Source organism: Phenylobacterium sp. (genome assembly GCF_030697925.1).
Taxonomy (GTDB): Bacteria; Pseudomonadota; Alphaproteobacteria; order Caulobacterales; family Caulobacteraceae; genus Phenylobacterium.
Map to the genome: position 1 here is coordinate 1 of NZ_JAUYOJ010000185.1, position 53,368 is coordinate 53,368.

The following is a 53,368-nucleotide window of genomic DNA, read 5'->3' on the forward strand; positions in this document are numbered from 1 at the left end:
CACGTCTGTCGATGCTGATCGGCCCCGCACTTTCCGGCGATAACTCCGGGGGAAGATTGGTGGAGCCGCCGGGAATCGCACCCGGGTCCAGTCCGCTTATTACGTGCGCGTTTATCTCCATAGTCGGGCCGAGGCCCGACAGGCCCAATATAGGGACGATGGGTTAGGTTTTGAAGAACATATGGAATTCCGCCGTTCGCGAAGCGCGGACGGACGTGGCGATTTCGCCAGTCGCCGCGCGGCCTTCGCCAACGGATTCGGGGCCGCATAAGGCTTTCGGCTAGCCTTTGGCCGACCTTTCCACGCCCCCAGAGGACCCTGAACATGAGCCCGCTTCTGCACGCCGCCCGCCCCCTCCTGATCGACATGGCCGCCACCTTCCTGTTCTACGGCGTGCTGGCCGCCACCGGGAACGTGATGCTGGCCACCGCGCTCGGCGTGGCCCTGGGGATCGCCCAGGTGGCGGTCCTCAAGCTGCGCGGATCGACCATCAGCGCCATGCAGTGGGCAAGCCTGGGCCTGGTCCTGGTGATGGGCGGGGCCACCCTGCTGACCCAGGACGCGCGCTTCATCCTGATCAAACCGACCATCATCTATGCGGTGATCGGCGCGGCCATGCTGCAGCGGGGCTGGATGAACCGCTACATGCCGCCGATCTCCGTCGGCCGGATCCCTGCCAGGCTGGTCACGGGCGCGGGCTATATCTGGGCCGGGCTGATGTTCGTGAGCGCCGCGCTCAACCTGGCCCTGGCCCTCACCCTCGATCCCAAGACCGCGGCCGGCGCCATGGCGGCGTGGTCGCCGATCTCGAAGATCGCCCTGTTCGCCGGCCAGTATCTGTTGTTCCGCCACATCGCCCGTCGCCACCTCCGGTCGGGCGGCCCGGCCCTCGAACCGGCGCACTAGGAGCGGTCGCAACCACGGGTTAGCTTCCCCATACAACCAGGGGAGGCTGATCCATGCAGAAGTTCGTCGCTGAGTTCATCGGTACGCTTACGCTCGTCCTGTTCGGCTGCGGCGCGGCGGTTCTGGGGGCCGACAATGTCGGGCAACTCGGGGTCGCGCTCGCCTTCGGTTTCGCCATCGTCGCCATGGCCTACGGGATCGGCCCGATCTCCGGCTGCCACGTCAATCCGGCGGTCAGCCTGGCGGCCTTCGTCGCCGGCCGCATGGGTCTGCGCGACATGGCGCTCTACTGGATCGCCCAGTTCCTCGGCGCCCTGGCCGGCGCCGGAATCCTCGCGGCCATCGCCGGACTGGCCGGCGGCCTCGGGCAGAACGGTTGGGGCCCGGGCTATCTCGGCGAATTTTCCATGCAGGCGGCGTTGATCTTCGAGGTGGTGATGACCGCCCTGTTCGTCATCGTCATCCTGGGCTCGACCTCCGAAGGGGCGCCGGCCGGCTTCGCGGGACTGGCCATCGGCATCACCCTGGCGGTGATCCATATCGTCGGCATCCAGGTGACCGGCGTCTCGGTCAATCCGGCGCGCAGCTTCGGACCGGCGGTGCTGGTCGGCGGCCAGGCCCTGTCGCAGCTCTGGCTGTTCTTCGTGGCCCCGGCCGCGGGCGCGGTGCTGGGCGCGCTCCTCTACCGCTTCAAGGTGCTGCGCTAAAGATGCTCCCCTCCTGGGAGAGCTGTCAGCCCCCGGGTCCGACTAGAGGTCGGCCCGAGGATGAACTCCGCTGACTGAAGGGGACTTTGACTCGTCCCGCGGTGGATGAAGCCCCCTCCGTTTCGACGCTACGCATCGATCCACCTCCCCCAAACCGCGCTGCGCGCTGGGGGGAGGATCTAGTTCGGGTTCTCGGGCTCCGCCGCCGGCGGTTCGAAGGCGGTGGGCTGGGGCCGGGCGTTGGGCGCGGGTTTCAGCCGTCCGCCGTCGGCGATCAGCCCCTGATAGGCCCGGCGCGTGGCGGAGAAGTCCGCTCCGCCGGACCAGATCACGTCGAAGCGCGGCTCGTGGCCCAGCGCCAGGCCGAACACGGCCTCCAGGATATCGGCGGCCTCGCCCACCTCGGCGCTGTCACAGGCGCGGCGGATGGCGCGCGACCGTCCCGGGACCATCAGGGTCAGGTCGTAGGAGGTGCCGTCGACGCAGAGGGCGTCGGCCGCGCCGGAGCCGTCGTCGACCCGCACCTCGCGCGGCGCGTTCCAGATCGGATGGTCGCGCAGGGCCAGGAGGCGCGCCGCGGAGTCCGCCGGCGCCTGGGCGTCGAAGCCGACCCGCCGGGCGATGCCCGCCTCGCAGCAGCCCAGCCCGGCCCGGCCCTGGACGAAGACGTCGCCCGTCCGGCGCACGGTGACGCGGATCAGGGTCTGGCGGGGGGAGGAGGTCGGCCGCACGGCGACCTCCAGGATCATCTCGCCGCCGAACAGGATCTGGTTCTGCAGGGGCTGCAGGCCCCAGAGGCGGTAGAGCAGGGGGTCATAGCCATTGTCGACCGCCACCAGGCGGTCGCCGCGGCCGAGCCGGCGGCCGGCCAGGGGATCGGCGGCCTCGGGGAGCTTGGGCCGCTTGTCGTCCCACCAGGTCTTGGGGTCGGGCGGCGGATAGGGCCAGTCGGCGCCGGGCGCGGCCGGGTCCTGGGCCAGGGCCGGAACGGCCAGGATCGTCAGCAGCAGGGGGAGCAGTACGGTCGGTCGGACCACGCAGCCCTCCTCACATGGCTTGCGCGCCCCTGGTGATGGAAAGCACGCCGGTGCGGGAGAGTTCCACCAAGCCCAGTGGTCGCATCAGGTCGACGAAGCTGTCGATCTTCGACGGCGCCCCGGTCAGTTCGAACACGAAGCTCTCATGGGTGGTGTCGATCACCTTGGCCCGGAAGATGTCGGAGACGCGCAGGGCCTCGACCCGCTCGGCGCCCGATCCCTTGACCTTCACCAGGGCCAGTTCGCGCTCCAGGCCGTTGGGGTCGCGGGTCACGTCCTGGACGTGGCGGGTGGCGACCATCTTCTCGAGTTGGGCCTCGATCTGCATCAGCACGTGCGGCGCGCCGCGGGTGACGATGGTGACGCGGCTGGTGTGGGCCCGGCGGTCGGTCTCGGCCACCGTCAGGCTCTCGATATTGTAGCCGCGCGCGGCGAACAGCCCGACCAGCCGGTGCAGGACGCCGGGTTCGTTGTCCACCAGGATGGCGAAGGTTGCGAGGTTCTCGGCCTCTTCCTCGTGGGCGAGGTCGTAGACGGAGGCGGGCTGGGCGTCGGTGGTCATGGCGATGCGTCTCGTTCGGGTCGCCGACGACCTCTCACATGCGTGGCCCTGCGGCAAGGTTGAGGCTTATTCCGCGGCCCCGATGTGACAAGAACAAAACAGAAACATTTCACTTGCGAACGCCGCGGATTGGAGCGAACAATGTTCTTCCGGTGGCCTCGCCAGGCGACGGCGCCGTTCCCGATCCATTCCAGGAGGCCGAAAAATGAGCACGCAAGACATCGCCAACGACCTGGTGGCCCTTTGCAAGGAAGGCAAGTTCGACGAGGCCGGTGAGAAGTACTGGGCCGACGACGTGGCCAGCTATGAGGCCATGCCCGGCGACATGGCCGAGATCCGCGGCAAGGACGGCGTGCGCGGCAAGGGCGAATGGTGGGCCGCCAACCACGAGGTCCACTCCTCGGAGGTCGAGGGTCCCTACGTCAACGGCGACCAGTTTGCGGTCCGCTTCAAGATGGACCTGACCCAGAAGGCCAGCGGCGAGCGCATGAAGATGGACGAGGTCGGGGTCTATACGGTCCGCGACGGCAAGATCGCCGAGGAGCGGTTCTTTTACTGAGGGTGGGGGTTGGAGGGGCGAGGTCGCTTGTATTCGCCTGCCGGGGCCCTAAGTCCGTTTCCGGCTAGCTGAACCATAAGCCCGGGGACCCCATGGCGATTTCACTCTACGACGCGACCGTCGTCTCGTTCCTGCAAACCCTGGGTGGCGTGTCCGGGTTCCTCGAGCGCGGACTGGCCCACTGCCAGGATAGCGGGATCGACCCGCAGGAGATCGTCGACACCCGGCTGTTCCCGGACATGGCGCCCTTCGCGTTCCAGGTTTTTTCGGTCGCCCACCATTCGCGCGGCGCCATGGAAGGCGTGAAGGCCGGCGTGTTCTCACCGGCCTCGCCGACGACGCCCTTGAGCTACGCCGACCTGCAGAAGCTGGTCGCCGACGCCATCGCCGCGCTGACGGCGCTGACGCCGGCGGAGGTCGACGCCCTGGAAGGTCGCGACATGGCCTTCCAGTTCGGCGAGCGGAAGATGCCGTTCACGGTGGAGGGCTTCCTGCTGTCCTTCTCCATGCCGAACCTGCACTTCCACGCGACCACCGCCTACGACATCCTGCGGTCGAAAGGCGTTCCGCTCGGCAAGCGCGACTATATGGGCAAGCTGCGGCTCAAGGCCTGAGCCGCCCCTACTTGATCGCGGCGATCTCGTAGAGGAAGTCCACATAGCTCATGGTCGCGCCCACCAGGCCCTCGACCTTGGGATTGCTGGACTCCACCACGTAGTACTCGTTGGGCGCGTGGGCGCCGCTGCCATGGCCCAGGCCGAACTGGCCGGCCGGCAGGCTGACGGGCGGTGAGGTGAACACCGCCCCCGGCCAGGACCCCGCCAGGCGCGGATAGACGGTCACCGCCGCGCCGAGGCGCTTGTAGGTGGCGATCTCGGCCTTGATCAGCCGGCTGTTCTCGTCGGTCTCGGTGGGGTCGTAGCCGCCGGTGACATCGACCTCGATGTCCTGGAAGCCGCGCTTGTCCAGGTGGGCGCGGATCTTGGCCACGGAGTCGGCCATGGTCTGGTTGGGCACCAGCCGGGTGTCGATCTTGGCCACCGCCCGGCCGGGCAGGATGGTCTTGCCGCCGGGGCCTATATAGCCCGAGACCAGCCCCTCGATATTGATCGTCGGCTGCGAGGCCAGGCGCTCCAGGGTCTTGTCCCAGGCCAGGTCGTCGATCCAGTGGTCGACGCCCAGCGCCTTCTTGGCGTCGGCCTCGCTGAGCTGCTGTGCCGCCATGGCCAGCAGTTCTTTCTCGCGGGCGGTGAGCGGCCGGACCTTCTCGAAATAGCCGTCCACCGCGGGGGTGTTGCCGTCCGGCGTGACCAGGGTCTGCAGGGCCTGGACCAGCCGCCAGGCGGGGCTGTCCACCCGAGCCTTCTCGCTGGAATGGATGTCGGTCTTGGGCCCGCGGCCCCACTTGGCGCCGCTGGCGACCAGTTCGAGCTCGGCTATGCCCTTGGCGCCCAGGTTGACGCTGACCCCGCCATTGCTGGGGCTCTGCCAGCCGGCCGGGATCACCACGCCTTCGCATGTCTTGAGCGCAGCCAGGACGTTGGGCTTGGTGACGATCTGGCGGAAGTTCGGGCTGCCGATCTCCTCCTCGCCCTCGCAGACCAGGACGATGTTCACCGGCAGCTTCTTACCGGCGGCGCGGATGGCGTGCAGCCCGGCCAGGAAGGTGGCCTCCGGCCCCTTCTGGTTCACGGCCCCGCGGCCGACGATCACCTTGCCGAAGCCGGGCTTGTCGACGATCCGCGCCTCCAGCGGCGGGGAGCTCCACTCCGCCGGGTCGAACTGCTTCACGTCGTACATGAAGTAGATGCCGATGGTGCGCTTGGCGCCCACGTCCAGGGTGGCGAAGACGCCGGGATGGCCGTCGGTGGTGACCTTCTCGATGTGCTGGAAGCCGGCGTCCTTGGCCAGGGCCATCATGTAGTCGCAGCCCTTGTCCATGTCGCGGTTCTCCGCGGCGATGGAGGGCAGGGCGATCCACTCCTGGATGCGCTTGACCGAGGCGTCGTAGCCGGCCTCGGCGGCCTTGCGGATGGCGGCGAGATCGCCGCTGGCGGCGAAGCTCAGGCCGGGCGCGAACAGGGCGGCCGCGGTTCCGCCCGCCAGCAGCGCGCGGCGGTTGTGGATCGGGCCGGAGCCCATCTGATCGTTCGACATCCCAGTCCCTCGGCGATTTGAGCGCAAGGATTAGGACGTCGAGATTCGCCGCCCGACAAGCAAAGCCGACGGATCGCCGTTCTTTGGGCACGGCCAGCGACATGTCTGAATTGGGTCAGAGTTGCCGGGGCCGTCTCGGCATGCACCAGTTGCCGTCACTTAACCGCCGGTTGATCGAAGGACTGCACGATCAGGGCGTTTTCCAACCAGAAGGCGCTGCCGGGCATGCACGTTTCAACGCCAGTCAGAGTACTTGTGCTTGGATGCGCGGCAGCGGCGGCTTTGAGCCTCTGGCTCATCATTCCGCCAATGAGGGGGCCGCCTCGACCCGGCGACAAGGTCTGCCCGGCCAAGCTCTCGCCTATTGCCATTATTCTTGCCGGGAAGGTCGGAAAGCAGTCGCCAATCACACCGGGCCTGAATGCATTGCTAGTGCCGCTTGGAGACGCGCGGAGCGTCCGACAGCGCGCAATCGCCGCTGGCGCGGTCTGTCCAATTGGAGGCGCCCCGAGCTTGAGCGGCAAGACCTTTGACTGCACCGTTGAGTTCCAGTGCTGGGGGACGGGAGCCTACTTCGCGAAAATGACCCGCAACTATCGAGCTGGCTTGGACTTGAGCGCCGGTGGGGTCACCGCGTTGCTCGTTGAGAGTCAAAGAGGCTCGTCCGAACCGACGGTAGAAGCGGCCGAAGGCGTCGCGGCCGACAAGCAGGCGAGAAAGCCCGCCGACGTAATCCAAGGCGCGCCCTAGACCAGCCGCTTGCCCGCGTCGTCGATGATCGAGCCCAGGTCGCGGGCTTCCTCGGCCATGATCATCTCGTTGTGGGCCTTGCCCGAGGGGATCATGGGGAAGCAATTCTCTTCCTTGGTCACCCGGCAGTCGAACAGGACGGGGCCATCATAGTCGACCATCTGGACGATCTTGGCGTCCAGCTCGTCGGGATGCTCGGCGCGCAGGCCCAGGCAGCCGAAGGCCTCGGCCATCTTCACGAAGTCCGGCAGGCTGGACGAATAGGAGTGGCTGTAGCGCTCGCCGTGCAGCAGCTGCTGCCATTGGCGCACCATGCCCATCCATTCGTTGTTCAGGATGAAGATCTTGATCGGCAGGCCGTACTGAACCGCCGTCGACATCTCCTGCATGGTCATCTGGACGCTGGCGTCGCCGGCGATGTCGATGACCAGGGCGTCGCGGTGGGCCATCTGCACGCCGACCGCGGCCGGCAGGCCGTAGCCCATGGTGCCCAGGCCGCCGGAGGTCATCCAGTGGTTGGGCTTGTCGAAGTGATAGTACTGGGCCGCCCACATCTGGTGCTGGCCGACCTCGGTGGTGATGAAGGTCTCGCGGTGCTTGGTCAGCTCGTACAGCCGCTCAATGGCGTGCTGCGGCTTGATCAGCTTGGCGTCGGGCTTGTAGCGGAACGACTGGCGGGCGCGCCACGCCTCGATCTGCCGCCACCAGTCGTCCATGGCCGTCTTATCGGTGGCGAGGTTGCGGCCCTTCCAGGCGGCAATCAGGTCTTCCAGCACGCTGCCGGCGTCGCCGACGATGCCGATGTCGGCCCGGACATTCTTGGAGATCGACGAGGCGTCGATGTCGATGTGGATCTTCTTCGAGGTCGGCGCGAAGGCGTCCAAGCGACCCGTCACCCGGTCGTCGAACCGCGCGCCGATGGCGATCATGACGTCGCAATCGTGCATGGCGTTGTTGGCCTCGAACGACCCGTGCATGCCCAGCATGCCCAGCCAGGCCGGATCGGACGCCGGGAAGGCGCCCAGGCCCATCAGGGTGGAGGTGACCGGCGCGCCGGTCAGCCTGGCGAACTCGGCCAGCAGCTCGGCCGCGCGCGGGCCGGCATTGATGACCCCGCCGCCGGTGTAGAGGATCGGGCGCCGGGCGCCGGCGATCATGGCCGCGGCCTCGGCGATCTTGCCGGGATCGCCCTTGGTGCGCGGGCGATAGTCGTGGGCGTGAACCACGTCCTTGGGCCCCTGATAGACGCCCTTGGAGAACTGGACGTCCTTGGGGATGTCGATGACCACCGGCCCCGGCCGGCCCGAGGTGGCGATATGGAAGGCCTCGTGCATGATCCGCGGCAGGTCGGCCACGTCCTTGACCAGGTAGTTGTGCTTGGTGATCGGCCGGGTAATGCCGATGGTGTCGCATTCCTGGAAGGCGTCGGTGCCGATCAGGTGGGTGGCGACCTGGCCGGTGATGACGATCAGCGGAATGGAGTCCATCAGGGCGTCGACGATGCCGGTGACCGCATTGGTCGCGCCGGGGCCGGAGGTGACCAGGACCACGCCGGGCTTGCCGGTGGAGCGGGCGTAGCCCTCCGCCGCGTGGGTCGCGCCCTGCTCGTGGCGGACCAGGACGTGCTGCAGCCGCGGCTCGGAGAACAGCGCGTCATAGATCGGCAGGACCGCGCCGCCTGGATAGCCGAAAAGCACCTCCACGCCCTGATCGATGAGCGAGCGGACGACGATCTCCGCGCCGGTCAGGGTTTCGATCGTGGCTTCGGCTTCGATGGTCTGGTGGGCGGTCATTTCGGCGGGACCTTGGTTGGGCCATTAAAAAAGGCCCGCGAGGGGCCTGGTGCAAGCGACCGTTGACGGGCTGACGACGAGGTCAGGCCGCTACGGGTCGCTCGGGGAGTACAAGAATCTCGCGCACGCGCGTTCTCCGAAAGGATTGGACGGCGTCATGCCATGCCCCCGTCAGGGCGTCAAGACGGGGTGGAGCGCAAGAAACTGCCCCCATTGGTCTTCAGCCGCCACGGCGTCGATGCGCGGCCAGCCGGTCATCTGTCCCCGTAGCCAGGTCGATTGGCGCTTGGCGTAGCGGCGGGTTTCGCGCTGGGCGGCGGCGATAGCGGCCTCCAGGCTGGTCTCGCCGCGAAGGTGGGCGGCCAGTTCGCGGTAGCCCAGGGCCTTCATGGCCGGCAGGTCGGGCGAGAGGTTGCGGGCGGCGAGGGCGGCCACCTCTTCGAGCGCGCCCTGGCCGATCATGGCCGCCAGCCGCGCGTCGCAGCGGGCGTAGAGCGCCTCGCGCGGCGGCTCCAGGGCGACGGCGCGCCAGGCCTCGGCGGCCAGAACGGGCCTGGTCTGGCCCTGCCAGTCGCTGAGCGCTGTCCCGGTGGCGGCGAACACCTCCCAGGCGCGAACCAGGCGCTGGCGGTCGCCGAAGGCGATGCGGGCGGCGGCGGCGGGATCGCGTTCCGCCAGTTGGACGCGGAAGGCCTCCTCGCCTAGGGTCTCGAACTCGGCCTGGGCCTGGTCCCGCGCCGCGGTCGGGATGGCGGGGATATCGGCCAGGCCCAGGGTCAGGGCGCTGAAGTAGAGCCCGGTGCCACCGACCACGACGGCGGGGCGCCCGCGCGCGGCGATTTCGTCCAGCACCTCGCTCGCCGCGCGGACCCAGCGGCCGACCGACCAGCCGTCGGCGGCGTCGGCGATTCCGAACAGGTGGTGGGGCGCCTGGGCCTCTTCCTCGGGAGACGGGCGGGCGCTGAGGACGCGCAGGTCGGCATAGAGTTGCAGGGCGTCGGCGTTGACGATCTCAGCCCCGATCGCCTGGGCCAGACGCAGGGCGAGCGCCGACTTGCCGCTTGCCGTGGGCCCGGCGATCAGCCAGATGCGGGGCTCCATGCAGATCGCCCTTACCCTCGTCAGTCCCGACCCAGACGCGGCCTCGCTCGCCGTCGCCACCTTGACCCCAGCGCTCGCAGGCGCGCACGCCCGCGTCAAGGAGCCCCGGATCCTGGGCCTGGGCGCCGTGGATCTGCTGGTGGAGGCGCAGGCCATCGGCCCGGTGCGCGCGGCCGCCGAGGCCGCGCTCGCCGCCTGGCCCATCGACATCTGCGTCCAGCCCTGGAACGGGCGGAAGAAACGCCTGCTGATCGCCGACATGGATTCGACGATCATCGGCTGCGAGTGCATCGACGAACTGGCCGATTTCGCCGGGGTGAAGACCCAGGTCTCGGCCATCACCGAGCGGGCCATGCGCGGCGAGCTGGACTTCGAGGCGGCCCTGCGCGAGCGGGTGGCCATGCTGAAGGGTCTGCCCCTGGCCGACCTGCAGCGCGCCTATGACGAGCGCGTGCGGCTCAACCCCGGGGCGCGGACCCTGGTGCGGACCATGACCGCGAACGGGGCCGAGGCCTTCCTGGTCTCGGGCGGGTTCAACTTCTTCACCTCGCGGGTGGCGCAGGCGGCGGGTTTCCAGGCCAATCGGGCCAACACCCTCATCGAGGCCGGCGACGTCCTGGCGGGGACCGTCGGCGAGCCGATCCTGGGGCGCGAGGCCAAGCTGGCGGCGCTGAAGGAGGAGGCCGCGACCCTGGGCCTGGACATGGCCGCGACCCTGGCCATCGGCGACGGCGCCAACGACCTGGCGATGATCGAGGCCGCCGGCCTTGGCGTGGCCTATCGCGCCAAGCCGATCGTCGCCGCCCAGGCCGACGCCAAGATCGACCATGCCGACCTGACGGCGTTGCTCCACTTCCAGGGCTACCGGAGCGACGAGTTCGTTACGGACTGAAGCCGGGTTTGATTTCGCCGGAGCGGGCGAAGTCCGCTAGGGGAGGTCCATGAGCTTGCCCCGCACCCCCAAGGCCGTCGTCTTCGACATGGACGGCCTGCTGGTCGACACCGAGGTCGTCTATCGCGAGGCCATGATCGCCACCGCCCTTCATGCGGGGCGGGAGCTGCCCAATGAGCTCTTCCTGCAGCTGATCGGGCTCTCGTGGCAGGCCAACGCCGAGATTCTCAGCGCCCACTACGGGGCGGGCTTCGAGCCGGAGCCGTTCCGCGTCGAAACCGTCCGCCGCTTCCACGAACTGGCCGAGGCCGAGGTCGCCCTGAAGGCCGGCGTCCTGGAGATTCTCGATCTGCTGGACGAGCTGGCCCTGCCGCGGGCCATCGCCACCTCGTCGGGTCGAGATGCGGTGAACCACCACATCGGCGGCCACGGCCTGCTTGACCGTTTCCACGCGATCATGGCGAGCGGGGACTACGCCCGCGCCAAGCCGGCGCCGGACCCCTATCTCAAGGCCGCCGAGGCCCTGGGCGTGGCGCCGCAGGACTGCTTGGCGCTGGAGGACAGCCACAATGGCGTCCGCGCGGCTTCATCGGCGGGCATGATGACCATCATGGTGCCGGACCTGCTCGACCCCACCGAGGAGATGCACACGCTCTGCGTCCGCATCGCCCGCGACCTGCACGAGGTCGAGGCCCTGGTGCGGGCCTCGCGCTAGACCATTTTCCGCCGAAGTGGACGCCGGGTTGGCGAAGAAAATGGTCTAAATTCAAAGAGGCTTGAGAAAAATCCGATCCAATCAGATCGGATTTTTCTCTAGGCGGCCGGCGCCGGCGGCGTCTTGAACCGCTCCACCACCTGCTTCACTACGTTCGACGGGATGGCGAAGGAGAGGCCCGCGCCTGGATCGCCGCGGCTCTCGCGGGAGGTGGCCAGGCCGATCACCTCGCCCGCCACATTGAGCAACGGGCCGCCGGAACCGCCGGAGGTCAGGGCCGCGTCGGTCTGGATATAGGCCACCACGGGTCCACGCAGCGCGCCGTCGGCGAACCGCGCCTCGCCCACCGGGCTGGCCGGGCGTCCGATCTGCCGGTTGACCGCCGAGACGATCCCGGAGGTGGCGGTGCCGGCCAGGCCGAAGGGCGCGCCCATCAGCACCACCGGCTGCCCGGCGCGGACCAGGTTGCTGTCGGCGAAGGAGAGCGCCTTCATCGGCTTGCCGGGGGTGGTGCGGAACACCGCCACGTCGACCGTGTCGTCGGTCCCGACCAGTTCGGCGCGGGCGACGCTGCCGTCGGCGAACACCGCATTGACCACCGGCATGCCGCCGGTGACGTGCGCCGCAGTGACGATCAGGCCGTCGGTGGTGACCACGAAGCCCGATCCCATGGGCATGGCTTCGCCGCCGCCGGAGACGCTGAGCATCACCGTGGCCGCCTGGGCCTTCTCGACGGCGCTCACGAAGCCGACGCCGGGTTTGACGCGGGCGGCGCCGTCACCATCGCCGCGCGAAAACGCGACGATCACCAGGATGAGGATGACCAGGCCGATAGCGCCCGCGGCGGCGAGGAGGAGCTGTTGGGTGCGCATCGGGGATACTCCGGACGATTTGGCTCCCGCCAAAGCGCCTCAAGCTGCAGCTTGGTTCCCCCTTGAGCGGAATCCTCGCCGTGAAGGCGTGAGCCCCAGGCTCGTCATCCTCGGCCGCGCGGAGCGCGTGTCGGGGATCCATGAACACCGAGTCCGCAGATAAACCCACGGTGTCGGAGATCATGGATGGCCGGGACTTACGCCCGGCCATGACGAGCGGGAATGGCGGGTCCCTCGAGCTAGATGTCGATCCAGTAGTGCAGGGCGGTCTCGCCGGGATGCCAGAGGTGCGGGACCTGGCCAGTCAGCACCCCGCCGTTCTTCTCGATGACGCGGATGGAGGCGAGGTTCAGCGCGTTGACCGTCAGCAGAACCCGCCTCAACGGCAGGTTGTCGCCGATCCAATCCAGGGTTTCGCCGAGCATGGCGGTGGCCAGGCCCCGGCCTCTGGCCGACGGACGCACCGCGTAGCCCACATGGCCGCCCACCTGTTCGAGATTGGCGTTCAGCCGGTGGCGGATCCCCATCGAGCCCAGGAAGGTCTCGCCCTCGACGCACCAGAGGGTGGTGGCGGGCGCCGCCTCGCCCTGGCTGCCGTCGGGCAGGGTGATGTGGCTGGGCGGATTGTCGAAGCTGGCCACATAGGCGGCGGGATCGGCCGCCACGGCGGCGATGGTCTCCAGTGTTTCCGGCCGCAGGGTGTCGCGCGAAAAGCCCTCGCGCATCGCGTCGATGAACGAGGGCATGTAGGTGAGCGCGGGGGCGACGAGGGTCGCCTTAGCGAGCGTTGGGGCCACGCTCGAAGTACTTGAAGAAGGCGCTGCCGGGGGACAGGACCATGGTGGTGTCGCCCTGGCCCAGCGAGGCCTCATAGGCCTGCATGGAGCGATAGAAGGCCGCGAAGGCGGGGTCCTTGCCATAGCTCTGGGCGAACAAACGGGTGCGCAGGGCGTCGCCCTCGCCTCGAGTGGTCTCGGCCTCCTGGCGGGCGGTGGCGAGCGTGATGGCTACTTCCTTGTCGGCGCCGGCGATGATCTCACGCTTCTCCTGCTCGCCTTGTGAGCGGATGCGCGCGGCTTCCTGCTGGCGGCTGGTCTGCATCCGCCGGTAGACCGACTCCTGGATCTGCGGGGGCAGGTCGGCGCGCTTGATGCGCACGTCGATGATCTCGATGCCCAGGCGCGAGGACTTGGCGCGCGTGGCGACATCGGCCTTGGTCTGGGCCATCAGGGCGCCGCGGCGGCCCGAGATGATCTCGGGGGCGGTGGCCGAACCGAGCACCTGACGCAGGGAGGAGTTCACCAGCCGCTCGATGCGGTCGCTGGCGGTCTGCTCGTCGCGCAGGGTGCGGTAGTAGAGCAGTGGATTGGAGATCCGGTAGCGCACGAAGGCGTCCACCACCAAGCGGTTCTGGTCGGAGGCGGTGATCTCTTCCTGGGCGGCCTCGATGGCGAGGTTGCGCTTCTCGAACAGCACCACGTTCTCGGCGAACGGGACCTTGATCTTCAGGCCGGGGGCGGGCGATCCGGGGGCGTTGATGACCCGCACGGGCTCGCCCAGGCGCACGATCACCGCCTGCTTGCGCTGATCGACGATGAAGAAGGTCTGGGACAGGGTGATCAGGACGGCGAAGGCGATCGCGCCCAGGACGGTGAGGCTGCGGTTCATCGGGTCGCTCCCGGAACGGCGGCGACCGCGGGCGGGGCCGCGGCTTCCACGGGAGCCGTGCGCGCCGTGCTGCTGCGCGGACGGAAGACGTCGGGCGGCAGGATGATGGGAGCGCTGGCGCCCTTGCCGTCGATCACCACCTTGTTCGAGTTGGCGAGCACGCGCTGCATGGTCTCGATGTACAGGCGCTCCTTCGTCACGCCCGGGGCGCGGCGATATTCGGTATAGATCTGGTCGAAGCGGGCCACGTCGCCGGTGGCCTCGCGCACGGACTGCTCGCGATAGCCCTGGGCCGACTGGATGAGCCGCGCGGCGTCGCCCTTGGCCTCATTGATCACCCGGTTGCGGTAGGTGTTGGCCTCGTTGCGGGCCGATTCCTGGTCCTGGCCGGCGCTGTTCACGTCCCGGAACGCCGCGGCCACTTCCTTCGGAGGATTGGCGGAGCGGATCTGGACCTCCACGACGCTGATGCCGGCGCCCCAAGAGTCCAGGGTCCGCTGCATCAGTTCGGCGGTCTGGACCTGCACCCGGCCGCGGCCGGTGGTCAGGATCGGCTGCAGCTGCGACTTGCCGATGACTTCGCGCATGGCGCTCTCGGCGGCGGCCTTCACCGACACGTCGGGATCGCGAAGCGTGAAGACGTACCTGCTGGCGTCGGCCACGCGCCAGGTGACGCTGAAATCCAGGTCGACGATGTTCTCGTCTCCCGTGAGCATCAGGCTTTCCTCGGGAACGTCGCTCTCGCCGACGCCGCCGATGTCGAGGCGGTTGAGCGAGGTCACGGCGACCTTCTCGGCCTGTTCGATCGGCGCGGGCAGGTGGTAGCGGATGCCGGGGCCTTCCGAGCGCGAATAGGCGCCGAAGGTGGTGACCACCGCCTGTTCGTTCGGCTCGACGATATAGACGCCCGAGAGCGCCCAGAGGCCGAAGCCGACGCCGGCCACGGCCGCTACGGCGCTCGGACGGATTCCCTGACCGTCGGGGCCGCCGAAGAAGTCGCGGATTTGGCGCTGCAGCCGTTCGAGGGCGGCGTTCAGCTCGGGGCCGTCGGGCCGGCGCGGTCCGCGCGGGCCGCCGCCGCCGAGGGGTCTGCGGGGGCCTGGTGGCTTCTTGCCGTCGCCGCCGTCATTGGGCGGCGGAGCGCCCCAGGGACCGGGGTTGGCGTTGTCATTCCAAGGCATGGTCGCGTCGTCTTGCTTTCGTCTCGGCGCGGCCGCGTCGTCTCGCCCGTGCTCGGGCTTGTAAACCAGCGCTGTCAGCCGGATATGTGGCCCTACGCAGGTTAAAGCAAGCCAAAGGGCGATATGAAGCCGCAAGCTCCGGAACGTGGCGCCGTGTTGGCCGCACTCGATCGGGTCACCGATCCGAAGTCCGGCAAGGGCTTGGCGGCTGCGGGCCTCGTGCGGGGACTGGCTATCGGCCCCGACCGCGCGGGTTTCATGCTCGAGGTGCCCGTCTCCGAGACCGCGCTCTATGCGCCGGTGCGCGACGCCGCCCAGGCCGCCCTATCGACCGTGCCCGGCGTGCTGAAGGCCCAGGTGGTGCTGACCGCCGAGGCCGAGGCGCCGGCCCCGCCGGCCGCCGGCGTCACCCGGGTGCGCAAGGGCGCTCGGCTCTCCAACGATCCGCAGGCCGCGCCCGGTCCGCCCGTCGACGCCGCGCGTCCCGACCATGTCCGCCGGGTGATCGCGGTCGCCAGCGGCAAGGGCGGGGTGGGCAAATCGACCATCGCGGTCAACCTGGCGGCGGCCTTCGTCGCCCAGGGGCTGCGCGTGGGCCTGCTGGACGCCGACGTCTATGGCCCCTCGGCCCCGCGCATGCTGGGGATCGACGGCGAGCCCGCCTTCATGGACGGCAAGCTGCAGCCCCTGGAGGCCTGGGGCATGAAGGTGATGTCGATCGGCTTCCTGGTGGACGAGGGGGCGCCGATGATCTGGCGCGGGCCCATGGCCTCCTCGGCGGTGCGCCAGATGATGCACGACGTGGCCTGGGGGTCCGAGGCCGAACCGCTGGACGTGCTGGTGGTCGATCTGCCGCCGGGCACCGGCGACATCCAGCTGACCATGATCCAGAAGCTGAAGACCGACGGGGTGGTGATCGTCTCCACGCCGCAGGAGATCGCCCTGATCGACGCGCGCCGCGCCGCGGCCATGTTCCAGAAAACGGCCACCCCGATCCTGGGCGTGATCGAGAACATGGCCTGGTTCGCCGACCCGGCCGGCGGGGCGCCGATCCCGATCTTCGGGACGGGCGGAGCGCGGGCGGAGGCGGACCGGCTGGGCGTGCCGCTGCTGGCGGAGATCCCCCTGGAAATCGCCCTGCGCCGGGCCTGCGACGAGGGCGAACCCCTGGTGGCGACGGCGCCGGACAGCGCCGCGGCCAGGGCGTTCCTGGCGGCGGCAAAGGCGCTCACGACCTAGGATATGACGCAAGCAATGAACCGCCGCGACATCGTGAACCTGACGGGCGCGGCCCTGGCGCTCGCGGCGGTCCCGCTGCCGATCGCGGCGAAGGAAACCATGCCGATGTACGGACTGATCGGCCAGATGATGGCCACGCCCGGTAACCGTGACGCGCTGGTCGCGATCCTCGCCGAAGGCACGGACGCCATGCCGGGCTGCCTCGGCTACGTGGTCGCCACCGATAGCGAGAACCCCGACGCGATCTGGATCACCGAGGTCTGGGACGGCAAGGCGAGCCACACCGCCTCGCTGAAGCTGCCCGCCGTCCAGGCCGCCATCGCCAAGGCGCGCCCGATCATCGCCGGGTTCGGCCACCGGTTCGAAACCACGCCGGTGGCCGGCGTCCGCTGACCGAACCCTAGGTTCGTCCGGCCGGGGTGACCGTGGCGGCCTCGGTGGTGACGCTCTCGATAATCGGCGCCTCGTCATAGAGGGCGTCGCGCTCGTCGAGCTGGCGGCGGATATCGGCGTGCCGCACCGCGCCCAGCTTGTAGCCGATCATGCAGGCGCCCCCGAGCATGACGAAGACCACCGGGCCGATCAGGTAGGCGAGCTCCAGATTGTGGATCGCCGTGGGGGTGTTGGCCGCGCCCTCCTTGGCGATGTAGCCCACCTTGTCGAGCACGAAGAAGGTCAGGCCGATGGAGAAGGCCCCGGCGATCTTCGTGGTCATGACGGTCATGGCGTAGAGCAGGCCCGCCCGCTCCTTGCCCTGTTCCAGGCGCACCTCGTCGGCGACGTCGGCGGTCATGGCGCGGGTCAGGACGTTGAAGCCCGCGGCGAAGAAGCCGGCCACGAACATCGGGATCACTCCGATGGCCATGTTGCCCTGCGGGATGGCCATCAGGGAGACCAGGGTCAGCGAGTAACCGGTGGTGGCGACCATGGTCGCGCGGTGCTTGGAGACCATGGTGGCCAGGCGGCCCATCAGCGGCGCGCCGACGAAGCCCGCCAGGATGTAGACCGCCAGCAGGATGCTGGCCTGACCGGTGGTGAAGCCGCGGCTGTCGGTGAAGAAGAACAGGTAGAGGGCGCTCATCCAGCCGGGACCGAGCGACAGGCAGAGGTCGGCCAGCAGAATCCGGGCGAAGGAAGGCCGCATGATCAGGGCGCCGTAGTCGCGCAGGCGGAACGCGTGGCCCTCGACCTCCGGAGCGATCTTCTCGGGCGTGCGCCACACCACCAGGGCCGCGGCGATGGGGGTCAGCAGGAAGATGAACCAGCCCATGGTCGCCACATTGCCGGCGTCCGAGGCTCCGATGGCCTCGTTGATAATCGGAATGGCGAGGACCGAGGCCGCGCCCAGGACGCCGATGGCGGTCATGATCCCGAACAGCCGCGAGCGGTCGTTGTAGTGGGGGGCGAGCGTCGCCGCCCAGGCCACGTGGGACAGGGTCAGGATCGAGTTGCCCAGGTACATGACCAGCAGCCAGAAGATCAGATAGCCGCGGCCGACCCCCTCGGGTGGCATGAACAGGAAGAAGATGCCGGCCATCAGGACCGGGGCGCCGAGGATCGTCCAGACCCGGTAGCGGCCCCAGGCGGTGCGGGTCTTGTCCATCGTCCAGCCCAGCAGGCCGTCGATGGGGATGTCGATCATACGCACGATGAAGAAAGCCGCGCCCACCAGGGCTAGGTCGACGCCCAGATGGCTGGCGTAGTGGCGGGGCAGATAGACCGAGACCGCGATGGCGACGGCGGAAATCGGCAGGCTGGTGGCCGCGAAGGCCAGGGCGGTGGACAGCGGTAAGAGGCCGGATCGCGGCTTGGAGGCCTGGGTCAAGGTAGAGCTTCTCCCATGAGGTCTGCCACGCCTCTGGGGGGCGCGTTCGAGGTCCTCAGGTTACGCGCGATAACCTAGGGGGTCGCAAGTGAATTCGTGGAAACAAAACGGGCGGCGGCCTCTTTCGAAGCCGCCGCCCGCCGAAAGCACAATCTGGAGCCGGGCCTAGCCGCCCTGCATCTTGCGGAAGAACTTGCCGCTCTGCTCGCCGCCGTTGACATAGGCCTGCTGGCCGGTGGGATCGGAGATCTTGGCCCAGTTGTCGCGGACCTCCTCCACCGACAGGCCGCCCTCGCCGAGATAGACGCCCTCGGTCTCGTAGAGGCGAGTCATGGCGAAGGCGCCGGCGCCGGCGGTCAGGATGGCGCCCGTCGGGGCTTCCTCCGACGCCAGGTAGACCACGCCGGGGGTGACGTATTCCGGCTTCAGCTTTTCCAGCACCGCGGGGGGCATCAGGTTCTCGGTCATCCGGGTCGCGGCCACCGGACTGATGGCGTTGATGTGGATGTTGTTCTTCTGGCCCTCGAGCTTGATGGTGTTCATGAAGCCGATGATGCCGAGCTTGGCCGCGCCATAGTTGGCCTGGCCGAAGTTGCCGTACATGCCGCTCGACGAGGTGGTCACCACGATGCGGCCGTAGTTCTGCTCGCGCATGATCTCCCAGACGGCCTTGGTGGGCTTCACGGTGCCCATCAGGTGGACGTTCAGCACCAGTTCGAAGTCGGCCATCTCCATCTTGGCGAACGACTTGTCGCGCAGGATGCCGGCGTTGGCGATCAGGATGTCGATGCGGCCCCAGGCGTCCATGGCCTGCTTGACCATCAGGGCGACGCCGGCGTCGTCGGTGACCGAGGAGCCGTTGGAGATGGCTTCGCCGCCGAAGGCCTTGATCTCGGCGACCACCGCGTCGGCCGCGGCCGAGGAGCCGCCCGAACCGTCCATCGAACCGCCCAGGTCGTTGACCACCACCTTGGCCCCGCGCCGCGCCAGCTCCAGGGCGTGCTGCCGGCCCAGACCGCCGCCCGCACCCGTGACGATCGCCACCTTGCCGTCAAAGCGGATGTCCGCCATCGAAGTCTCCCGTCCGAACAGGGGTTTGAAAATCGGCCCGGGTTGTGCGGCTCGGCGAAGCGCAGGTCAAGCGTCGCTCGTCAGCCTGCTTGTCCCGTCTTGATTTCGAACCCCCGGTCAGCGGCCCATTCGGTACACGGAGCCGCCATGACGTTCGCCGACCTGACCTTCATACCTGATGACGATGCGCTGGCAGCGCTGGCCTCCGCGTGGGCTTGGCGATTTACCGAACCATTTGAGCCGGTGCTCTTCACGGCGATGGGTGATGTCTTCGTGCGCTACGACGACGGCGAGGTCTGGTGGCTCAATACCGGGACGGCGGAGCTCGTCCGGGTGGCGCCGTCCACCGCCGCGTTTTCGAAACTCCTGGCAGGCGACGACGGGGACTATTGGCTGATGCCGGGGTTCGTCGAGGAACTCCGCCTCGCCGGTAAGCGCTTGGAGCCCGGATGTTGCTACAGCTTCGTGACTTTGCCGATCTTCAGCGAAGGCCGCTACGAAGTCGCGAACCTCAACCCGATGACCGGCCGAGAGCACTTCGGAGTCACTGGAAGCCTCCACGCTCAGCTTCAGGCTCTTCCGGATGGAGCGCTTGTTACGGTCAGGGTGGAGCCCTAGCCGGCGCCCACCAACCTACCGCGCCGCGAGTGTCGTCGCGCCGGGCCGCATGAACTTCACCAGCACGCGCTGGCCGATCAGGAAGGGGGCGCTGTCGGCGCTGACCACCACCTCGACCACGCGGTCGTCGGTGCGTTCGCTGGGGTCGTCGGACTGCAGCTTGCGGGCGCCGAAGACGGCGGCGCGGCGCATCACCGTGCCGCTGAAGATCTTCTTGGGGTCGGACTCCGGGGAGATCTGCACCGCCTGGCCGATGGACACGTGGGCGAGCGAATTCTCGGCGATCTCGGCGCGGACGATGCGCGGGGCCGAGGGCTCCAGGTCGAACATGTTGGAGACGTTCAGCGTCGAGGCGCCGGCGCCGGGATTGGCGTAGCGCCGCGCGATGCGGCCGTCGGCCGGGGCGCGGATGATGGTCAGTTCCTGGTTGTAGCGGGCCTCTTCCAGCGACGCCTGGGCGGTGAGCACGGCGGCGCGCTGCGCCTCGAGATTGGCCTGGGCCTCGCGGATCTTGTCGGCGGCCTGGTCCATGCGCTGGCCGGCCACGAAGTTGGTGGAGACCAGGCCCTGCAGGCGGGCGTGCTCGCGCTGGGCGGTGGTGAGCTGGACGTTGAGCATGGAGATCTGGGCGCGGGCCTGGTGGACCGCCGCGGCGGCGCGGGCGGCGGCCAGGCGCGGTTCATCGTCCTCCTGGCGGGCGAGGATCTGGCCCTTCACGACGCGGTCGCCTTCCTGGACCAGGACCTCTCGCACGATGCCGGCGCGGCGGGCGGCCACCTGGATGATGCCGCCTTCCACGTCGGCCTTGCCGTTGGCGATGGCCACATAGGGGCTCTTGGGCGCCTTGGCCGCGGCGACCTTGGCGGCGGCCTCCTGCTTGGCCTTGGCCTGGCCGGAATAGACCAACCCGCCGCCGCCCAGCACCGCCGCGAGGACGAAGACGATCAGCTTGATGCGATGGGACTTGAGGAAGGCGAACATGGTCTCAGGCTCCGATGAGCTCGGGGTGGCGGTCGATGGCGTGGATGGGCGCGTGGTCGGTGCGCCTGTCGTCCAGGATCTGGCCGTCCTCGATGTGGATGATGCGGTCGGCATAGGCTTCCAGCCGCGGGTCGTGGGTCACGCAGATCACGGCCGCGCCGTGCTGCTTGGCCGCCCGCTGCAGGAGCTTGATGACGATCTGGCCGTTCTCGCCGTCGAGCGCGCTGGTGGGCTCGTCGGCGAACAGCAGGCGCGGCTCCTTGGCGAGCGCCCGGGCGATGGCCACCCGCTGCTTCTCACCGCCGGAAAGCTCGGCCGGCCGCTGGTTGAGGCGCGCGCCCAGACCCACCTCGGTGAGCGCCACGGCGGCCCGGTCGCGGGCTTCCTCGGGGGAGAAGCCCTTGTACTTCAGGATAGTCGTCACCTGCTGCAGGGCCGAGAGCGCCCCGAACAGGTTGAAGCCCTGGAAGATGAAGCCGCAGTGGTCGAGGCGGAACCGGTCGATCTTGCCGGGGCGCAGGGACCAGAGATCCTCGCCCATGGCGGTCACCTGACCGGCGTCGGGTTTCAGTAGCCCGGAGAGGGCGGCGACCAGGGTCGACTTGCCAGAGCCCGAGGGACCCATGACCATGGTCATCTCGCCGTGACGGGCCTCGAAGTCGACAGACTTCAGCACCTCGATATGGGTCCGGCCGGTCTTGAAGCGCTTGACCAGGCCGGTCCCCTGGATGGCGACGGAATGGGGGGCGTTCATCGCAGCAGGTCCGCGGGTTGGCTCTTTTTCAGGATGCCCAGGGCCATCAGGCCGGAGGCGAGCGAAATGATCATCAGCAGGACTCCGACTCCGATCACCCAGGGAACCGGGAAGCCCATGGGCAGGCCGCCGTTCTTGGCCAGCAGGGCGACCAGGAAGGTGAAGAGCCCGGTGGCCGCCAGACCGACGCAGCCGACCCAGAACGACAGCTCCAGCACGATCAGCCGCAGCGAGCCCATGGAGACGCCCAGCGCCCTCAGCGAGGCGAACTCCTTGATATTGGCCAGGATCGCCCCGCGCAGGGTCTGGGAGGTGATGCCCACCCCGATCAGGAAGCCCAGGAAGACCGAGAAGCCGAGGAAGATGCCGATGATCTGTTCCTTCATCAGCGCGCCCTCATTGGCCTGGGCGAGCTCGGCGCGGGTCCAGGCGCGATAGGCGCCCTTGGCGTCGGCGTTGAGCTGGTCGCGAACCATTTCGGCCTGGGCGGGGTCCTTGACGCGGACCATCAGCGGCCCGGTCTTCTCGCCCTTCTCCATCATGCCGAGGCGTCGCAGGGTGTCGCGCGAGACCACCACCGAGGCCTGGTTGATGTCGGGATAGCCGTCGAGCAGGGCGCGAACATGCACCGTCTTGCCGTTCAGGGAGGCGGAGTCGCCCAGCGTCACGCCCAGGCGGCCCAGCGCCGAGCGGTCGATGGCGATGGCGTTGGGCTCCATCAGCGCGACCCGCACGCTCTCGGGATAGTCGACGGGCAGGGTGAGCGCGCCCACCTCGGTGTCGACCATGTTCACCTGCACAAAGGTGGTGATCTGCTTTTGCTTGCCGGTGGGCTGGTTGATCCAGCGGCCGCCGCCGCCGTCGAAGCTGGCGACCTCCGCCACCTGGGGGTGCAGGTAGAGCTGGGGGCCGATGCGACGCGGCAGGCTCGAGGGCCCGGAATTGATCAGGCTTTCGGACTTGGCCGGCATGATCATCAGGTCGGCGCGCGAGCGGTCGATGGTGGCCGTCGCGGCCTGCACGATGCCGGTGAACATCCCCACCTGGGCGAGGATCAGCAGGCCCGAAAAGGCGAGCGCGATCACGGCCGCCAGATATCGGCGCCATTCGTAGATCAAGGTGGCCAGAGCCAGCGACATGGGTCCCTCCCAGGGACCTCAGGGTGTGACGTCGCGTAGGGGCCGAACCAAGTTAAATCACGGTAAGGCGGGCGTCCGCAGGCTGGTCACATGCCGTCGCCATTGTTACACAACCCGCCCAATCCCAGGCCCGGTCAGGGCCCGCGTCACCCAGGTGCGATACGAATGACCCTACCTGAATTCGGTGTAATCACCGGTGGCCTGCGTGCAACCACCGGCCTGCTGGCCTGTGTCGGCCTCCTCGCCGCCACGTCGCCCGCGCTCGCCGACGAGGGCATGTGGACATTCGACAACTTCCCCACCGCCAAGGTCAACGCCGCCTACGGCCTGAAACTCGACCAGAAGTGGCTGGACCGGGTGCAGGGCGCCTCCGTGCGCCTGACCTCCGGCTGCTCGGCCTCGCTGGTCTCCAAGTCGGGCCTGGTGCTCACCAACCACCACTGCGTGGTCGAGTGCGTGCAGGACCTGTCCTCGGAGAAGACCGACTATGTGAAGCAGGGCTTCGCGGCGGTGAACCGGGCCGAGGAGCGCAAGTGCCCGGGCATGCAGGCGGAGATCCTGACCTCGATCACTGACCTGACCAGGGACATCAAGGCCGCCACCGCCGGCAAGACAGGCCAGGACTTCGTCAAGGCGCGCGACAGCGCCATGGCTGCGGCCGAACAGGCCGCGTGCGGGTCCGACACGCTGCTGCGCTGCCAGGTGGTCAGCCTGTACCGGGGCGGCCAGTTCAAGCTCTACAAGTACCGCAAATATGCCGACGTGCGGCTGGTCTTCGCGCCCGAGTTCGCCACGGCCTTCTTCGGCGGCGACCCCGACAATTTCAACTTCCCCCGCTACAATCTCGATATCGGCTTCCTGCGGCTCTACCACGACAATAAGCCGGTGGTGACGCCCCAGCACCTGACCTGGGCGACCCGCGCGCCGAAGGAAGGCGAGCCGACCTTCGTCTCCGGCAATCCCGGCTCCACCGACCGCCTGCTGACCGTGGCCCAGCTCGAGACCCTGCGCGACCTGGCGATCCCGGTCGGCCAGCTGCAGCGTTCCGAGATCCGCGGCCGGCTGGCCCGGTTCTCGGAGGAGGGCCCAGAGCACAAGCGCATCGCCACCGACCCGCTGTTCGGCGTCGAGAATTCCTTCAAGGTGTTCTTCGGCCGCCAGTTCGTGCTGAACGACAAGGCCTTCATGGACGCCAAGCGCGCCCAGGAGGCCGAGTTGAAGTCCAAGGTCGGCGCCGACGCCGCCCTGGCCGCCGACATCGGCGACCCCTGGGGCGAGATCGCCAAGGCCCAGGAGGCCTATGCGAACAACTACCTGCGCTATCGGCAGATCGAAGGCGGGGCGACCTATTCCAACCTCTACGACTACGCCGAGACCCTGGTCCGCGCCGCCCAGGAGCGGAGCAAGCCCGCGGCCGAGCGGTTGGCCGAATACGCCGACGTCCGCCTGCCGCTGATCGAGAAGCAGCTCCTGGACGAGAAGCCGATCGATGCGGAGCTGGAGGAGCTCTATCTCGGCTTCTGGCTGTCGAAGACCCGCGAGTATCTGACCACCGACGACGACGCTGTGAAGGCGGTGCTGGGCAAGGAAAGCCCCGAGGGCCTGGCGGCCCGCGCCGTGAAGGGCTCCAAGCTTGCCGATCCTGCCGTGCGCAAGGCCCTTTGGGACGGCGGCCTGGCGGCGATCGAGGCCTCTGACGACCCAATCATCCAGCTGTTCCTGCGCAACGATCCGGCCGCCCGCGCCGTGCGCAAGGTCTGGGAGACCGAGGTCACTGGTCCCGTCGACCGCGCCGCCGAGCGCATCGCCCGGGCCAAGTTCGCCGTCTATGGCGACGCGGTCTATCCCGACGCCACCTTCACCCTGCGGCTCTCCTACGGGAAGGTCGCCGGCTGGACCCATCGCGGGACCACCATCCCGGCCACGACCAACTTCGCCGGCCTCTACGAGCGGGCCACGGGCGCCGAACCCTTCGAACTGGCCCCGCGCTGGATCGCGGCCAAGGACAAGGTCAATCCGAACACGGTCTACAATTTCGTCACCACCAACGACATCATCGGCGGCAATTCCGGCTCGCCGGTGGTGAGCGCCAAGGGCGAGGTGCTGGGCGCGGCCTTCGACGGCAACATCCACTCGCTGGGCGGCGCCTACGGCTATGACGGAACCATCAACCGCACGGTGGTCGTGGCCACCGCCGCGGCCACCGAGGCCCTGGCCAAGGTCTATGGCCAAGCCAATCTGGTGAAGGAACTGACCGGGAAGTAGCCGGCCGCGGCCTCCCGCCTTCCGCGCGGGGGGCGCGCTTGCCCTGAGGATCGGCCGCGCCATATTGGGCGGCATGTCGAACTTCCGCCTTCCGCTGGGCCACCGGTTCTCGCTCGAGACCGGCGCTGACGCCATCGAAGCCGAGATCATGGCCGAGAAGGGCGCGTCCCTCGGCCGCGCCGGCCAGCGGGTGGAGAACACCCTCGCCGAACTGAAGGCCTTCGACGCCAATGACGGCGCGGCGGGCGACCGGGCGGCGCTGGTGAAGGCCGCGGCCACGGCGGTCTGGTACTACTTCATCCAGCGCGAAGCCTGCGGCATCCGCGACCAGAAGCCGGCCATCGCCCACTACGGCATCCCGCGCGAAGTGTTGATGCGGCTGGGCGCGCGCTAGGGGCCCTACCCAATTGGGCCCAGCGGAAGTTGGCTCATGTGTCCTTCTCCCCTTGCGGGAGAAGGACCGTGATCCGGTCATCAATCAACTGAGTTTGGACCCTAGCGCAGCCTGCGGGCGAGGTCCTGCAGGGTGGCGCGCAGGCCGACGATCTGGTCCAGCGGCAAGTGGAGCTGGCAGGCGAGCGCCGCCGGCACCTCGGCGGCGCGCTCGCGCAGAGCTTCGCCGGCGGCGGTGAGTTCGACCTGCACCCTCCGTTCGTCCTCGGCATCGCGCCGACGCGTGACGAAGCCGGCGGTCTCCAGACGCTTCAGCAGTGGGGTCAGGGTGCCGGAATCCAGGTCCAGCGCCTGGCCCAGATCCTTCACCGTGCGCGGCGCGCGCTCCCAGAGCGCCATCATCGCCAGGTACTGCGGATAGGTCAGGCCCAGGGGCTCCAGCAAGGGCCGATAGGCGCGGGTGACCAGCCCGCTCGCCGCGTAGAGGGCGAAGCAGAGCTGGTTGTCGAGGCGCAGGGCCTCGCCGGCCGCCCTCCGGGCGGCCGGTTCGGTTTTCGAAGTCTTGGTCGCGCTCTTGGTCATTCCGCCCGAACGGTTATCGCAACATCGACATTGCCACGAATGGCGTTGGAATAGGGGCAGACCTGGTGGGCCGCGTCCACCAGGGCCTCGGCGGCGGTCTGGTCGAGGCCTTGGGTCTCGGCGTCGAGGGCCACGGCCAGCTTGAAGCCGCCCTCGGCGCGGGGATGCAGTTCGACGGTGGCGGTGACGGCGGCGCCCTTCAGCGGGACCTTCTGCTGGCCGGCGAGGAAGCGCACGGCGTTTTCGAAACAGGCCGCGTAGCCGGCGGCGAACAGCTGTTCCGGATTGGTCGCGCCGCCCCGGCCGCCCATCTCCTTGGGCAGGGCGAGATCGACGCTGAGCAGGCCGTCCGGGGTTTCGACATGACCGGCGCGGCCGCCGACGGCGCGGGCTTGGGTGGCGTACAGAGCTGACATTTGATCGTCTCCAATTGAATTGTACACAATCAAATAGACCGATCCTGACGGAGGTCAAGGGCGTGGCGCGGCGTGCGCTTGCTTCGGTCATGGCCTCCGTAGTCAATTGGGCCGTGAAGGCTGGTGAGTCCGCCAGCCGGGGGCCGTCCATGTTCCGTCCTGAAAACGCGCAGAGCCTCGCCGGCCTGGCCTTCATCCTGGTCGTCTGCTGGGCGATCTCCGAGAACCGCAGGACCTTCCCCTGGAAGCTCGCCTTGGGCTCCATCTTCGTCCAGATCGCGCTGATCCTGCTGCTGTTCGGCCTGCCGGGTTCGCAGGCGGTGATCGAAACGATCAACAAAGGGGTCGATGGCCTCGGCGCGGCCACCGCCCAGGGCACCCGCTTCGTGTTCGGCTACATGGGCGGCGGCGACCAGCCCTATCAGGTGACCAATAGCGGGGCCCTCTTCACCTTCGCCTTCCAGGTCCTGCCGCTGATCCTGGTGATCTCGGCGCTCTCGGCCCTGCTGTGGCACTGGCATGTGCTGAAGTGGGTGATCCGGGTGTTCGGCATCCTGTTCCAGCGCACCATGGGCCTGGGCGGCGCCTCGGCGCTCGCTGTGGCGGCCAACATCTTCCTGGGCATGATCGAGAGCCCCATCGTCATCCGCGCCTATCTGGACCGCCTGACCCGCTCGGAGCTGTTCCTGATGATCGTGGTGGGCCTGGCCACCGTCGCCGGCTCCACCATGGTGGCCTATGCGACCATCCTGAAGGCCAGCCTGCCCAATGCGGCCGCCCACGTGCTGGTGGCCTCCATCATCTCCGCCCCGGCCGGGGTGCTGCTGGCGCGCATCGTGGTGCCAGAGAAGGAGGGGCTGGGCGGCGCCTATGCCGACTACACCTCGCTGCTGAAATATGACTCCGCCATCGACGCCATCAGCAAGGGCACCATGGACGGGCTGTCGGTGGTGCTGAACATCTCGGCCATCCTGATCGTCTTCGTGGCCCTGGTGGCCATCGGCAACGGCCTGCTCTCGGTCTTCCCGCCGGTTTATGGCGAAGCGATCACCATCGAGCGGGTGCTGGGCCTGTTCTTCGCGCCGCTGGCCTGGGCCATGGGCGTCCATTGGGACGAGGCGCTCAAGGCAGGGTACCTGCTGGGCGTGAAGCTGATGCTCACGGAGTTCATCGCCTTCATCCAGCTGGGCGCGATCCCGGCGGGCGAGATGAGCGAGCGCACCCGAATGATCATGACCTATGCCCTTTGCGGCTTCGCCAATGTGGGGTCGGTGGGGATCACCGTCTCAGGGATCGGGGTCCTGATGCCGGAGCGGCGAAACGAGATCATCGGCATGGTCTGGAAGGCGCTGGTCGCGGGCTTCCTGGCCACCTGCATGACAGCGGCCCTGGTCGGCGCCATGCCGCACGAACTGTTCGGGCGCTAGGATGATCAGGATCCTCGCTCTCGTCGCGACCCTGGCCCTGGCCCTTCCCGCCGCCGCGCAGGAGCTGACGGTCGTCGGCCTCGACGGCAAGGCCAAGGTGCTGAAAGCCGCCGACTTTGTGGGATTCCCGCGCGCCGAGGTGGCCGTGCCGCAGGACCAGGGATCGAAGACCTATGAAGGCCCGATCCTGGCCTATGTGCTGCGCGCCGGCGGCCTGCCCGTGGGGCCCAGGCTGCATGGGGATCCCCTGCGGGCCTTCGTGATCGTCACCGGCGCGGACGGCTTCCAGGCGGTGTTCTCGCTGGCCGAGCTGGACAAGGACTATCACGACGGGACGGTGGTGCTGGGCGACAAGGTCGACGGCCAGGCCCTGCCCGCCAAGGAGGGGCCCTGGCGGCTGGCGGTCTCGGGCGACAAGAAGCGCTGGCGCAGTGTCTACGGCGTCACCCGCATCGAGGCGCGGCTGGCGGATGCGCCGGCCGCGAAGGCGCCCTCGGCCATGGACCACGCCCACTAGGTGGGTTTGATCAGCTCCAGCGACCGGATGCGGGTCTCCAGGGTGGGGCCGACCGCCATGACGAACAGCTCGTCGGCCCCCGTGCTCGCCGCCTTCGCCGCCAGGCCGGCGCGCACGGCCGCCGCGTCACCCACGATCCCGCGCGCCATCACGCCCGCCAGGCGCGGGTCGCCCGCGTGTTCGGCCAGGAAGGCCTGGGCCTCGGGGATGGAGCGGAAGCGGCGGGGCTGATTGAACAGGGTGGCGAGGTTGGACGCCCGCATGGGCGCGGCCAGGCGCTGGGCTTCCGCGTTGGTCTCGGCGGCGAGCGCGATGGTGGCGATCCCGGCCCAGGGCGCCTCGCGGAACACCGAAGGTTCGAAGGCCGCCCGGTAGGCCTCCACCGAGGGCGTCCCGTCGGTGCGGGCGATGAACTCGGCGAACACCATGCCCACTCCGGCGCGGCCCGCGAAATCGGCGCTCTCGGGCGAGGAGGTCAGCATGAAGAGGTCGGGATGGCTCGGCCCGGCGGGATTGGCGTGGATGTCGTGGGCGGGGTGGGCCTCGGTGATCGGCTCGCGGCCCGAGGCGTCGAGCAGCCAGGCGTTCAGCAGGGCGAAGTACTGCGGGAAGGCTTCGGAGCCCGCCGAGCGCAAGGCCCCGCCGGTGCGGCCGTCCGTGCCGAGCGCGCGGCCGACGCCCAGGTCGATGCGGCCAGGCGCGAGCGCCTCCAGCTCCATGAACACCTCGGCCACCTTCAGCGGCGAGTGGTTGACCAACATTACCCCACCCGACCCCAGGCGGATGGTGTTGGTGGCCTGTGTCAGAGCCGCGATCAGGATTTCGGGGGCCGGAGAGGAGAGCGTGCCGATATTGTGGTGCTCGGCCACCCAGAAGCGGTGATAGCCCAGCCGCTCGGCGGCCTTGGCCACCTCGATCGTGTCGCGGACCGCCTGGGCCTGCGTGCCGTCCCCGCTGACCGGCGAGAGGTCGAGGACGGAGAGCGTGAAGCTCACGCCTCGTCCTTCAGGGCCCGGCGGACCATGCGCAGGCCGTAGGCCGCCAAGAGGCCCGCGAACAGGCCGAAGACGACTTCGCTCGCCAGGGTCCCGACCTGTTCCGGCCGCATGGCCTTGCCCCCCGACAGCGCGACGAACAGCAGCAGGTCCATGGCCAGGAACAGGAAGACCGGCCCGGCGAACAGCACCAGCGCCGCGCCCGGCGCGGCCTTCTTCAACTTCGCGGCGTCCAGGGGCTTCATGTGGCGGCCTTTCGTTGCGCCCGCCGCTCGCGGGTGAGGATCATGGTCTCGGCGTTGTCGTCTTCCGGATCGGCCATCGCGAAGCCCTCGCGCGCATAGACCCTGATGGCGCGCGCATTGGCCGGTCGCACGTGGAGGTCCACGGCGTCGGCTGGATTGTGTTCGAACAGCCAATCGATGACGGCCAGCAGCAGTTTCGTGCCGGTTCCCGCGCCCGGCTGCGTCACCGCGATCCGCCGCAGCCGCACCACCGGATCCAGGTAGCGCTGGAAGATCACGAAGCCGGTCAGCCCCTCGTCCGTCCGCCAGCCGAGATAGCGGGCCGCCGGGGAGGCCATCTCCTCGGCGTGCTCCTCCGCCGTCCACTGGCCGACGAAGGCCTCGTAGCCGGGCAGGCGCTCGATGCGCATGCACTCGGGGATGTCGGCGGGAGCGAGCTCGACCAGCACCGGTCAGGTCCTGATGGTGGTCTTCTTGAGCACGGCCGAGAAGCTCATCACAGCGTCGCCGCCGGCGGTCATCAGGCCGCGGACGAAGACCATGCTGCGGCCGGCCTTCACCACCTCGCCGGTGCATTCCACCATCGCGCCCAGGGCCACCGCGCCGACGAACTCGCTGTTGAAGGTGGCCGTCACGCTGCGGCTCTCGGCCAGCGCCTCGCGGGCGATCACGAACAGGCAGTAGTCGGCGAAGGTCATCAGCGCCCCGCCGTGCATGAAGCCGCCGCCGTTCATGTGGCGCGGCTCGGCCCGCACCGCGCAGACCGGACGGCCGTCCCCGTCCTTGCGGTAATAGAAGGGCCCGGCCAGGTCCTCGAACGGGTCGTTGCCATAGGCGTACCAACCGGCCCATTCGCCCGTCTCGATGAGTTCGTGCCGCCAGGCCGTGGTCTGCTGTTCGCCGCCGTCCATAAAATTCCCCGCCATCGTCCGCGAAGCGTTTGCCCGCCGCACGTTCAAACACTAGTTTGCCGCCAAATCTCACAAGCGACCTAGGCGGCGGGGACCCCACATGCAAGGCCGGACTGTCTATCTCTGCGGCGGACTTCGCAGCCCCATCGGCCGCTATGCCGGCGCGCTTTCCAAGGTGCGGGCCGACGATCTGGCGGCCCATCCGCTGAAGGCCCTGATGGCCGCCTATCCGAACCTGGACTGGGGACTGGTCGACGAGGTCATCTACGGAAACGTCAACCAGGCGGGCGAAGACAACCGCAATGTGGCGCGCATGGCGCTGCTGCTGGCCGGCCTGCCTCAGACCACGCCGGGCCTGACCGTAAACCGCCTCTGCGCCTCGGGCCTGGACGCGGTGATCGCCGGGGCCCGGACCATCGCGGCGGGCGAGGCCGACCTGATCATCGCCGGCGGGGTGGAGAGCATGAGCCGCGCCCCCTTCGTCATGGCCAAGCCCGACACCGCCTTCTCCCGCACCCCGGAGATGTACGACACCACCATCGGCTGGCGGTTCGTCAATCCGGCGCTCAAGAAGCAGTACGGCGTCGACGCCATGCCCGAGACGGCCGAGAACGTGGCCACCGACTACCAGATCAACCGCGCCGATCAGGACGCCTTCGCCCAACGTAGCCAGGCGCGCGTCGGCGCGGCCCGCACGCGCGGCTTCTTCGACGGCGAGATCGCCCCCCTGACGATCAAGGACCGCAAGGGTGACATCGTGGTCAGCCAGGACGAGCATCCCCGCCCCGACACGACGCTGGAGGCGCTGAGCGCGCTGCGCCCCATCGTCCGCGAGGACGGCACGGTGACCGCGGGCAACGCCTCGGGCGTCAATGACGGCGCGGCGGCCCTGCTGCTGGCCTCGGCGGAGATGGTCCAGAAGCTGGGCCTGGAGCCGCTCGCCCGCATCGAGGGCGGCGCCTCGGGCGGCGTCGCGCCCCGGGTCATGGGCGTGGGTCCCGTGCCGGCGGTGGCCAAGCTGGTCGCCCGCCTGGGGATCACGGCGCGCGACTTCGACGTCATCGAGCTGAACGAGGCCTTCGCCGCCCAGGCCCTGGCCTGCACCCGCGCCTGGGGGCTGGAAGACGACGCTCCGCACGTCAACCCGAACGGCGGCGCCATCGCCATAGGCCACCCGCTCGGAGCGTCCGGCGCGCGCCTGGCGCTGACGGCGGCGCGGGCGCTGAAGGAACGCGGCGGGGAACGGGCGCTCGCCACCATGTGCGTCGGCGTCGGGCAGGGCTCGGCCCTGGCGCTCGCCAAGGCGTGAGCATGCGCGCGGGACTGTTGTTGAGCCTGTTGCTGGCCGGCGCCGCCCAGGCCCAGGAGCCGGCGCGGCCGATGACCCTCGACGACTTCCTCAAGCCGGAGCCCCCCGCCGAGGCCTTGCCGGCTGAGACGCCTCCGGCCGAGATCCCGCCAACGGAGACCGCTCCTCCCGAGCCGGCGAAGCCCAAGACCCTGATCGAGGCGCTGACGGCCGCGGGCTTCGACCCCAGGACCAAGGTCGAGGGGGCAAGCGTGCAGGTCGTGCAAGGCCAGCGGGCGCTGTTCCACCTGGACGCCAAGGCCGCCCCGGTGCTCGACGGGATCGATGCGGGCAAGCTGGGCGCCGCCCAGCCGGAGGGTCAGGCCGAGACCTACAAGGGCTCCGGCGCCGGCCGCATCGGCCTGGCGCTCGACGCCTCGCCGGCCAAGAAGCAGTCCTACATGAAGGTCTGGAACGGCCTGGCCGCCCCGGTCACCTTCGAGCTGGAGCTGGCGGCCATCCGCAAGGGCCAGCTCATGCGCCGCAAGGTCGAGGGCTGCGCCGTCCCGGCCGGCGGCGTCCACAGCCAGTCCTGGCCAGATCCGGTCATCGCCGTCACCGTGTCCAAGGTCGCCCCGGCGCCCCGCGACGCGACCCCCTGCAGCTAACGAGAAACATCCATGGCCCTCGACCTCGAAACCCGCGAGCAGCTCATCGACACGGTGCGCCGGTTCGTCACCGAGCGGCTGCGGCCGTTGGAGGCCAAGGTCTCGGAGGATGACGCCATCCCCGACGAGGTGCTGGCCGAGATGCGCGAACTCGGCCTCTACGGCCTGTCGATCCCCGAGGAGTTCGGCGGCCTGAACCTCTCCATGGAGGAGGAGTGCCTGGTGGCCGTGGAGCTGGGCCGCACCAGCCCGGCCTTCCGCTCGGCCTTCGGCACCAATGTGGGCATTGGCAGCCAGGGCCTGGTGATGTTCGGCACCGACGAACAGAAGGCCAAGTACCTGCCGGGCATCGCCTCGGGCGAGATCATCACCTCCTTCGCGCTCACCGAGCCGGAGGCTGGGTCCGACAGCGCTAATGTCCAGACCAAGGCGGTCCTGGATGGCGACCATTACGTGCTGAACGGCGTGAAGCGGTTCATCACCAACGCCAACAAGGCCCACCTGTTCACGGTGATGACCCGCACCGACCCGTCCAAACCGGGCGCCGGCGGGGTTTCGGCCTTCCTGGTGGAGCGCGACCTGCCGGGCCTGTCGGTGGGCAAGCCCGAGAAGAAGATGGGCCAGCAGGGCGCCCACATCTGCGACGTGAACTTCGACAATGTCCGGGTGCCGGTGGCCAACCGCCTGGGCCGGGAGGGCGAGGGGTTCAAGGTGGCCATGCAGGTGCTGGACCGCGGCCGGCTGCACATTTCGGCGGTCTGTATCGGGGTGGCCGAACGGCTGATCGCCGACAGCGTCGCCTACGCCACCGAGCGCAAGCAGTTCGGCCAGGCGATCTCCAACTTCCAGCTCATCCAGGGGATGATCGCCGACAGCAAGACCGAGAGCCTGGCCGCGAAGGCGCTCACCATGGAGACCGCCCGCAAGCGCGACGCGGGCCAGAGCGTCACCATGGAGGCCGCGGCGGCCAAGTACTTCGCCTCCGAGATGGTGGGCAAGGTCGCCGACCGGGCGGTGCAGATCTTCGGCGGGGCCGGCTATGTCGCCGACCACGGGATCGAGCGGTTCTATCGCGACGTGCGCATCTTCCGCATCTATGAGGGCACCAGCCAGGTGCAGCAGGTGGTCATCGCCCGCGAGACCCTGAAGCGGGGCGGCTGAACATGAGCGTCGATATGGAGGCCGTGATCCTGGAGATCCTCGGCAAGCTGCCGACCGGCAAGTCGGCCTCCTCGGAGGAGGTGGCCCGCGCCGCCGACAATGAGAACTGGCGCAAGCTCACCGGACACGTGCGAAACACCGCCCGGGGCCTGGCTCGCCAGGGTAGGATCGTCATCACCCGGCACGGCAAGCCCGCCGATCCCGAGACCTTCAAAGGCGTCTACCGGCTGCGCCTGCCGCTGCCCGGCGAGACCGCCACACCGCAAGGAGCTGACCAATGATCCTCTATGGCTCGTCCCTCTCGCCCTTCGTGCGCAAGACCCTGGCCTTCGCGGCCGAGAAGGGCATGGACCTGGAGCTGCAGCAGGCCGGCATGGGCGGCGGTCCGCCGGAGTTCAAGCTGGCCAGTCCGTTCGGCAAGATGCCCGGGTTCAAGGACGGCGACTTCCTGCTGTGCGACTCCACGGCGATCATCACCTACCTCGACGCGATCCAGCCCGAGCCCAACCTGATCCCCATCGAGCCCAAGGCCCGCGCCCGGACCATCTGGTACGAGGAGTTCGCCGACACCATCCTGATCACCTGCGCCGGCGCCATGTTCTTCAACCGCGTGGTCGCGCCTAAATTCCTGGGCCGCCCCGGGGACGAGGCCGCCGCGGCCAAGGCCGAGACCGAGACCCTGCCGCCGATCCTCGACTATCTCGAGACCGTGCTGCCGGAGAGCGGCTGGCTGGTGGAGGACCGGATCACCCTGGCCGATATCGCCGTCGCCAGCCCCTTCGTGAACCTCAACCACCTGCAGTGGAAGCCCAACGCCGAGCGCCATCCCCGCGCCACCGCCTATGTCCAGAAGGTGCTGGCCCGCCCGTCCTACGCCAAGTGGGTCGAGGCCGAGAAGGCGATGTTCGCGGCTTAGGACGCCCGACACGGCGCTCGCCCAGATCTCCTCCTCTCCACCCGTCTTTCGGCGGGAGAGGGTAGGGTGAGGGGGCGTTTCCGCTTCGCTGCGTCTGTCGGGAGACCGGATTGCGTCGCTTCGCGCCGCGACCCCTCACCCTACCCTCTCCCCTCAAGCGGGGAGAGGAGGTCTGCGGCCAAATCGCCTTGCCCTCCAAATGCTCGGCCGCCGCCGCTATATCCGCCCCATGAGCCTGCCCGCCGTCCTCGCCGAGATCGCCGCATGCCGGGCGTGCGCGGGGGAGCTGCCGCACGAGCCTCGCCCGGTGGTCATGGTCGCGCCCCAGACCCGCCTGCTGATCTGCGGTCAGGCGCCGGGACGCCGCGTGCACGAGAGCGGCATGCCTTTCACCGATCCGTCCGGTGAGCGGCTGCGCGGCTGGATGGGGATCGACGCGGCGACCTTCTACGGCCGCCCGGAGATCGGGGTGGCGGCCATGGCCTTCTGCTTTCCCGGGACCGATCCCAAGGGCGGCGACTACCCGCCGCCGAAGCGCTGCGCCCAGCTCTGGCGCCCGCGCCTGCTGGCCGCCCTGCCCGAGATGGAGCTCACCCTGCTGGTCGGCGGCCACGCCCAGGCCTGGGCGCTGGGCGATCGGGCCAAGTCGAACATGACGCAGACTGTGCGGGCCTGGCGCGAGTACCTGCCGCACTATCTTCCCATGCCCCATCCGTCCTGGCGCAACACCGGCTGGCTGAAGCGCAATCCCTGGTTCGAGGCCGAGGTGGCGCCCTATCTTCGCCAAAGGGTGCAGGGCATTCTGGCGTCATGAGACTGATCGCCGTCACCTTGGCCGCCCTGCTGCTGAGCGCCTGCGCGACCATGAGCATGCAGCAGGCCGCCCAGCCGCCCGTGGGTTTCCAGGGCCCGCGGCTGGAGGGCGACGCCTTCGTCAGCTTCGACGGCTCGCGCCTGGGCCTGACCCGCTGGGACGCCGTGGGCGAGCCCAAGGCGGTGGTGGTCGCCGTCCATGGCATGAACGACTACGCCAACGCCTTTCACCTGGCCGCGCCCCGGTGGGCGGCCGACGGCGTGACCACCTACGCCTATGACCAGCGCGGCTTCGGCCGTTCGCCCAATCGCGGCGTCTGGGGCGGCGACCAGCTGATGGTCGAGGATCTGCGGACCATGGTCGCCCTGGTCCGGGCCGAGCGGCCGGGCGTCCCGGTGATCGTGGCCGGCGAGAGCATGGGCGGCGCCGTCGCCATCCAGGCCTTCGCCTCGGACCGCCCGCCGCCGGCCGACCGGCTGATCCTGATGGCGCCGGCGGTTTGGGGCTGGTCGAACCAGCCCTTGCCCTACAAGACCACCCTTTGGCTCGCCGCGCGGGTCACCCCCGGCAAGATCTATACGCCGCCCCGCTGGCTCACCGAGCGCGTCCAGCCGACCGACAACCGCGAGGAGCTGATCGCCATGGGCCGCGATCCGTTGATGGTCTGGGGCGCGCGGTCCGACACGCTCTATGGCCTGGTGAGGATGATGGAGCGGGCCTGGCGGCAGGTGGCGATGGTCAAGGTCCCGGTGCTCTACGTCTACGGCGCCAATGACGAGATCATTCCCCGCAAGCCCTCCCTGCAGGCGGCCCGGAAGCTCAAGCCCACCGATCGCTCGGCCTTCTACGACAAGGGCTGGCACCTGATGACCCGCGACCGCCAGGGGCCGACGGTCATCGCCGACCTGCTCGCCTTCATCAAGGATCCCGCCGCGCCGTTGCCATCGGGCGCGCCGCCGATCCCAGGGGCGCCGACCCTTCCCAACAGCGCGATCGCGGCGGACTCTGCGACAATGGCCCGGGCGGGGTTGTGAAGCTCCGGCCATCGGCGTATGGGCTGCGGCAATACCTTCCACGTACAGGCGACAACCCGGCATGACCTTGTTCGATTCTCCTTCTTTCGAGGGGCATGAAGGCGTCCATTCGTTCTTCGACGAAAAAACCGGTCTGAAGAGCATCATCGCCGTGCACTCCACGGCCCGGGGCCCCGCCGCCGGCGGTTGCCGCATGTGGCCCTATGCCAGCGCCGAGGCCGCCCTGGAGGACGCCCTGCGCCTCTCGCGGGCCATGTCCTACAAGAACGCCATGGCCGACCTGGAGCTGGGCGGCGGCAAGGCCGTGATCATCGGCGACTCCCGCACCCAGAAGACCCCGGCCCTGTTCGAGGCCTTCGGCCACGCGGTCGACACCCTGGGCGGCAAGTACTGGACCGCCGAGGACGTCGGAGTCTCCCCCGCCGACCTGATGAGCGCCCGCAAAGCCACCCGCTACGTCGCCGGTCTGGAAGGTCACGCGGCGGCCTCGGGCGATCCCTCGCCGGTCACCGCCGAGGGCGTGTTCCGCGGCGTGCGGCTGGCGGTGCGCCGCGCGCTGAAGCGTGACCTCGACGGGGTCACCGTCGCCGTTCAGGGCGTGGGCCATGTGGGCGCCTATCTGGCCGAGAAGCTGCACGCGGCCGGCGCCAAGCTGATCCTCACCGACGTCAACGAGCAGGCCCTGGCCGAGGTCGCCGCGCGGACCAACGCCACGGTCGTGGCGCCGGGCGCCATCTTCGACGCCGAGGCCGAGGTCTTCGCCCCCTGCGCGCTCGGCGGGGCGATCAACGCTTCGACCCTGCCGCGGCTGAAGGCCAGGATCATCGCCGGCGGCGCCAACAACCAGCTCGCCGATCCGGAGATCGGCCGCGAGGTGTTCGAGCGCGGCATGCTCTACGCCCCGGACTACGTGATCAACGGCGGCGGCATCATCAATGTGGCCGCCGAGATCCGCGGCCTGGAGCGCGGCGAGGCCTTCGACCCGGCCTGGGTGGCGGCCAAGCTCGACCGGCTGATGGTCACCCTGGAAGAGGTGCTCGACCGCGCCCTGGCCGAAGGCCGCCCGACCCACGAGGTGGCCAACGAAATGGCCAAGGCCCGCATCGCCCAGGCCGCGGCCGAGCGGCTGGCGGCCTAAGCCGCCGCGGCCGTCATCGGCTTCCAGGTCCTCGGGTGCTGGGAGCGGAAGCCCACGGCGATGCGGTTCCAGACATTGATCGTGCCGATCAGCAGGGTCAGCTTGACGATCTCCTCGTCGCTGAAATGCGGCTTCAGGCCGTCGTAATCCGCGTCCGGCGCCCCGGTCTGGGCCAGCAGGGTCAGGGACTCGGTCCAGGCCAGCGCCGCGCGCTCGCGGTCGGTGTAGAGCGAGGATTCACGCCAGGCGCTCAGCATGTAGAGCCGCTCCTCGCTTTCGCCCGCGCCGCGGGCCTCGCGGGTGTGCATGTGGATGCAGTAGCCGCAGCCGTTGATCTGCGAGGCGCGGGTCTTCACCAGCTTGATCAGGCTGTGCTCCAGGCCGCTGTCGGCCACCGAAGCCTCCAGATCCATCAAGGGGCGGACGACGTCGGGGGCGACGATGTAGGGATTGATACGACCGGTCATGTGGAGATTCCTTATGGGCGCCGGGGAGGCGGCTTCTAAGGCATAGGACGGATCGGCGCATCGTGGCGTGACATGCGACCGCCGATTTCCGACCCGGAATCGACCGGCCCTTCCATCGTACAGACCACCCCGCCGGCGGCGAACGCCAGGCGCACGTCGCCGCCGATCTCGCGGGCCAAGCCCCGCTCCAGCAGCCGGCTGCCGAAGCCGCGGCGGGTGGGCGGCGCCACCGGCGGTCCGCCTGACTCCGCCCAGACCAGGCGCAGCATGGCGCCGCCGGCGGCCGGGACGATGGTCCAGTCGATATCGATGCGTCCTGCCTCGGTGGACAGGCTGCCGTACTTGGTGGCGTTGGTGGCCAGCTCCTGCAGGGCCATGGCGATCGCCAGCGCCGTATGCGGGGCCAGGCGCACGTCCGGACCGGCCATGCCGAGGCGTTGCTCGACGATCGAGCGATAGGGGTCCATGGCCTCGGCGACGATCTCGCGCAGTCCGGCGCTCTCCCAATTGGCGCGGGTCAGCACATTGTGAGCCCGCGAAAGCGACAGTAGCCGATCCTCGAAGGCGAGACCCGCCTCCTCGATGGAGGACGAGACCCGCAGGGTCTGGGCCGAGATGTACTGGACGGTGGCCAGGGTGTTCTTCACCCGGTGGTTCAGCTCGTTGATCAGCAGCTGCTGATGCTCCTCGAAGCGTTTGCTCTGGGTGATGTCGCGGAAGGCGCCGATCACCCGGCTGGGCGCACCCGCGCGATCCCGCACGATTTCCACGTGGCGGGCCATCCAGCGGACCTCGCCGGTGTCGGCGCGGATGATCCGGTATTCGCTGCCGCCGACTAGGTCCTCCATCGGCCGGTCGGAGACGGGCAGGGCATAGGGGCGATCCTCGGGATGGATCATTTGCACGGCCATGGCCATGGTGAACTCGATGTGCGGATCGACGCCCCACAGGCTGCGGGCCACGTCGGAGGCGTAGAGGTCGCCGGTCGCCAGGTCCCACTCATAGGTCCCGATGCCGCCGGCCTGCTGGGCGATACGTAGCCGAGACTCATTCCCGCGCAGCGCTTCCTCGGCCTGCTTGGCGGCGGTGATGTCGCGGTAGAAGGCGGCCAGGCCGTCCTCCATCGGATAGAGCCGCAGGTCCAGCCACAGGTCGTTGTACTGGTGTTGCAGGGCCAGCGGGGTGCGTTCGTCCATGGCCTGGCGATAGGCCGCCTCGATCCGCCCGCCCAGCATCTCCGGCCAGATCTCCCAAGGGGTGAGGCCGACCATCGCCGCCTTGGCCATGGCCGCGAGCCTCAGGCCCTCGGAATTGACCTCCACGACCCGGAACGCCGCGTCGAGGATCATGAACCCCTCGCTCATGGCGCCCAGTATCCGCGCCGCCCGGGCGTTGTCGACCTGGGCGGCCATGTGCTGGGCGGTGACCTCATTGAACAGGGCCAGCACCCCGCCGATCCCGCTCGGTCGGTCGTCGTCGTGCACGGGGGTGAAGCTGTAGGTCCAGTAGACGTCTTGGAGCCGGCCATCGCGCACGATGGTCATGCGCTCGTCCTCGCGCCAGGCGCCGCCGCCGCCGCCCATCACCTGCTCGAGCTGCGGCCGGAAGATCTCCCAGTTGTCGTTCCAGCAGAGCTGCGCGGGCTGTCCCAGATAGCTGGGATGCCGCTCCGGACCGAGCGCCGCGCGGCAGGGGTCGTTGTAGAACTGGATGAGGTCCTCGCCCCAGAGGACCAGCATGGGCTGACGGGCGGCCAGCATCGTCCGCAGGACGATCTTCAGGGGCTGGGGCCAGGCTGCCGGCGGTCCCAGCGGGGTGGCCGACCAGTCGTGAGCGCGGATGCGGGCGCCCATGTCGCCGCCGCCCTCGAGAAAGTTCGCCGCCTCGCCTGGGCGCTGGTCGGACATGGTCATCCCTGCGCGGACCTTGTCCCATGCTTAGGAGATCGCCGCCGGGACGCCAAGACACGCTCGGAAGAGTTGAACGGCCCCAGGGTCCGGACCCTAGCCGAGCCGCGAGGTCCGGGGCTCCTTCACCCGCAGCAACAGCACCATGAGCGCGGCGATCAGGAAGGCGATGGAGATCGAGAACATCGGGCCATAGCCGAGGGTCGACGAGATCAGACCGCCCAGCAGCGGACCCAGCGAGCCCATGATCCCCTCCGCCGTGGCCGAGAAGGCGATGCGCATGGGCATCTCGTCGCGCTCGCCGAACTCCAGGATCATGGTGCCGGCGCTCATCATGTAGCCGGACTGCGCCGCCCCCAGGCCGAAGAAGGCGATGAAGATGGCCACGAAGTCGTGGCCGGTCATCAGCACCACGGTCGAGCCGACCCAGAGGACCAGCGACAGCAGCATGATCAGCCGGAAACCGGTCTTGTCGCCCAGATAGCCCCAGACCAGGTTCGAAAGCGTGTCGGCGCCCAGGAAGGCCAGGGACAGCAGGCCGAGGTTCTTGCCGCTCATCTCGATCGTCGATGAGGCGAAGATCACGTAGAACGGCACGGCCATGCGCGCGGCGATGGTCAGCATCTGCACGACCATGAAGAACATGAAGCCGCGCTCGGCCAGCAGCGCCGGGAAGTCCTTGAACCGGTCGCGCAGCCGCGACCGTGCCCGCACGGTGGGCGGCTCGGGCTCGATCATCAGCAGCCGAAGGGCGGTGAGGCCGAGGCTGGTCAGGCAGAAGGCGAAGAGGAAGGTGGTCGAGTAGCCGTTGCCGAACAGGTTGGCGTCGATGAAATAACGCCCGGCGAGATAGGCCAGGCCCGCGGCGATCACCCCGCCGGTGGCGTTGCGCCACGCCTGCAATCGGCCGCGCCGGCTGATCGGGATCACCTTGGCCAGCAGCATCGAGAACACCACCCGCTGGGTGCCCATGAACAGGCCGAACAGGAACATGAAGCCGATGATGGCGACGACCTTCGACTGGCCCGACAGGAACCAGCCGGCCAGCGCCATGCCGATGATCTGCAGCCGCGCCAGCCCGCCCATCCACAGGGCGGCGGGCATGACCTTGGTGCGGTGCTCGATCTGGTTGGCGCCGATAATGGGGCTGATCACCCCGCCGAGCTGCTGCAGGCCCAGGCCCAGGCCGACCACCAGGTTTGAACCCGACAGCATGTAAAGATAGGCCGGCAGGAAGGTCGGAGCGTTGATCAGCCGGAAACCGGTCATGCCCAGCATGCCGTGCAGGTAGTGGGCGACGTAGTTGCGCTTCAGATTGTCCCAGACGAACTTCTCGTAGGCGGTTTCCTTTTCCGCCAGGCTGGGCTCGGCGGTCGTCACCTCGGGCGCGGCCGCGGCCTCGCCCTCTTCCTCGAATCTTGATTCCAACAGCGTCGCGCCCGCGCGTGCAGGGACTGAAAGCCGCGCCGGCTCTCCCTAATGCTTATCGACTTAATTCAATGATCCCGGTCTAGCAGAGTCCCCGGGCGGGGAAAGCCCCAAAGGCCCGCGAGGGTCATACCCGGCGCAAGAACTCGGTGATGATGGCGCTGGTCGCCCCGGGATTCTCGAGGCTGGGCATGTGCGCCGCGCCTTCGATGAGCCTGGCCTGGGCCCCCGGGATTGCGCGGGCCAGATAGGCGCTGCGGGTCAAGAGGTGCGGGAAGTCGAGATCGCCCCAGGCGACCAGGGTGGGGACGGTGATCTCGCCGACCCGGTCGTAGGCCGGCGGAGGATCGCGCAGGCGCCCGGCGGTCTGGGCGCGCAGGGCGATCCCGTTCATGGCCAGGAACAGCTCGCGGGCCGGTCCGCCGACGCGGCCTTCCGGCGAGGTCGGGCCGTCCAGCCAGACCCGGGCCTCCAGGGCGTTGACGTGGTCGAGGTCCTCCGAGGCGTCGATCTCGGCGAGGACCGGCACGATCGAGGGCGGGTATTCCACCGCCGGCGAACCGCTCACCGCCGGGGCGATAAGCACCAGGGCGCGCACCCGGTCCGGATGGGCGAGCGTCGCGTCGATGGCGATGCGGCCGCCCTGGGACGCGCCGACCAGGACGGCGGGCTGGTCGCCGGCGATGGCGTCCAGCACCGCCATCAGGTCGTCGACATGCGAGTAGGTTTCGTCCGCGTGCAGGGTCTCGCCGAAGCCGCGGCGGTCATAGGCCACGGCGTGATGGCTCAGGGCCGCGACCGCCATCTGGTGGCGCCACATCCGCCGGTCGCCGACGCCTGCGTGCAGGAAGACGACGGGCGCCCCGCGGCCCGACGTCTCCGCGACCAGCCTGGCCGCGCCGGAGGGAATCGAGATGGCTGTCGACATGCCGGCCTTATGCCACAGAGCCCCAGTGCCCGTCGTCGTCCAGATCGTCGTCGAACTCGGCCACCACCTCCATCACCCGTTCCAGGGGGATGCAGCGACCCAGGCGCTCCGCCTCGTGGGTGGCGACATAGATGCCGATCCATTGCAGCAGGGTGGTCTCGCCGGCCTCGGCGCGCAGGGCCACCGGCCCGCCCGAACAGCCGGCCCCGCCGACGCCGTCGACATGGAAGCTGTAGGCGTTGATCCGATAGTCCGTCGCCAGGGTGAAGCCCCGCGCGATCGGCGCGTCGCGCAGGATGGCGGCCCCGCCGGGATAGCCGTAGATCAGGCCCGGCGAGCCGGCGGTGAGCGCCAGGCCCTGGGGCGTCACCTGGTAGTCGCCGAACCGACCTAGCATGTTGATCGCTTGGGGATCGCGCTTCAGCCGGACGGGCACGGCGGCGACGTCGAGGGCGGCGTCGTCCGGGTCGCCGTGCCAGGCGAATAGCGGCCGGGTCCCGTCATAGAGCGGGACATCCAGCCCGAGCGCCTCGCAGGTCAGGGTGTGGCCATAGATCTCGCTCCAGGTCGCCTCGGTCCCGCGGTTCTGGAAATAGAAGGTGTGCGGCTTGAGCAGGCAGTGCAGGGCGGTCAGGACCAGGTAGCGATCGGCCCGCAGGTGGTAGAGGAAGCCCGAAAACACCTGATGCGGCGCGCCTGACTTCAGGCGGGTGGCGAAGCGCGACGTCGCCAGGGCGAGGGGGTCCAGGAGGTCCATCACGCTATCCATGTCGGCGACCCGACGGTCGAGGCGTCCGCAAGCCATTACGACGCTTTCACCACTTCTTCGATAGTGTCCCTGCGTAACGGCGGTTCGCATTCAATTTGAATAGCGTTTGAGTAGATTTTGACGGACTCCCCACCCCTCGACACCGCCGATGACCGCGCCTGGGAAGAGCCGCGCGCACTGCTGCGCGCGGTTTGGGCCACGCCGGGGCCAGGGTCGGAGGCCGCCGCCGGTCCGGGGCCCGACATCCTCTTCGGAGCCGACGCGCCGCTGGCCGGCGCCGCGGCCCTGGCGCCTCAGCAGGCGGTGTCCCTGGCCGTCCTTACCGCCGCCGACGCGGCCGCCTTCGCCGACGAGTTGTTCGGCCGCTGGTTCCCGCGTCCCGCCTCGGTGATCGAGCTGCGACGCCTGGCGGCCCTGGCGCGGCGCGGCGAGCCGCGGATGGGCCTGATCGAGACCGCCGACGGGGTCGTGGTCGTCGCCTGGGCCGGAGCCGGGGCCGCGGCCGAGCGGTGGCCCTTGGCGCCACAGGCCCGTCAGGCCCTGGAGGCGCCCGGCCGCGTCCTGGTGGTGATCTTCGCCCCGACCCGGTCCAGCGAACTGGCCGCCAGCGCCGCCGACGCCTTCGGCCTCTCGCCCCTGGAAGCCCGGCTGGCCGAGGCCTTCCTGTCGTCGCCGACCCTGGAGATCGCCGCCGCCCAGGTGGGGGTCGGCCGCGAGACCGCGCGCGACGCCATGGACCGCATCATGGCCAAGACCGGCGTGCGGCGCTCCACGGATATCGTGCGACGCCTGACCGAGCTGATGTGCGCCGCGCCGGCCGAGTCGCCGGCCGCCTCCGACGCCCTGATCGAGACCCTGGGCCTGACGCCGGCCGAGGCGGGAGTCGCCGTGCGCATCGCCGCTGGCCGCTCGCACCGCGAGGCGGCCGACGACCTGGGCCTGAAGCTGGAGACCGTCCGCGGCTACGCCAAGGCCGCGCTCGCCAAGGTAGGCGTCGCCCGCGCCAAGGACCTGGCCCGGCTGGTGACCGAGATCCAGGCCCTATCGCGCCTGATCGCCGTGGCCGAACCGATCTTCACCTCCGACGCTCCGTCGGCGCGGCTGAGGCTGATCCCGGCGGAGGACGGGCGGCGGCTGGCCTTCCTGGATTATGGTCCGCAGAGCGGCGCGCCGATCTGCGTCTTCCACGGCTTCATGGCCGGCCGCAGCCTGCCCCCGGCCCAGGTCCGGGCCCTGCAGCGGCGAGGCTTGCGTCCGCTGGTGCTGCAGCGGCCGGGCTTCGGCCTGACCACGCCCGCGCCGGGCGAGTCTTACCTGGACCAGGCGATCGAGGACCTGGCCATGCTCCTCAAGACCCTGCGCATAGACCGGACCCTGATCCTGGCGCGGGACGGTGGGGTGGCCGTGGCCCTCGGCTTCGCCGCGCGGCATCCGGAGCGGGTCGCGGGCGGCCTGCTGCTCAATCCGCGCCAGCCCCGGGGACTGCCCAAGAGCTATCGTTCGCCGGTCGCCACCTTCACCCGCGGCCTGCTGAACAAGCCCCAGGTGATCGGGGCGCTGGGCGACCTGCTGCGCCGCCAGACGCGGACTGAGGCGGTGGAGGCCATCCTGCGGCGCGGCCTGACGGCGGTCGCGGGGGATCGAGCGGCGCTGGAGGACGACGCGGTCCGCAGTCAGTTGGTGCGCGACATCCAGGCTCAGTTCGCCCATTCCAGCGCCGGCTTCGTTGCGGAGCACGCCCTCTACGCCCGAGGCTGGAGCCCGCCGGCCGTTCCCGCCGGGGCGGGCGCCTGGGCCGTGGCCCACTGCGCCGCATTGGGCGAGGAGCCGCCGCGGGCCACCTGGTCGAATCTGCCCGGCGTCAGCTACCACGTCATTCCGGAGGCGGGCGTGCTGGTTCAGTTCACTCACGCCGAGGCGCTGGCGGGGTGTCTGCCCTTGGACCACTAGGGCCGCCGCCCCCCCGAACGACGGCCCAGTCGTCATTGCGCCGGTCGGCGGCGCGCTACGGCGACGGCGCTCCTTCGGCAGGAGCCCGCGACATTCTAGGCGCCGTCCCAAATTTCGCGCCGCCCCCTTTTGGGGGCGTGACTGAAGAGCGACGGTCCGTTCAGTGGCCGGGACGCGGCTGGAAGGAGCGCGGCTCCTTGAGCTTGCCCTCCGGCTTGTCGGCCTTCTGGCCGTGCTGCGGCATGGCCGCCGATTTGGGCGGGCTGAAGCGAGCCGTCTGATCCTGCTGCTGGAACCTCAGGGGCATGGGTCTTTCCTCCGACGATTTCTTTGCCCGGCGGCTCATGCGGCCGCCTTGACGGGTTCGGTGGGGCGCACGTCGACGCGCACGGTCAGGGTCGAGGCGCCAGGGTCGCCCAGGATCGATCCGCCGACCGGCGCGGCCTCCTCGGGCGTCCGGCTGACCGCTACCGGGATCAGGGCCGAGGACTCCGCCAGGCCGTTGGTGGGGTCGAACTCCGTCCAGCCGAATTCCGGCAGGAAGACCTCGCACCAGGCGTGGGTGGCGCCCGCGCCCCGGAGGCCCGATGGGACGGGCGAATAGAGGTAGCCGGTGACGAACCTGGCGGCGTAACCCAGCCGCCGCAGGCTCTCGACCATCAGCCAGGCGAGGTCGCGGCAGGCGCCCGAGCCCATGGCGGCGGTGTGGGCGGGGCTGCGGGCGTCGCCCTCCGCCCGCTCGGCGTAGTCGAACTGCTCATGGATGCTGGCGTTGATCCGCAGCACGAGGTCGAGCGCCGTCTCGTCGGGCCGCGGGAGGTGACGGCGCAGCCAGTCGAGCAGCAGGCCGTTGGGATCCTCCGTGGCCGGGTCGATGAACGGGTCGAGCACAAGGCGGTCGCAGCGGCCGTAGACGATCGGCATGGCGGTCTGCGGACCGTCGATCCGCGGCGAGAGCGGGGCCGGGAAGCGCTCGATCACCAGTTCGCTGACGATGGAAAGCGCGGTCGCTTCGCCGTGCGGGGCGAGCAGGCATACGCAGTTGCCGAGGGCGTCGTACCGCCAGCGAGTCTCACCGGCGAGGGAGAAGCTGAGCGAGGCGTGGACGATGCGGGTGGCGTGGCTGTCGCGCGGCCGGACCAGCAGCCGTTGCGGCCCGAATTTCACGGGCTTTTCATAGTCGTACCGGGTCTCGTGACGGATGGTCAGACGGGTCATGGCAAGTTCGGAACCCGTCGTGGCGCAGGTCGGTTCCCACCGTGGAGGCAGCCTTGGAACTCGCGGAACATAAACAGAATATCGAGGCCCCGAGGTGATGTGTCGCAACCCGACGACGCCCCCGCAGCGCGACTTGCGCCAAGCGCGCCAACGGGCAAGGGACGGCGCCCTCGAGGAGGGCGCGCCTGGGACCCTTGAGGAGGTGGCCGCGGGGGTCGACGTCTGCCGTCGCTGCGAGCTGTGGCGCGACGCCACCCAGGGGGTGGCCGGCGAGGGTTCCGCGGCGGCGCGGCTGATGTTCGTGGGCGAGCAGCCGGGCGATATCGAGGACCTGGCGGGCCGGCCGTTCGTCGGCCCGGCGGGCCAGGTGCTGGACCGCGCGCTCGCCGAGGCCGGCGTGCCGCGGACCGCGACCTATGTGACCAACGCGGTGAAGCACTTCCGGCATGAACAGCGCGGCAAGCGGCGCATCCACCAGACGCCCACCGCGCGCCACGTGGAGGCCTGCCGCTGGTGGCTGGACGCCGAGCGCCGCATCCTCCGGCCCCGGGTGATCGTGGCCCTGGGCGGCACGGCGGCCCAGGCGGTGTTCGGCAAGGCCACGCCCATCGCCACGAACCGCGGCAAGGCGCTGCAACTGACCGACCAGGCCCAGGGCGTGGTCACCTACCACCCGTCCTACCTGCTGCGCGTGCCCGACGCGGAGGCCAAGGCCCAGGCCTATGCGGCCTTCGTCGAGGATCTGCGATTTGCCTGGAAGCTGGCGGGCTGAGTCCGGAACGATGCGCCGACGGGTCGGTTGAAGCAGCTTGGAACGCAACGGAGGTCGCTATGACCCAACCGACAGCCCAGGTCTCCAAGACCATCGCCGCCCCCGCCAACGACGTCTGGGACGCGCTCATCAAGCCCGAGATCATCAAGACCTACATGTTCGGCGCCGACGTCCAGAGCGACTGGAAGGTCGGCAGCCCGATCAGGATCGAGGGCGAGTACAATGGCAAGGCCTTCCGGGATAAGGGCGAGGTCCGCTCGTTCGAGCCGCAGCGGCGGCTGAGCTATACCCACTGGAGCCAGCAGTCCGGCGAGCCCGACATCCCCGACAACTACCATGTGGTGACCTACGAGCTGGAACCGGCCGGCGACGGCAAGACCAAGGTGACGCTCACCCAGTCGAACCTGAACGGCCAGGTGAAGGAGTCCGACCTCAAGATGCGGCCTGAGTACGAGAAGACCTGGGCCAGCATCCTGGACGGCCTGGAAGAGGCCGTCGCCCACTAGGCCCGCCGGGCGCTCCGTAAGGCCAGCAACCCCAGGCCGATGACGATCATCGACCCGCCCGCGCCCAGGAAGGCGGTGCGGTAGGAGGTGGCGTCCGCCAGCGGGCCGAAGCCCAGCAGCATGACCGTGAGCGCCGTCAGGCCGGCGAAGTTGCGGGTCGCCGCCAGGGTGGCCCGCATCGCGGTCGGAATGGCGTCGTGCAGCCGGGCGTCGAAATTGATGTCGATCACCTTGAAGAGGCCGGCCAGGACCGCGACCAGGGCGACCGTCCAGACCTGGAAGACCGCCGCGGCCACGGCCAGGAGCGCGCCGATGCCGGCGAACAGGGCCAGGAAGCCACGCTCGGGCATGCGCCGGAAGCGATGGGCCGTGGCCGCGCCGGCGCCCTGGGCCGCGCCGACCGCCGCAGCGAGCAGGGCCGCCTGCGAGGCGTCGAACCCGACCCCGCGCCCGAAGACCGGCCAGAAGCCCTCCAGCCCGCCGCCGAAGGCCTGGCTCAGCGCCAGCAGCAGGATGACGCCGGGGATCACGGGATGGCCGGCGGCATAGGCGAAGCCTCGCTTCAGTTGGCCGAGATAGTCCGCCCTGCCCAGCGCCAGGGTCCGCGTCGCCCGGGGCAAGGCCAATGCGGACCCGGCCGCGGCCACGGCGGCGGCGACGCTGGCGATCAGGGCTGCGGAATAGCCGAAGCGCACCGCATAGGCCGCGGCGACGGAGGACAGCAGGATGGCGGCGAAGAGGAAGCCCTGGGCCCGGCCGATCACCCGGGCATAGTCCTCGGCGCGGCCGACCTCGCGCAGTTCGTCATAGACCAGGGCCTCGAAGGTCCCGTTGGTGAAGGCGCTCTTGGCTCCCCACAGCATCAGGCCGACCAGGAAGCCGGCGAAGCCCGGGAACAGCAGCCAGGCGAGGAAGCCCAGGCCGCGGACCAGTTGGGCGCCGCACAGCAGCCAGCGGCGCGAGAAGCGGTCGGCGAGCAGGCCCGAGGGCATCTGCAGCACGAAGGCCGTGGTCGACCAGGCGATCAGGGTGACGGAGACCTGCCAGGGGGTCAGGCCGTGGTCGACGAACATCACAGCATAGAGCGGATAGATCAGCAGGAAGCCGTCGAAGAACTTGAAGGCGCAGGCCGCGGCGAGGAGACGCTGGAGCGGGGCCACGGCCCTAGACCCTTTCCGTTTCAGAGGGAGTCATCTGAAACGGGCAAAAAGGATCTATCTTCAAAAGTTTAGAGCGTGACGGGCGCTTCAACCGGTGTCCACTTGAAGCTGTCACGCTCTAGGCCAGGAAGCCGGCCTCGGCGAAGTCGAGCATCCGCTTCAACAGCGCCTCGATGTCGCCCTCCCGCGTGGCGCCGTCCGACAGGACGTGCAGGCGGTCGAACTCGGCGAAGCGGTTGTTGTGAACCATGCCCAGGCAGAAATGCAGCCGCCAGTAGACGCTCTCGCGCGGCAAGTTGGGGCAGGCGGCGATCAGGGCGTCCGCGAACCGGGCCAGGTGGCTGACGTCCTTGGTCAGGGCGTCGCGCATCTCCTCGGTGCCCTCGCTGCGCGAGCGGATGATGAACTGCACCGAGATGCGCCGGTCGTTCTCGGGCGAGGCCCAGCGCAGGGGGGGAGCGAACAGCGCCTCCAGGATGTCGCGGACCGGCGGCTTGCCCTGATGGCGGTCGGTGGCCTCGTGCAGCATCCGGGCGCGTTCGCGGTTCAGCTCCGCCGTGCGCCGGCGGAAGATCTCGAACAGCAGGGCGTCCTTGGAACCGAAGTGGTAGTTCACCGAGGCGAGGTTGACGCCGGCGTCGGCGGTGATGTCGCGCACCGAGACGTTCTGGAAGCCGTGCAGGGCGAACAGGCGTTCCGCGGCGCAGAAGACCGCCGCCTTGGTGGCGGCCTCATTGGGCTCGGCGATGTCGTTGGCCGGGGCGGCGTCCACGGGCGAATCCTTCACGTGCAGCTCCACCTTAACAGGTGAGACGCGAAGGGCGATGCGACCTTCTCGACGGATTTTGACTGAAACAACGCGATCTTCGGCAAGGAACTGGCCCGGTTGAATGGAATGGCCGCGAAAAGCGACCTGATGATTAGCGCGCCAGCTCCCGCATGGCCTTGTCCAGACCCTCGATGGTCAGCGGAAACATCCGGTCGCCGACCAGCTGCTTCATCACCTCGATCGAGGGGGTGTAGTCCCAGTGCCGCTCGGCGGTCGGGTTCAGCCAGACCATGCTCTCATAGATGTTGGCCACGCGGTCCATCCAGATGGCCCCGGCCTCCTCGTTCCAGTGCTCCACCGAGCCGCCCGGATAGGTGATCTCATAGGGACTCATCGTGGCGTCGCCGACGAAGATCACCTTGTAATCGCTGGAGAACTTGTGGAGCACGTCATAGGTGTTCAGCTTCTCGGCGTGACGGCGCCGGTTGTCCTTCCACACGCTCTCATAGAGGCAGTTGTGGAAGTAGTAGAACTCCATGTTCTTGAACTCGCTCCGCGCCGCGGAGAACAGCTCCTCACAGATGCGGATGTGGCTGTCCATCGAGCCGCCGATGTCGAAGAAGATCAGCACGCTGATCTTGTTGCGGCGCTCGGGACGCATGTTGATATCAAGGTAGCCCTTTTCGGCGGTCCCCTTGATCGTGGCGTTCATGTCGAGTTCTTCGGCGGCGCCCTCGCGGACCCATTTGCGCAGGCGGCGCAGGGCGACCTTGATGTTGCGGGTGCCGAGCTCGACGGAGTCGTCGAGGTTCTTGTATTCGCGCTTGTCCCAGACCTTGACCGCCTTGCCGTGGCGGCCCTTGTCCTGGCCGATGCGGATGCCCTCAGGGTGATAGCCGTTGGCGCCGAACGGCGAGCTGCCGTCGCCCTTCTGGCCGTTCTGACCCTTGCCCTCGCCGTCCCCGTCGCCCTCGTCGCGCTGCTTGCGCATCTGCTCGGCCAGGGCTTCCATCAGCTTGTCGAAGCCGCCCATGGCCTCGATCTGAGCCTTCTCCTCATCGGTGAGGAACTTGTCGGAGATGCGCTTCAGCCACTCGGCGGGGATGTCGGCCACGCCGATCCCATCGACCTTCTCCAGCCCCTTGAACACGTGGCTGAACACCTGGTCGAACTTGTCGAGGTTCTTCTCGTCCTTCACCAGGGCCGAGCGCGACAGGTAGTAGAAGTCGTCGACATTGCGCTCGATGACCACCTTGTCGAGCGCCTCCATGAGCATGAGGTACTCTTTGAGCGTCACGGGCACCTTGGCCTCGCGGAGCTCGGTGAAGAAACGCATGAACATGGGCAGGCTTCCCGAATAGGGGGACGAACAATCGTTTGACTTCGGAAGATGGAGCCCCAGGAGGCCGATGTCCAGCATGCCGTGCGGGCGCGCGAGCCGAGGCGCCGCGGCTCGCGCGCCCGCTTTAGCGCCGCTCGCTGTCCAGCATCGCCATCTGCGAGGCGGCGTAGCGCTCGCCGGCCGCCGCGCCCTTGGGCGCCGCCTGTTCGATCGCCGCCAGATCGGCCGGGGTCAGTTCCAGGGCCAGCGAGCCCAAGGCCTCGGCCAGGCGGTCGCGGCGGCGCGCGCCGACCAGAGGGACGATGTCGTTCCCCTGGGCCAGGACCCAGGCTATGGCGATCTGGGCGACGCTGGCGCCGCGCGCCTCGGCCACCCCGCGCAGGGCCTCCACCAGGGCCAGGTTGCGGTGGAGGTTCTCACCCTGGAAGCGCGGGCTGTGGCCGCGGAAGTCCGAGGCGTCGGCGGCGGCCTTGGTCCAGTGGCCGCTGATCAGGCCGCGCGACAGCACTCCATAGGCGGTGATCCCGATCCCCAACTCGCGGCAGACCGGCAGGATCTCGTCTTCGATCCCCCGCGAGATCAGCGAGTACTCGATCTGCAGGTCGGCGATCGGATGGACCGCCGCGGCCCGGCGCAGGGTGGCCGCGCCCACCTCGGAGAGGCCGATGTGACGGACGTAGCCGGCCTTCACCAGGTCGGCGATGGCGCCTACCGTGTCTTCGATCGGCACGTTGGGATCCAGGCGAGCGGGGCGATAGACGTCGATATGGTCGACGCCCAGGCGCTTGAGGCTGTAGGCCGCGAAGGCCTTCACCGCCTGGGGCCGGGCGTCGTAGCCCAGCCAGGCTCCGTCGGGGCCGCGCTGGGCGCCGAACTTGACGCTGATCGTCACGTCCTCGCGGCGGCGGCCCTTCAGCGCCTCGCCGATCAACAATTCGTTGTGGCCCATGCCATAGAAGTCGCCGGTGTCGAGCAGGGTGACGCCGGCCGCTAGGGCCGCATCGATGGTGGCCAGGCTCTCGGCCCGGTCGGCCGGGCCATACAGGTCCGACATCCCCATGCAGCCGAGGCCCAGGGTCGAGACGGCGGGGCCGGTGGTACCAAGTGTGCGCAGGGTCATGGGTTGCTCCTCATCAGTTGGATCGGCGCGTCTCGCCGCTGACGGTAAGGTGGCGCCCCGGCGATCATCCGATAAGTTGCGGAATTCGGAATGCACTGTGCGAAATGGTGAACAATGGCCCAGCTCGATCTCGGCGACCTCGACGCCTTCGCCGCCATCGCCCGCCACCGCAGCTTCCGCCGCGCCGCCGCGGCGCGTGGCGTCTCCCCCTCCAGCCTCAGCCAGACCCTGCGCGACCTGGAGGCCCGGCTGGGGGTGCGGCTGCTGAACCGCACCACCCGCAGCGTCGCGCCCACCGAGGCCGGGCAAAGATTGCTGGACCGCCTATCGCCGGCCTTGGCCGACATCGCCGCGGCCGTGGACCAGGTGACCGCCGCCCCAGGCCATCCGGCTGGCACGGTGCGGATCAACGCCCCCGAGCCTGCCGTGGAGCTGGTCCTGGCCCCCATGGTCGCGCCGTTCCTGGCCGCCCATCCGCAGGTGCGCCTGGAGATCGTCGCCCAGACCTCGTTCATCGACATCGTCGCCGAGGGCTTCGACGCCGGCGTGCGCTGGGACGAGAGCCTGGCCCGCGACATGATCGCCGTGTCGCTGGGTCCGCCGCAGCGCTTCACGGTGGTGGCCGCGCCCGAGGTGGTCGCCCGATATGGCCGACCCGAGGTTCCCGGCGACATGCTGGGCAAGCCCTGCATCCGCCAGCGCTTCCCCGGCGGGGTCGATGTGGCCTGGGAGTTCGAGCGGGACGGGGAGGTGGTGCGGATCGAGCCGGAGGGACCGCTGGTCTCCACCAGCATCCCGGTGCAGATGCGCGCGGCCCTGGAGGGCGTCGGCTTCTGGTCGACCTTCGAGGGCTATGTCCGCGAGCATGTCGCCGAGGGTCGGCTGGTGGCGGTGCTGGAGGACTGGCAAGAGAGCTTTCCCGGCCCCTTCCTCTACTATCCCAGTCGCCGGCAGATGCCCTCGGCCCTGAGGGCCTTCATCGACTTCGTGAAGGTCTGGAAGGCGGCCCCGACCTAGGCCGGCATCTCGCGCAGCTTGCGCCAGACGGTCATGCGCGAGACGCCCAGGCGCCGCGCGATCTCCACCGGCCCGACGCCGGCGGCCTGCAGGGCGCGGATGTCGTCGGCGGGGGCGCCGCGGCGGCGGCGATCGATCCAGGGCGGCTCCACCGAGGCCACGGCCTGAAGCGCCGCGTGCAGGGCCCGGCCGCCCTCGCCCTCTGAGGAGATGCTGGACTCGACCACGAACAGGTGGGCGCCGCGGTCCTCGAGCCGGCCCAGGACTTCGAGCAGTCCGCGGCTGGAGGCCGCCAGGTGGTTTAGGCGCGTGACCACCAACTGGTCGCCCGCGCCGATGAAGTCGAGGATCGACGTCAGCACCGCGGAGTCGTCGGCCATCGGGCCCGTAGGCTCCTCGGCCCGGACCACATGGCACCCCAGTTCCTTCAGTACCGCCGTGTCGTCCGACGATCGCGCGTCGCGCAGCCGTACATACCCGATCTTCAACATCCCACCGTCGCCCGTGTCAGCTCTGCGATGATTGAGCCGAAGGTCGCAAACCCGGTCCCCGGCGTCAAAGACAGCTATGTTAAATCGAAGCAATATTTCTTAGGTTGCCAGGGTTTGGTGAGAAATTCTGGCAAGTCTGAGGCGCCCCCGCGTGCCTAGGAGGCCGAACCTTGCGCGGGCCGGCGTAGGATGAATTCGCGATCCGTGGTCGAACCGACCTGGAAACC

Annotated in this window: 59 protein-coding genes and 1 other RNA gene (1 of these 60 cut by a window edge); 26 read left to right on the forward strand and 34 right to left on the reverse strand. The window is 69.1% G+C overall.

Translation table 11 applies throughout. The features are described from left to right. Positions 1-179, reverse strand: a transfer-messenger RNA (tmRNA) gene (gene ssrA, locus Q8Q88_RS17680); the annotation flags it as partial. Positions 180-324: 145 nt separating this feature from the next. Here ssrA and Q8Q88_RS17685 point away from each other — a divergent pair. Together Q8Q88_RS17685 and Q8Q88_RS17690 are read left to right on the forward strand one after the other, a co-directional pair. Continuing rightward, positions 325-906 (forward strand): inner membrane-spanning protein YciB, encoded by a 582-nt coding sequence (locus tag Q8Q88_RS17685; RefSeq protein WP_305676499.1) that lies wholly within the window; start codon positions 325-327, stop codon positions 904-906. Between the two features lie 53 nt (positions 907-959). Then, positions 960-1,613 (forward strand): aquaporin, encoded by a 654-nt coding sequence (locus Q8Q88_RS17690; protein WP_305676500.1) that lies wholly within the window; start codon positions 960-962, stop codon positions 1,611-1,613. Positions 1,614-1,792: 179 nt separating this feature from the next. On the opposite strand, the gene Q8Q88_RS17695 is transcribed toward Q8Q88_RS17690, so the two are convergent. Together Q8Q88_RS17695 and ilvN are read right to left on the reverse strand one after the other, a co-directional pair. Beyond that, positions 1,793-2,650 (reverse strand): hypothetical protein, encoded by an 858-nt coding sequence (locus Q8Q88_RS17695; RefSeq protein WP_305676501.1) that lies wholly within the window; start codon positions 2,648-2,650, stop codon positions 1,793-1,795. Positions 2,651-2,660: 10 nt separating this feature from the next. Beyond that, a complete protein-coding gene (gene ilvN / locus Q8Q88_RS17700; protein WP_305676502.1) occupies positions 2,661-3,212 on the reverse strand; it encodes an acetolactate synthase small subunit in 552 nt (183 codons plus the stop codon). A gap of 205 nt (positions 3,213-3,417) precedes the next feature. Here ilvN and Q8Q88_RS17705 point away from each other — a divergent pair, with 205 nt between their 5' ends. Further along, a complete protein-coding gene (locus Q8Q88_RS17705) occupies positions 3,418-3,771 on the forward strand; it encodes a nuclear transport factor 2 family protein (RefSeq protein ID WP_305676503.1) in 354 nt (117 codons plus the stop codon). A gap of 92 nt (positions 3,772-3,863) precedes the next feature. Beyond that, positions 3,864-4,385 (forward strand): DUF1993 family protein, encoded by a 522-nt coding sequence (locus Q8Q88_RS17710; RefSeq protein ID WP_305676504.1) that lies wholly within the window; start codon positions 3,864-3,866, stop codon positions 4,383-4,385. A 7-nt stretch (positions 4,386-4,392) separates the two neighbouring features. Here the strand turns inward: Q8Q88_RS17710 and Q8Q88_RS17715 are convergent, their stop codons facing one another. Continuing rightward, positions 4,393-5,928, reverse strand: coding sequence for a M20/M25/M40 family metallo-hydrolase (locus Q8Q88_RS17715; protein ID WP_305676505.1), 1,536 nt, complete (start codon positions 5,926-5,928; stop codon positions 4,393-4,395). 513 nt (positions 5,929-6,441) lie between these two features. Here Q8Q88_RS17715 and Q8Q88_RS17720 point away from each other — a divergent pair. Beyond that, positions 6,442-6,678, forward strand: coding sequence for a hypothetical protein (locus Q8Q88_RS17720; protein ID WP_305676506.1), 237 nt, complete (start codon positions 6,442-6,444; stop codon positions 6,676-6,678). Here Q8Q88_RS17720 and Q8Q88_RS17725 read toward each other — a convergent pair. Together Q8Q88_RS17725 and miaA are read right to left on the reverse strand one after the other, a co-directional pair. Beyond that, entirely contained in the window at positions 6,675-8,471 is a 1,797-nt protein-coding gene (locus Q8Q88_RS17725; RefSeq protein ID WP_305676507.1) for an acetolactate synthase 3 large subunit, read from the reverse strand. The genes Q8Q88_RS17720 and Q8Q88_RS17725 overlap by 4 nt on opposite strands. A 171-nt stretch (positions 8,472-8,642) precedes the next feature. Next, positions 8,643-9,572, reverse strand: a complete 930-nt coding sequence (gene miaA / locus Q8Q88_RS17730; protein WP_305676508.1) for a tRNA (adenosine(37)-N6)-dimethylallyltransferase MiaA — start codon at positions 9,570-9,572, stop codon at positions 8,643-8,645. Here miaA and serB point away from each other — a divergent pair. Both serB and Q8Q88_RS17740 read left to right on the forward strand, forming a co-directional pair. Next, a complete protein-coding gene (gene serB, locus Q8Q88_RS17735; protein WP_305676509.1) occupies positions 9,571-10,464 on the forward strand; it encodes a phosphoserine phosphatase SerB in 894 nt (297 codons plus the stop codon). The genes miaA and serB overlap by 2 nt on opposite strands. Positions 10,465-10,513: 49 nt before the next feature. Next, the gene (locus tag Q8Q88_RS17740; protein ID WP_305676510.1) at positions 10,514-11,179 is read left to right on the forward strand and encodes an HAD family phosphatase; all 666 of its coding nucleotides are present in this window, start codon (positions 10,514-10,516) and stop codon (positions 11,177-11,179) included. 98 nt (positions 11,180-11,277) lie between these two features. On the opposite strand, the gene Q8Q88_RS17745 is transcribed toward Q8Q88_RS17740, so the two are convergent. From Q8Q88_RS17745 to hflK, 4 genes are all read right to left on the reverse strand, one after another. After that, a complete protein-coding gene (locus Q8Q88_RS17745; RefSeq protein WP_305676511.1) occupies positions 11,278-12,051 on the reverse strand; it encodes a S1C family serine protease in 774 nt (257 codons plus the stop codon). A gap of 239 nt (positions 12,052-12,290) precedes the next feature. Further along, on the reverse strand, positions 12,291-12,848 hold the full coding sequence (locus Q8Q88_RS17750) for a GNAT family N-acetyltransferase (protein ID WP_305676512.1): 558 nt from the start codon (positions 12,846-12,848) through the stop codon (positions 12,291-12,293). Further along, the gene (gene hflC, locus Q8Q88_RS17755) at positions 12,829-13,719 is read right to left on the reverse strand and encodes a protease modulator HflC (RefSeq protein WP_305676513.1); all 891 of its coding nucleotides are present in this window, start codon (positions 13,717-13,719) and stop codon (positions 12,829-12,831) included. Before hflC ends, Q8Q88_RS17750 begins: the two co-directional genes overlap by 20 nt. Next, positions 13,716-14,900, reverse strand: a complete 1,185-nt coding sequence (hflK, locus tag Q8Q88_RS17760) for an FtsH protease activity modulator HflK (RefSeq protein ID WP_305676514.1) — start codon at positions 14,898-14,900, stop codon at positions 13,716-13,718. Before hflK ends, hflC begins: the two co-directional genes overlap by 4 nt. A gap of 123 nt (positions 14,901-15,023) precedes the next feature. Between hflK and Q8Q88_RS17765 the strand changes: the two genes are divergently transcribed. Next, complete coding sequence (locus Q8Q88_RS17765) at positions 15,024-16,139, forward strand: Mrp/NBP35 family ATP-binding protein (protein WP_305676515.1); 1,116 nt, start codon at positions 15,024-15,026, stop codon at positions 16,137-16,139. 15 nt (positions 16,140-16,154) lie between these two features. Next, the gene (locus Q8Q88_RS17770; protein ID WP_305676516.1) at positions 16,155-16,532 is read left to right on the forward strand and encodes a putative quinol monooxygenase; all 378 of its coding nucleotides are present in this window, start codon (positions 16,155-16,157) and stop codon (positions 16,530-16,532) included. Between the two features lie 7 nt (positions 16,533-16,539). Here the strand turns inward: Q8Q88_RS17770 and Q8Q88_RS17775 are convergent, their stop codons facing one another. Both Q8Q88_RS17775 and Q8Q88_RS17780 read right to left on the reverse strand, forming a co-directional pair. Next, positions 16,540-17,964: an MFS transporter gene (locus Q8Q88_RS17775; protein ID WP_305676517.1), complete on the reverse strand. Its 1,425-nt coding sequence runs from the start codon at positions 17,962-17,964 to the stop codon at positions 16,540-16,542. Between the two features lie 165 nt (positions 17,965-18,129). After that, positions 18,130-19,035 carry an SDR family NAD(P)-dependent oxidoreductase gene (locus Q8Q88_RS17780; protein ID WP_305676518.1) on the reverse strand — a complete coding sequence of 302 codons (906 nt, stop codon included), beginning with the start codon at positions 19,033-19,035 and terminating at the stop codon, positions 18,130-18,132. Positions 19,036-19,182: 147 nt separating this feature from the next. Here Q8Q88_RS17780 and Q8Q88_RS17785 point away from each other — a divergent pair, with 147 nt between their 5' ends. After that, a complete protein-coding gene (locus Q8Q88_RS17785) occupies positions 19,183-19,653 on the forward strand; it encodes a hypothetical protein (protein WP_305676519.1) in 471 nt (156 codons plus the stop codon). A gap of 15 nt (positions 19,654-19,668) precedes the next feature. Here the strand turns inward: Q8Q88_RS17785 and Q8Q88_RS17790 are convergent, their stop codons facing one another. Genes Q8Q88_RS17790 through Q8Q88_RS17800 form a run of 3 tightly spaced genes read right to left on the reverse strand, consistent with a single transcriptional unit; the run spans position 19,669 to position 22,527 of the window. Beyond that, positions 19,669-20,634, reverse strand: a complete 966-nt coding sequence (locus tag Q8Q88_RS17790; protein ID WP_305676520.1) for an HlyD family secretion protein — start codon at positions 20,632-20,634, stop codon at positions 19,669-19,671. A 4-nt stretch (positions 20,635-20,638) separates the two neighbouring features. Beyond that, positions 20,639-21,388 carry an ABC transporter ATP-binding protein gene (locus Q8Q88_RS17795; protein WP_305676521.1) on the reverse strand — a complete coding sequence of 250 codons (750 nt, stop codon included), beginning with the start codon at positions 21,386-21,388 and terminating at the stop codon, positions 20,639-20,641. After that, positions 21,385-22,527 carry an ABC transporter permease gene (locus Q8Q88_RS17800; protein ID WP_305676522.1) on the reverse strand — a complete coding sequence of 381 codons (1,143 nt, stop codon included), beginning with the start codon at positions 22,525-22,527 and terminating at the stop codon, positions 21,385-21,387. The genes Q8Q88_RS17795 and Q8Q88_RS17800 overlap by 4 nt, the downstream gene beginning before the upstream one ends. Positions 22,528-22,692: 165 nt before the next feature. Between Q8Q88_RS17800 and Q8Q88_RS17805 the strand changes: the two genes are divergently transcribed. Beyond that, the gene (locus Q8Q88_RS17805; RefSeq protein WP_305676523.1) at positions 22,693-24,792 is read left to right on the forward strand and encodes a S46 family peptidase; all 2,100 of its coding nucleotides are present in this window, start codon (positions 22,693-22,695) and stop codon (positions 24,790-24,792) included. Between the two features lie 73 nt (positions 24,793-24,865). Then, complete coding sequence (locus tag Q8Q88_RS17810) at positions 24,866-25,186, forward strand: DUF6665 family protein (RefSeq protein WP_305676524.1); 321 nt, start codon at positions 24,866-24,868, stop codon at positions 25,184-25,186. Positions 25,187-25,287: 101 nt separating this feature from the next. Here Q8Q88_RS17810 and Q8Q88_RS17815 read toward each other — a convergent pair whose 3' ends face one another. Next, the gene (locus Q8Q88_RS17815) at positions 25,288-25,767 is read right to left on the reverse strand and encodes a MarR family winged helix-turn-helix transcriptional regulator (RefSeq protein WP_305676525.1); all 480 of its coding nucleotides are present in this window, start codon (positions 25,765-25,767) and stop codon (positions 25,288-25,290) included. Then, positions 25,764-26,183: an organic hydroperoxide resistance protein gene (locus Q8Q88_RS17820; RefSeq protein ID WP_305676526.1), complete on the reverse strand. Its 420-nt coding sequence runs from the start codon at positions 26,181-26,183 to the stop codon at positions 25,764-25,766. The genes Q8Q88_RS17815 and Q8Q88_RS17820 overlap by 4 nt, the downstream gene beginning before the upstream one ends. A 149-nt stretch (positions 26,184-26,332) precedes the next feature. On the opposite strand from Q8Q88_RS17820, the gene Q8Q88_RS17825 reads away from it, so the two are divergent. Both Q8Q88_RS17825 and Q8Q88_RS17830 read left to right on the forward strand, forming a co-directional pair. Continuing rightward, entirely contained in the window at positions 26,333-27,610 is a 1,278-nt protein-coding gene (locus Q8Q88_RS17825; RefSeq protein WP_305676527.1) for a NupC/NupG family nucleoside CNT transporter, read from the forward strand. Position 27,611: 1 nt separating this feature from the next. Further along, the gene (locus tag Q8Q88_RS17830; RefSeq protein ID WP_305676528.1) at positions 27,612-28,127 is read left to right on the forward strand and encodes a molybdopterin-dependent oxidoreductase; all 516 of its coding nucleotides are present in this window, start codon (positions 27,612-27,614) and stop codon (positions 28,125-28,127) included. Here the strand turns inward: Q8Q88_RS17830 and Q8Q88_RS17835 are convergent. From Q8Q88_RS17835 to Q8Q88_RS17850, 4 genes are read right to left on the reverse strand one after another with little or no spacing between them, the layout of a single operon-like run. After that, positions 28,124-29,122, reverse strand: coding sequence for an MsnO8 family LLM class oxidoreductase (locus Q8Q88_RS17835; protein ID WP_305676529.1), 999 nt, complete (start codon positions 29,120-29,122; stop codon positions 28,124-28,126). The genes Q8Q88_RS17830 and Q8Q88_RS17835 overlap by 4 nt on opposite strands. Continuing rightward, positions 29,119-29,367, reverse strand: a complete 249-nt coding sequence (locus Q8Q88_RS17840) for a hypothetical protein (protein ID WP_305676530.1) — start codon at positions 29,365-29,367, stop codon at positions 29,119-29,121. The genes Q8Q88_RS17835 and Q8Q88_RS17840 overlap by 4 nt, the downstream gene beginning before the upstream one ends. Continuing rightward, positions 29,364-29,816: a GNAT family N-acetyltransferase gene (locus tag Q8Q88_RS17845; protein ID WP_305676531.1), complete on the reverse strand. Its 453-nt coding sequence runs from the start codon at positions 29,814-29,816 to the stop codon at positions 29,364-29,366. Before Q8Q88_RS17845 ends, Q8Q88_RS17840 begins: the two co-directional genes overlap by 4 nt. 3 nt (positions 29,817-29,819) lie before the next feature. Continuing rightward, positions 29,820-30,278: a PaaI family thioesterase gene (locus tag Q8Q88_RS17850; RefSeq protein WP_305676532.1), complete on the reverse strand. Its 459-nt coding sequence runs from the start codon at positions 30,276-30,278 to the stop codon at positions 29,820-29,822. 100 nt (positions 30,279-30,378) lie between these two features. Here Q8Q88_RS17850 and pcaF point away from each other — a divergent pair, with 100 nt between their 5' ends. From pcaF to Q8Q88_RS17890, 8 genes are all read left to right on the forward strand, one after another. Next, positions 30,379-31,587 (forward strand): 3-oxoadipyl-CoA thiolase, encoded by a 1,209-nt coding sequence (pcaF, locus tag Q8Q88_RS17855; RefSeq protein WP_305676533.1) that lies wholly within the window; start codon positions 30,379-30,381, stop codon positions 31,585-31,587. 2 nt (positions 31,588-31,589) lie between these two features. Continuing rightward, the gene (locus Q8Q88_RS17860; RefSeq protein WP_305676534.1) at positions 31,590-32,234 is read left to right on the forward strand and encodes a hypothetical protein; all 645 of its coding nucleotides are present in this window, start codon (positions 31,590-31,592) and stop codon (positions 32,232-32,234) included. A gap of 12 nt (positions 32,235-32,246) precedes the next feature. Continuing rightward, positions 32,247-33,395, forward strand: a complete 1,149-nt coding sequence (locus Q8Q88_RS17865) for an acyl-CoA dehydrogenase family protein (RefSeq protein ID WP_305676535.1) — start codon at positions 32,247-32,249, stop codon at positions 33,393-33,395. Between the two features lie 2 nt (positions 33,396-33,397). Next, positions 33,398-33,676, forward strand: a complete 279-nt coding sequence (locus tag Q8Q88_RS17870) for a DUF3253 domain-containing protein (protein WP_305676536.1) — start codon at positions 33,398-33,400, stop codon at positions 33,674-33,676. After that, positions 33,673-34,311: a glutathione S-transferase family protein gene (locus Q8Q88_RS17875; RefSeq protein WP_305676537.1), complete on the forward strand. Its 639-nt coding sequence runs from the start codon at positions 33,673-33,675 to the stop codon at positions 34,309-34,311. Before Q8Q88_RS17870 ends, Q8Q88_RS17875 begins: the two co-directional genes overlap by 4 nt. Before the next feature lie 229 nt (positions 34,312-34,540). Continuing rightward, positions 34,541-35,125, forward strand: coding sequence for a uracil-DNA glycosylase family protein (locus Q8Q88_RS17880; protein WP_305676538.1), 585 nt, complete (start codon positions 34,541-34,543; stop codon positions 35,123-35,125). Further along, a complete protein-coding gene (locus Q8Q88_RS17885) occupies positions 35,122-36,159 on the forward strand; it encodes an alpha/beta hydrolase (RefSeq protein WP_305676539.1) in 1,038 nt (345 codons plus the stop codon). The genes Q8Q88_RS17880 and Q8Q88_RS17885 overlap by 4 nt, the downstream gene beginning before the upstream one ends. 61 nt (positions 36,160-36,220) lie before the next feature. Then, positions 36,221-37,297, forward strand: a complete 1,077-nt coding sequence (locus Q8Q88_RS17890) for a Glu/Leu/Phe/Val dehydrogenase dimerization domain-containing protein (protein WP_305676540.1) — start codon at positions 36,221-36,223, stop codon at positions 37,295-37,297. Here the strand turns inward: Q8Q88_RS17890 and Q8Q88_RS17895 are convergent. From Q8Q88_RS17895 to Q8Q88_RS17915, 5 genes are all read right to left on the reverse strand, one after another. Continuing rightward, positions 37,294-37,764, reverse strand: coding sequence for a carboxymuconolactone decarboxylase family protein (locus tag Q8Q88_RS17895; RefSeq protein ID WP_305676541.1), 471 nt, complete (start codon positions 37,762-37,764; stop codon positions 37,294-37,296). The two genes, Q8Q88_RS17890 and Q8Q88_RS17895, sit on opposite strands and share 4 nt — an antisense overlap. Positions 37,765-37,799: 35 nt before the next feature. Then, positions 37,800-39,671, reverse strand: coding sequence for a sensor histidine kinase (locus tag Q8Q88_RS17900; protein WP_305676542.1), 1,872 nt, complete (start codon positions 39,669-39,671; stop codon positions 37,800-37,802). A gap of 96 nt (positions 39,672-39,767) precedes the next feature. Continuing rightward, positions 39,768-41,099 carry an MFS transporter gene (locus tag Q8Q88_RS17905; protein ID WP_305676543.1) on the reverse strand — a complete coding sequence of 444 codons (1,332 nt, stop codon included), beginning with the start codon at positions 41,097-41,099 and terminating at the stop codon, positions 39,768-39,770. A 127-nt stretch (positions 41,100-41,226) separates the two neighbouring features. After that, positions 41,227-42,027 (reverse strand): alpha/beta fold hydrolase, encoded by an 801-nt coding sequence (locus Q8Q88_RS17910; protein ID WP_305676544.1) that lies wholly within the window; start codon positions 42,025-42,027, stop codon positions 41,227-41,229. 7 nt (positions 42,028-42,034) lie between these two features. Beyond that, on the reverse strand, positions 42,035-42,784 hold the full coding sequence (locus tag Q8Q88_RS17915) for a hypothetical protein (protein WP_305676545.1): 750 nt from the start codon (positions 42,782-42,784) through the stop codon (positions 42,035-42,037). Positions 42,785-42,913: 129 nt separating this feature from the next. Between Q8Q88_RS17915 and Q8Q88_RS17920 the strand changes: the two genes are divergently transcribed. Then, positions 42,914-44,746, forward strand: coding sequence for an alpha/beta hydrolase (locus tag Q8Q88_RS17920; protein WP_305676546.1), 1,833 nt, complete (start codon positions 42,914-42,916; stop codon positions 44,744-44,746). Positions 44,747-44,906: 160 nt separating this feature from the next. On the opposite strand, the gene Q8Q88_RS17925 is transcribed toward Q8Q88_RS17920, so the two are convergent. Further along, on the reverse strand, positions 44,907-45,053 hold the full coding sequence (locus Q8Q88_RS17925; RefSeq protein ID WP_305676547.1) for a hypothetical protein: 147 nt from the start codon (positions 45,051-45,053) through the stop codon (positions 44,907-44,909). A 35-nt stretch (positions 45,054-45,088) separates the two neighbouring features. Continuing rightward, on the reverse strand, positions 45,089-45,964 hold the full coding sequence (locus Q8Q88_RS17930; protein WP_305676548.1) for a transglutaminase family protein: 876 nt from the start codon (positions 45,962-45,964) through the stop codon (positions 45,089-45,091). A 97-nt stretch (positions 45,965-46,061) separates the two neighbouring features. Between Q8Q88_RS17930 and Q8Q88_RS17935 the strand changes: the two genes are divergently transcribed. Together Q8Q88_RS17935 and Q8Q88_RS17940 are read left to right on the forward strand one after the other, a co-directional pair. Beyond that, positions 46,062-46,736, forward strand: coding sequence for a UdgX family uracil-DNA binding protein (locus Q8Q88_RS17935; RefSeq protein ID WP_305676549.1), 675 nt, complete (start codon positions 46,062-46,064; stop codon positions 46,734-46,736). A gap of 59 nt (positions 46,737-46,795) precedes the next feature. Beyond that, positions 46,796-47,242, forward strand: coding sequence for an SRPBCC domain-containing protein (locus Q8Q88_RS17940; protein ID WP_305676550.1), 447 nt, complete (start codon positions 46,796-46,798; stop codon positions 47,240-47,242). On the opposite strand, the gene Q8Q88_RS17945 is transcribed toward Q8Q88_RS17940, so the two are convergent. The 4 genes from Q8Q88_RS17945 to Q8Q88_RS17960 form a co-directional block, all read right to left on the reverse strand. Then, a complete protein-coding gene (locus Q8Q88_RS17945; protein ID WP_305676551.1) occupies positions 47,239-48,402 on the reverse strand; it encodes an MFS transporter in 1,164 nt (387 codons plus the stop codon). The two genes, Q8Q88_RS17940 and Q8Q88_RS17945, sit on opposite strands and share 4 nt — an antisense overlap. A 118-nt stretch (positions 48,403-48,520) precedes the next feature. Further along, complete coding sequence (locus tag Q8Q88_RS17950; RefSeq protein WP_305676552.1) at positions 48,521-49,189, reverse strand: TetR/AcrR family transcriptional regulator; 669 nt, start codon at positions 49,187-49,189, stop codon at positions 48,521-48,523. Between the two features lie 133 nt (positions 49,190-49,322). After that, complete coding sequence (locus tag Q8Q88_RS17955) at positions 49,323-50,513, reverse strand: VWA domain-containing protein (protein ID WP_305676553.1); 1,191 nt, start codon at positions 50,511-50,513, stop codon at positions 49,323-49,325. A gap of 124 nt (positions 50,514-50,637) precedes the next feature. Then, the gene (locus Q8Q88_RS17960) at positions 50,638-51,633 is read right to left on the reverse strand and encodes an aldo/keto reductase (RefSeq protein ID WP_305676554.1); all 996 of its coding nucleotides are present in this window, start codon (positions 51,631-51,633) and stop codon (positions 50,638-50,640) included. 114 nt (positions 51,634-51,747) lie between these two features. Here Q8Q88_RS17960 and Q8Q88_RS17965 point away from each other — a divergent pair, with 114 nt between their 5' ends. Beyond that, on the forward strand, positions 51,748-52,650 hold the full coding sequence (locus tag Q8Q88_RS17965) for a LysR family transcriptional regulator (RefSeq protein WP_305676555.1): 903 nt from the start codon (positions 51,748-51,750) through the stop codon (positions 52,648-52,650). Here Q8Q88_RS17965 and Q8Q88_RS17970 read toward each other — a convergent pair. Then, a complete protein-coding gene (locus Q8Q88_RS17970; protein WP_305676556.1) occupies positions 52,647-53,141 on the reverse strand; it encodes a recombinase family protein in 495 nt (164 codons plus the stop codon). The genes Q8Q88_RS17965 and Q8Q88_RS17970 overlap by 4 nt on opposite strands. A 155-nt stretch (positions 53,142-53,296) precedes the next feature. Next, on the reverse strand, positions 53,297-53,368 hold the final stretch of the coding sequence (locus tag Q8Q88_RS17975; RefSeq protein ID WP_305676557.1) for a GNAT family N-acetyltransferase. It continues 462 nt past the right edge of the window; 72 of the gene's 534 nt are visible here — the last part of the coding sequence; its start codon lies off the right edge, out of view — the gene reads right to left on this strand; it ends in the stop codon at positions 53,297-53,299.

Coding starts and splice junctions, on each gene's coding strand:
- Q8Q88_RS17685 (WP_305676499.1), top strand. CDS start 325: ATGAGCCCGCTTCTGCACGCCGCCCGCCCCCTCCTGATCGACATGGCC.
- Q8Q88_RS17690 (WP_305676500.1), top strand. CDS start 960: ATGCAGAAGTTCGTCGCTGAGTTCATCGGTACGCTTACGCTCGTCCTG.
- ilvN (WP_305676502.1), bottom strand. CDS start 3,212: ATGACCACCGACGCCCAGCCCGCCTCCGTCTACGACCTCGCCCACGAG.
- Q8Q88_RS17705 (WP_305676503.1), top strand. CDS start 3,418: ATGAGCACGCAAGACATCGCCAACGACCTGGTGGCCCTTTGCAAGGAA.
- Q8Q88_RS17710 (WP_305676504.1), top strand. CDS start 3,864: ATGGCGATTTCACTCTACGACGCGACCGTCGTCTCGTTCCTGCAAACC.
- Q8Q88_RS17715 (WP_305676505.1), bottom strand. CDS start 5,928: ATGTCGAACGATCAGATGGGCTCCGGCCCGATCCACAACCGCCGCGCG.
- Q8Q88_RS17725 (WP_305676507.1), bottom strand. CDS start 8,471: ATGACCGCCCACCAGACCATCGAAGCCGAAGCCACGATCGAAACCCTG.
- serB (WP_305676509.1), top strand. CDS start 9,571: ATGCAGATCGCCCTTACCCTCGTCAGTCCCGACCCAGACGCGGCCTCG.
- miaA (WP_305676508.1), bottom strand. CDS start 9,572: ATGGAGCCCCGCATCTGGCTGATCGCCGGGCCCACGGCAAGCGGCAAG.
- Q8Q88_RS17740 (WP_305676510.1), top strand. CDS start 10,514: ATGAGCTTGCCCCGCACCCCCAAGGCCGTCGTCTTCGACATGGACGGC.
- Q8Q88_RS17745 (WP_305676511.1), bottom strand. CDS start 12,051: ATGCGCACCCAACAGCTCCTCCTCGCCGCCGCGGGCGCTATCGGCCTG.
- hflC (WP_305676513.1), bottom strand. CDS start 13,719: ATGAACCGCAGCCTCACCGTCCTGGGCGCGATCGCCTTCGCCGTCCTG.
- hflK (WP_305676514.1), bottom strand. CDS start 14,900: ATGCCTTGGAATGACAACGCCAACCCCGGTCCCTGGGGCGCTCCGCCG.
- Q8Q88_RS17765 (WP_305676515.1), top strand. CDS start 15,024: ATGAAGCCGCAAGCTCCGGAACGTGGCGCCGTGTTGGCCGCACTCGAT.
- Q8Q88_RS17770 (WP_305676516.1), top strand. CDS start 16,155: ATGAACCGCCGCGACATCGTGAACCTGACGGGCGCGGCCCTGGCGCTC.
- Q8Q88_RS17780 (WP_305676518.1), bottom strand. CDS start 19,035: ATGGCGGACATCCGCTTTGACGGCAAGGTGGCGATCGTCACGGGTGCG.
- Q8Q88_RS17785 (WP_305676519.1), top strand. CDS start 19,183: ATGACGTTCGCCGACCTGACCTTCATACCTGATGACGATGCGCTGGCA.
- Q8Q88_RS17790 (WP_305676520.1), bottom strand. CDS start 20,634: ATGTTCGCCTTCCTCAAGTCCCATCGCATCAAGCTGATCGTCTTCGTC.
- Q8Q88_RS17795 (WP_305676521.1), bottom strand. CDS start 21,388: ATGAACGCCCCCCATTCCGTCGCCATCCAGGGGACCGGCCTGGTCAAG.
- Q8Q88_RS17800 (WP_305676522.1), bottom strand. CDS start 22,527: ATGTCGCTGGCTCTGGCCACCTTGATCTACGAATGGCGCCGATATCTG.
- Q8Q88_RS17805 (WP_305676523.1), top strand. CDS start 22,693: ATGACCCTACCTGAATTCGGTGTAATCACCGGTGGCCTGCGTGCAACC.
- Q8Q88_RS17810 (WP_305676524.1), top strand. CDS start 24,866: ATGTCGAACTTCCGCCTTCCGCTGGGCCACCGGTTCTCGCTCGAGACC.
- Q8Q88_RS17815 (WP_305676525.1), bottom strand. CDS start 25,767: ATGACCAAGAGCGCGACCAAGACTTCGAAAACCGAACCGGCCGCCCGG.
- Q8Q88_RS17820 (WP_305676526.1), bottom strand. CDS start 26,183: ATGTCAGCTCTGTACGCCACCCAAGCCCGCGCCGTCGGCGGCCGCGCC.
- Q8Q88_RS17825 (WP_305676527.1), top strand. CDS start 26,333: ATGTTCCGTCCTGAAAACGCGCAGAGCCTCGCCGGCCTGGCCTTCATC.
- Q8Q88_RS17830 (WP_305676528.1), top strand. CDS start 27,612: ATGATCAGGATCCTCGCTCTCGTCGCGACCCTGGCCCTGGCCCTTCCC.
- Q8Q88_RS17840 (WP_305676530.1), bottom strand. CDS start 29,367: ATGAAGCCCCTGGACGCCGCGAAGTTGAAGAAGGCCGCGCCGGGCGCG.
- Q8Q88_RS17850 (WP_305676532.1), bottom strand. CDS start 30,278: ATGGACGGCGGCGAACAGCAGACCACGGCCTGGCGGCACGAACTCATC.
- pcaF (WP_305676533.1), top strand. CDS start 30,379: ATGCAAGGCCGGACTGTCTATCTCTGCGGCGGACTTCGCAGCCCCATC.
- Q8Q88_RS17860 (WP_305676534.1), top strand. CDS start 31,590: ATGCGCGCGGGACTGTTGTTGAGCCTGTTGCTGGCCGGCGCCGCCCAG.
- Q8Q88_RS17865 (WP_305676535.1), top strand. CDS start 32,247: ATGGCCCTCGACCTCGAAACCCGCGAGCAGCTCATCGACACGGTGCGC.
- Q8Q88_RS17870 (WP_305676536.1), top strand. CDS start 33,398: ATGAGCGTCGATATGGAGGCCGTGATCCTGGAGATCCTCGGCAAGCTG.
- Q8Q88_RS17875 (WP_305676537.1), top strand. CDS start 33,673: ATGATCCTCTATGGCTCGTCCCTCTCGCCCTTCGTGCGCAAGACCCTG.
- Q8Q88_RS17880 (WP_305676538.1), top strand. CDS start 34,541: ATGAGCCTGCCCGCCGTCCTCGCCGAGATCGCCGCATGCCGGGCGTGC.
- Q8Q88_RS17885 (WP_305676539.1), top strand. CDS start 35,122: ATGAGACTGATCGCCGTCACCTTGGCCGCCCTGCTGCTGAGCGCCTGC.
- Q8Q88_RS17890 (WP_305676540.1), top strand. CDS start 36,221: ATGACCTTGTTCGATTCTCCTTCTTTCGAGGGGCATGAAGGCGTCCAT.
- Q8Q88_RS17895 (WP_305676541.1), bottom strand. CDS start 37,764: ATGACCGGTCGTATCAATCCCTACATCGTCGCCCCCGACGTCGTCCGC.
- Q8Q88_RS17900 (WP_305676542.1), bottom strand. CDS start 39,671: ATGTCCGACCAGCGCCCAGGCGAGGCGGCGAACTTTCTCGAGGGCGGC.
- Q8Q88_RS17910 (WP_305676544.1), bottom strand. CDS start 42,027: ATGTCGACAGCCATCTCGATTCCCTCCGGCGCGGCCAGGCTGGTCGCG.
- Q8Q88_RS17915 (WP_305676545.1), bottom strand. CDS start 42,784: ATGGACCTCCTGGACCCCCTCGCCCTGGCGACGTCGCGCTTCGCCACC.
- Q8Q88_RS17925 (WP_305676547.1), bottom strand. CDS start 45,053: ATGCCCCTGAGGTTCCAGCAGCAGGATCAGACGGCTCGCTTCAGCCCG.
- Q8Q88_RS17930 (WP_305676548.1), bottom strand. CDS start 45,964: ATGACCCGTCTGACCATCCGTCACGAGACCCGGTACGACTATGAAAAG.
- Q8Q88_RS17935 (WP_305676549.1), top strand. CDS start 46,062: ATGTGTCGCAACCCGACGACGCCCCCGCAGCGCGACTTGCGCCAAGCG.
- Q8Q88_RS17940 (WP_305676550.1), top strand. CDS start 46,796: ATGACCCAACCGACAGCCCAGGTCTCCAAGACCATCGCCGCCCCCGCC.
- Q8Q88_RS17955 (WP_305676553.1), bottom strand. CDS start 50,513: ATGTTCATGCGTTTCTTCACCGAGCTCCGCGAGGCCAAGGTGCCCGTG.
- Q8Q88_RS17960 (WP_305676554.1), bottom strand. CDS start 51,633: ATGACCCTGCGCACACTTGGTACCACCGGCCCCGCCGTCTCGACCCTG.
- Q8Q88_RS17965 (WP_305676555.1), top strand. CDS start 51,748: ATGGCCCAGCTCGATCTCGGCGACCTCGACGCCTTCGCCGCCATCGCC.
- Q8Q88_RS17970 (WP_305676556.1), bottom strand. CDS start 53,141: ATGTTGAAGATCGGGTATGTACGGCTGCGCGACGCGCGATCGTCGGAC.